Source organism: Photobacterium angustum, from assembly GCF_003026365.1.
In the GTDB taxonomy this organism is placed as follows: Bacteria; Pseudomonadota; Gammaproteobacteria; order Enterobacterales; family Vibrionaceae; genus Photobacterium; species Photobacterium angustum.
The window spans coordinates 115,344-173,014 of sequence record NZ_PYOM01000008.1 but is presented as its reverse complement, the minus strand read 5'-3'; the positions used below and the strand labels follow the sequence as shown (position 1 = coordinate 173,014).

Here is a 57,671-nt window from a genome sequence, read left to right as displayed (position 1 = left end):
ATACAACTCGTATTACCTTGAGAGAAGCACTTTCGTTACTTGAGTCGGAGGGAAAACTCTTTAGAGAGGATCGTCGTGGATGGTTTATATCACCACAACCATTAATTTATGATCCAACGAACACCACAGAGTTTCCTGCAATGGCGATGGTACAAGGTCGCACTCCCCGATCGGAGTTACTCTCAGCGGAATTAGTCAAACCCAATAAGCAAGTAGCACAATTACTACAAACGAGTACTGAAGATGAATTGTATCGAATCAAGCGTTTACGTTTTCTCGATAATCGTCCAGTCGTTGTGGTAACCAACTACATCTTACCGTCATTCTTTCCAAACTTACTGGAAACCGATTTTACGCACTCTCTCAGTATTATTTACCGCGAGCAATTCAATCGTATATATTCAAAAACGCGCTATCGTGTGAGCACTACTTCATTAACAGGCTCTACAGCGACAGCGCTACGTGCTACAGCAGGTAGCCCTGCTATGTTTGTAGAACGTTTAAATTACGATCAATATAATAATCTTATTGACTGTGACTTGGAATATTGGCGCCATGACGCAATATGTATTCAATCACTTGCCACTTTAAAGAACACCTAGTGAACGATAGAAACTGCGTCTAGCTTTTCTTTCAATTCTTGATCGTATTCATCTAACCACGCATAGCGTTCGCGATACATTTTACGCTTTGGTCGTTTAATATCTTCCATTGCGCGACGCTCTGTGTGTAATGGTAACAAATAGAAGTCATCATTGAACTCTTCACCATTATGCTCTTGCCATAATTGGTCATAGTTAAGATTAATCGTTGACGCTTTTTTACCATAACGCTTAGCGGTGTATACATGTGCACTATTTTTAACCGCATAGATATGCTCAATATTCATATCGTTAGCAAATAAACGTAAGGTTTCAACCATAAATGACTTTGGTCGTAAGCCATAAAAAGCTTTCGTAAATAAGCGGCTAAATCCATTATCGTTAGCACCACCTTGCATACAACCGACATAAATATCATTGTCAATAACGGTAAATGCGATAGCGTAATAACGGTGATCGTTGCTATCTGTCAGTATTAACGCTAACTCACCCTCGCGACGATAAGTATGATCAAAACTTAGTTTAACTTGATAGGAATTTTCTTCAATATCAAAGCTATAAAGCTCTAATTCATCAGCATAAATAGTATGTCGAGCTGAATCTGAAAAATGGCTTTCCATCCAGTTATAATGTTTTTTTAAAACCTCAACAATTTGATTTTTAGAAAAACACGTAGCCAAATAGGGTTTTGTAAAGCGCATTAAAAATTCAGGTTGTTGCTCAATGATTTCTTGTCGTTGGGCATTTGAAAAGAAATGAGCGAGTTCTTTATATTGGCGTGAATACACCATTGCCCTGAACGCATATTTAGCGATAGACAATGTTTTACCGTGATTTTTATGCTTATAGGCCTGTTTTGCAGAGTTCAATATGCTCATGTGATATGTTTGTCTTATTTGTGTTAATTTTCCTTGAGTTTATACCAAATAAGAATTAAAAGATAAATATAGTGTTTTATTTTTTGGATATGAATTTTCTTCACTAACACGAAGATGGAAGGTAATATCTGTTATTCAGAACGATAAACAGAGTAATATCATGGAAAAATTAATGCCATACCTTGCTAAATTCGCCTTTACTGTCTCTATGGTTATGTTTGTAGCTGGCGGAGGTATGGCACTATATGCGATGTTTTACGGTTAATTAACGTTATAAACGCATACCACCATCAATTTCGAGAATACGCCCAGTGAAGTAGTCATTCTCAATAATATACTTCACTGTATGAGCAACCTCTTCAGGCTCACCAACACGCTCTAAAGGTGCTGACGCCTTCATTTTTTCAAGCACTTCGGGCTTCAATTGGTCTGTTAAAGGAGTATCAATCAAACCGGGAGCAATTGCAGCAACACGAATACCATATTTTGCTAACTCTTTAGACCAACCCACAGCCATAGTTGCAACTGCAGCTTTTGATGCCGCGTAGTTAGTTTGGCCTAATGTTCCTGCTCTAGCGACACTTGAAATGTTAATAATAACGCCTTGTGATCCAGTTTTGATCATCTTTTCAGCAGCTTCTCGTCCACACAAAAATGAACCAGTAACATTAACATCCATCACCGTTTGAAATTGTTCTAAAGGCATTTTCGTTAATACGTCATTACTTTCACTAACCAGCAAGCCATCATCAAGAATACCAGCATTGTTAATTAAGACATTAATATGACCGAAATCTTCAATAATATGCGCAAATGCTTGAACAACTTCCTCTTCGCTTGTTACGTCAGCCTCATAGATCATTGCTTTACTATTTAGCATATGGCACTGATCTTGCGTTTGACGTAGCCCAGCTGAGTTGATATCAATTAAAGCCAATTCAGCGCCCATTTGAGCTAGAGTTACAGCCATCATCTGGCCTAGACCTTGACTAGCACCGGTAATGACAACAACGCTATTCTCAATATTCATTTATTGCTCCTGAATTAAAACAAAATTTTTGACTTTGCTACTTTAACGTATATTTGACTATCACAATAATTCTATTCATAAAAACTAAGTTATTATAAATAGTTAGCTAATATTCACCTGATTAAGTGGATTTTCATGCTCAGACCAGATAGGTGTAAATATTTGCTCAACGATTTTTGTATCAACATCACTTACTGATGAATAAATCCAGTTAGGCGTATAATCTTTATCAATTAAATGCGCTCGGACACCTTCTTTAAACTCACCCAACAAACCACAATTCACTGAAAGGCCCAATTCCATTTTTATACAGTCTAGTAAAGATACATCTTTATAGTCCTGTATTTGTTTAAAACAGATATGTGCGGTAATAGGGCTACCTGCATTCATTGCCTTTTTTGCAGTCTCAATCCAGAGCCCTAAACCATCAATGGCATTAATCTGTTCGTAAATAGTAGGTAATGATTGGGAAAAACAGGCCGCCTGAATTTGCGCAAAGTATGGCATTAATTGATTTGCTGGTAACACGGAGTGCGCTTCTACAGCACTGTTATTTAATATGGTCGAGACTACTTCGGATACCAATGGCTGACTTTGTGTATCAGCCAATACTGTTGACCATGGGTAATCCTTTAACTGTCTGACGACATTATCGTAAGCATTATTTGAAACAATATGATCAACCATCGCTAAATCACGAGCATCACAAACATTGACACGTGCGCCTGTTAATCCCAAAAACAAACCGATACCAGCAGGAAGCTGATTTAAAAACCATGTCGCACCAACATCAGGGTATAAGCCAATAGTTATTTCTGGCATCGCTAATACTGTATTAGGTAAAGCAACGCGGTGACTTGCGCCTATATATAAACCTAACCCTCCCCCCATGATGAACCCATGTCCCCACGCAATAACGGGTTTGTTGTAGTGATGGATGAGTAAATTACAACTATATTCGACAGAGAAATATTCAGTTAAAAACGGTTTAGCTACGTGGCTATCGATTTGATCTAAATCTATTTGTGGTGGCTTATGTTGATGATTTAAAGCAGGATCATTTTCCATTGCATAATACATACTGCGCACATCCCCACCCGCACAAAAAGCACGATCACCCTTCGATTTAAAAATTACAGCAACAATGCTTTCATCTTCACGCCAAAGCTGTAAATACTGGTAAATCGTTTTATGCATATTTAACGTAAGTGCATTAAGCGATGATGGATTATCCAGCTCTAATACACCAATACTATGTCCATCAGTACAACGGATATAAGAAACATTAACCATTCCTGTCATCACTTACTCCTTCAACTTCATTACACTCTTCAATGTCATACTATTTAACATCAACTTCAATCGCAATTGCTAATGCTTCCCCTCCGCCAACACATACAGCAGCAACACCTTTAAGCGTTTTAATTTTAGTGCTACTCAACATTTGCACTTTTTGTCGTAATGCATGGGTTAATGTCACCACGACTCTTGTTCCTGTAGCGCCTATTGGATGGCCTAATGCACAAGCTCCACCGTTAACATTCACTTTTTCAGCATCAATACCTAACTGCTCTATCGCGGCAATTGTCACCACAGCAAAAGCTTCGTTAATTTCCCACAAATCAACATCATCAATGGACCAATTAAGATCATCTAATAATTGGTTAATGGCATGAATAGGTGCAATGGTAAACTCATCAGGATCACGACTATGACTTGCATACCCTTTAATTGTCGCCAGAGGATCTAAGCCTTGTCGGCGAACTTGCTCTGCTTCCATTAACACTAGAGCTGCAGCGCCGTCACCAATAGCACTTGATGAAGCAGCTGTGATCGTGCCTTGTTCACCGTGTTGAGAAAATAAAGGTGGGAGATTTGGTATTTTCTTTGGGTTAACTTCATTTGGGTGCTGATCTTTTTCAACTGTCATCAAGGCTTTTTTACTCTGGGCGGTAATAGGGACAATTTCAGCGTGAAATGCCTGACTATTATCCGCTTCTCGGGCTTTATTGATTGACCTTATAGCCCACTCATCCATGGTTTCGCGTGAAATATCATACTTACTCGCCGTTTGTTGGCCATAAACGCCCATTAAATGCCCATCAAATGCATCTTGCAATCCATCTAGGTATAAATGATCCAGTACCGCTTTATGGCCTATTCGCATACCATTTCGGCTGTCTGTGAGTAAATAAGGGGCATTGGTCATGCTCTCCATGCCCCCTGCTACAGCCGTTCGAATCGCCCCAGCTTTAATCATATCGCAAGCCAATAAGATAGATTTTAACCCAGAGCCACAAACTTTGTTTATCGTTGTACAAGCAACCGATATAGGAATTTTTGCCATCAAAGCAGCTTGTCTTGCAGGTGCTTGCCCAACACCTGCCGTTAACACACACCCCATAAAGACTTCATCAATCAATTGTGCAATGTGCTCATACTCCATCTCACTATTATGTTCTTGAGTAGTATCTGTTGGCTGAGCACGTTTAACATCTCGTAATGCTGCTTCAATAACAATACTGCCCAGCTGAGATGCTGAAAAATGCCGTAAATCGCCTTGAAAACTCCCAATTGGCGTTCTTTTAGCAGCAACGATCAGAATATCCTTACTCATACCAATCACCTCTTTACGTCAATTTAGAAAACATTGCCTTGCAGGAATATTAGGGGATTTCTTGACGCTTTTGTAAGCATAGCACTAACATTTACGTAAACGTTAAGAAACATTGGCTGGGATTTTAATACTCAAAATCACTGCTCTGCTTAACCGATAGGTGAAAAGTTTTTACCTATCTAACGTTGCAGGAGACTCAATGTGATGACTTTCAAAATCAGCGAGCTTGCAAACGAATTTAAAATAACACCACGCAGTATTCGCTTTTATGAAGATATAGGCTTGCTTTCACCGAAACGAGACGGCGTAAACCGTGTCTATGGACGGCGAGATAAAATTCGGCTCGGTTTAATACTTCGCGGTAAGCGTTTAGGCTTTTCTTTACAAGAGATCGGGGAACTCTTCAGTTTATACGATGACAATAAAAGCCATGATCAGCTACTTTCTATGATCGATATCATCGATCAAAAACAACGACAACTAACTCATCAACGCGCTGATATTGATATCACTCTTATTGAACTTGAACGCGCAAAAAAACGCTGCAAGCACGCCTTAATAAAATCAGACCTATACAAAAACAAGTAGTCACAACTGTTCCCGCAAAGGAGGCTTTACCATGAATAGCCAATACGCACCGCTCAACTTTGATTTAGGTGATACTGCCAATATGCTGCGCGAACAAGTTAACTTATATGCAGCTGAATATATTGCCCCTATCGCTAACGAAATAGATCAAGATAATCAATTTCCCCACTATCTTTGGCAATCATTAGGTCAAATGGGCTTACTTGGCGTCACCATTGGTGAACAATACGGTGGGGCTGCTATGGGCTATTTAGAGCATGTTATCGTGATGGAAGAGATCAGCCGTGCTTCTGCCTCAATCGGATTAAGCTACGGTGCCCATTCCAACTTATGTGCCAATCAAATCTTTAGAAATGGTAATGATGCTCAGAAACAACAATACCTGCCTGCATTAATCACTGGAGAACATATTGGTGCACTGGCAATGAGTGAAGTCAATGCTGGATCTGATGTTATGAGTATGCAGTTAAAAGCAGAAAATCACGGCGATCATTTTGTTCTCAACGGTAATAAAATGTGGATCACTAATGGACCAGAGGCCAATACGCTTGTGGTGTATGCCCGCACCTCAGCCAAAGCAATCACCGCCTTTATTATCGAATCACAATTTGATGGTTTTTCTACTGCGCAAAAGCTCAACAAATTAGGAATGCGTGGCTCAAATACTTGCGAGTTAGTTTTTATTAACTGCAAAGTACCGAAACAAAATGTACTGGGTGACGTCGACCGCGGCGCAAAAGTCTTAATGAGTGGATTAGACTTCGAGCGCGTAGTACTTGCCGCCGGCCCACTCGGTATTGCGCAATCATGTTTGGATGTCGTGATCCCTTACATACATGAACGAAAGCAATTTGGCAAAGCGATTGGTGAATTTGAACTAATCCAAGCTAAAGTTGCAGACATGTATACCCAACTCAATGCTGCTCGCAGTTATGTTTACACCGTAGCAAAAGCCTGTGACCGCGGTGAAGTCACCCGTAAAGATGCAGCTGGAGTGATTTTGCTCAGTGCTGAACTAGCCACGAAAATGGCGTTAGAAACTATTCAAATACTCGGTGGTAATGGCTATATCAATGATTACCCTGCCGGACGTTTATTACGAGATGCCAAACTTTATGAAATTGGTGCAGGAACTTCAGAGATAAGACGCATGCTAATTGGACGTGAATTATTCTCAGAATCAGCTCGCTAAGGAGTAAGCCATGGCTCAACTTACCTCAAAAGTAGATACAACCAGCCAATGGTTCAAAAACAATAAGGATGAGATGCAATTGTTGGTTGACGACTTAAATAACCACCTAGAGATAATCCATCAAGGTGGTGGAGAATCGGCATTATCACATCAAAAAAAACAAGGTAAGCAACCAGTAAGACAAAGAATTCATCAGTTACTTGATAAACACAGTCCATGGTTAGAAATTGCACCTTTTGCCGCACTAAATGTCTATAGCGAAGCCGTTCCTTGTGCTGGCATTATTACTGGCATTGGCTACATCCACCAGCATGCGTGTATGATCATTGCTAATGATCCTTCGGTTAAGGGTGGAACATATTTCCCACTAACGGTAAAGAAACACCTTAGAGCCCAAGAAATCGCTGAAAAGTGTCATCTTCCCTGTATTTATATTGTTGATTCAGGCGGTGCTAACCTACCACACCAAGCCGAAGTTTTTGCCGATAAAGATCATTTTGGTCGTATCTTTTTCAATCAAGCCCAAATGTCAGCGAAAGGGATCCCTCAAATTGCTGTTGTTATGGGGCTTTGCACTGCAGGTGGCGCATACATTCCAGCTATGGCTGATGTGTCTATCATGGTAAAAGATCAAGCAACAATCTATTTAGCTGGTCCCCCTTTAGTAAAAGCAGCAACAGGTGAAGAAGTAACAGCACAAGAATTAGGCGGTGCCGATGTTCATTGTAAAACATCAGGTCTTGCTGATTACTATGCTAATGATGAACCCCATGCATTGAATCTTGCACGTGATGCTATTGCCAGTTGCAATATACCAAGTGCAAACACTCATCATAATTCCACTGCATCCCCACCGAAATACAGCATGGATGACATCTACGGCATAGTGGGTACCAATATCCGTATTCCATTTGATATTAAAGAGCTCATCGCCCGTTTAGTCGACAACTCTGAATTTGACGAATTTAAAGCCATGTATGGCAATACCCTCGTTTGTGGCTTTGGAGCTATTGAAGGCCACCCTGTTGGTATTATTGCTAACAATGGCATTCTATTTTCAGAATCGGCACAAAAAGGCGCTCACTTTATTGAGCTATGCTGTAAGCGGAAAATCCCTCTGTTGTTTTTACAAAACATCACCGGATTTATGGTTGGTAAACGGGTTGAAGCAGAAGGTATTGCAAAACACGGCGCAAAAATGGTGATGGCTGTTGCTTGTGCCAATGTGCCCAAATTTACCGTTATCATCGGAGGCTCATACGGCGCAGGGAATTATGGCATGTGTGGAAGAGCTTATGATCCAACTCTGTTATGGATGTGGCCTAATGCGCGCATATCCGTCATGGGTGGTGAGCAAGCCGCTGAAGTCTTATCACAAATCACTCAAGCTATCCGCCAACGAGAAAATAAACCGTGGACGGAGCAAGACGAACAACAAATAAAACAACCGATTTTAGAACTCTATGACAAACAAGGTCATCCCTACTTCGCCAGTGCAAGGCTATGGGATGACGGCATTATTGATCCTAAATCTACACGTGATGTATTAGCCCAGGCGCTTTCAATTACTCAGCATGTCCCTATAAAAGAAACCCGATTTGGTATTTTCCGCATGTAACTTTTTAGGTCATATTATGAAAACACAACCAAATATCTTAGTGTCGGTTTCACCTAATAATATCGCGACCATTACTTTAAACCGTGTCGATAAATCGAATGCTTTCAATGCTGAAATCATCGGTGATCTGCTCACCGCCCTTAATCAACTTAAAATAAACAAAGAGATACGCGGCCTACTACTTGAAGCCAATGGTAAACATTTTTCATCGGGTGCTGATCTGCATTGGATGAAAAACATTGCTTTAGAAACAGAGGAAAATAATCAAAAAGATGCAGCTCAACTTGCTGAACTTCTAAATCAACTCAATCACTTTCCAGCTCCCACCATTGCCGTCGTTCAAGGTGCTGCTTTTGGGGGCGCATTAGGGTTAATTTGTTGCTGTGATATTGCTATTGCAAGTATCAACGCTAAATTCTGTTTAAGTGAAGTAAGGTTAGGGTTAGTGCCTGCAACAATTGCCCCGTATGTTTGTCGTGCGATAGGTATCCGCCAAGCAAAACGTTTTATGTTAACCGCAGAGTTAATCACGGTAGAACAAGCACACGAACTTGGTTTAATTCATCATATTTGTGATGATATACAACAAGAAAAACAGGTAATAATTCAACAAATCTTAACCAATAGTCCAGCTGCTCTTGCAACAGTCAAAACCTTATGTAGACAATGCGAAATCACAATAATTGATCAGTGTTTAATTCGTTATACCAGTGAATTAATCGCCAAAGTCAGATGTTCACCACAAGCACAAGAAGGCATACAAGCTTTTTTCGATAAAGTCCCACCAAGTTGGAGTAAAGCCAATGACATTAACGAATAAGCTTCAATTATCGCTACCCGATGCTATTACCGTTTTTGAGGTTGGTCCCCGTGATGGATTACAAAACGAACCTCACCTTTCAAAATTAGGTGATAAAGCAACAGCTCTTAAAATAGCGCTGATTAATGAATTGAGTCAGACAGGTTTAACACATATCGAATCAGGTGCATTTGTTTCGCCAAAGATGATCCCAACGATGGCTGATTCAGATAGTGTATTTTCGCACATTCAACGTCATCCCAATATATTTTACTCAGCTCTAACTCCAAATTTACAAGGGCTAGAAGCGGCCATTAACGTTAATGCCAATGAAGTCGCTATCTTTACTTCTTGCTCTGAAACCTTCACTCAAAAAAATATACACGCCAGTATTGATGAAAGCCTTCGACGATTTGAATCTGTTATTGCGATAGCCCATCAACACTTAATACCTGTACGTGCTTATTTATCCTGTGTGATAGATTGTCCGTACGAAGGAAAAACACCACCGCAACAAGTCGCAGAAATTGCAAAGACTCTCATCAACATGGGCTGTTATCAAGTGTCACTGGGAGACACAATAGGAACAGGAACGCCATTACGAGTTGCTACAATGTTAGAATGTGTAAATCAGCATATTCAATCAAAAGCCATCGCCGTCCATTTCCATAATAGTTATGGACAAGCATTAGCGAATATTTATCAAGCAATGCAGATGGGAATTACTACAATAGACAGTAGTATTGCGGGATTAGGTGGTTGCCCATACGCACCAGGAGCAAGTGGTAATGTAGCAACAGAAGATGTTATTTACTTATGCCAAGGTCTCAACATCCAAACTGGCATAGATTTAGAAAAATTCACATTGGTTAGTCAGACATTTTGCCAACAATTGGGGATACGCCCACAGTCTAAAGTTACTTTAGCTATGGCGCATCGCCCATAAACTTTATTCTGCGTCTCTACGAACTCGTTCTTCAGACTCAAGCTCATTCACAGCATCCCACAACTGTTGCTCTCGGATACGTTGACGCTCTAAATTAGCATTAATACCATCCACAATTTGTTTATCTAATGGGCCTAAATAGTTATCAGCACAATCATGAAAGATACTGCGAAACTCTTCCATCGTTGGTAAGCGATTATTATGTTCTTCAAAGTTATCAAAAATATCATGAACTTTAACTGACATATCCCGCTTCATGCTTTCTATCTCTGAACTGTCCATATATTCCCTCGAGTGCACTTGGTTTCACATGATTGGTAACAGAAATATCTAAAACCGTCATTAAGTTCTAGAATAAACCATTAATATTTAAACTTTATGTCACAAAAACTTTGTAACTATCAGCCACAATACTCAAAATCGATTGATAAATACTGTGTATCAATAATATCCTAGCTATGAGGACGTAATCATAAAATCTATTTTCAGTATAGTGTGATTACACATCATTAAGATGATGATTTGGTGATGAATATATAACAACTGAGACAACAAACTTTTGTTAGCGCACTATCATCAAAATTTAAGTACCTCTATTCTTAGTAAAAATAACATCTTATACTGATGTTTATTTGGATTTATAGGGTCGTATTCAGAAAGGAAGTTTGAATAAATTGAAACCGTTATTCTCATTTAAAGATCGCTATAAACAGCTTTGCTTACCCATTTTTTTACTCTCAACCATACCCAGTATTAGCCAAGCTGACCCCGTAAACGACACAACTACTGACCCCGATAATCAATCAAGCATGGCAAATTGGGTTGATGACTCACACCAATCACTTACTGACACCGTTCATGATATTGGTGAATACCTTGACGAAAGCTTAGCTAAAGACGATGACGAAAGTGCACTAACCAACCGAAGCTATTTACGGATTCGTAACCGTTTGTCCTATTCATATCGAGGCAAAGTTGATAATGACTTCAAAGTTTATTTTAAACTTGATCTACCTCATGTTAAACGAGACTGGAAACTGATCATTGATTCAGAGCCAGGCGACTTCGATAGTCTTGAAAACAAGCAACGTGGTATTGCCACTGGTAACAAAACCACATCTGGCGATACCGTTGGTGCATTTCGTCTTCAAGATGCCCACTTTGGCAACTGGAATTCAGATTTTGATATTGGTATTAAATTAAAACTTCCGCTTGATCCTTTCACAAAAATGCGATTTACACGCGTTGATTCTATTAGTGAAAACTGGACAACCCAGCTCGAGCAACAAGTTTTTTATTACCACTCAAAAGGGTTAGGTTATCTAAGTGCACTTAATGGCTATTACGCAATAAACCCTGAACACTCGAAAATATTCAAAACTACGACGAGTGCACAGTACTTAAAAGAAGACGACAAATGGGAACTGTTGCAACAATTTGAATTGTTCCATCGCTACGACGATAAAATCCTATTCGAGTACTCAACAGGGATCAGTGCTGATACAGGAGAAAATAAAGAAGTCACAAACTATTGGATATCTGCAACGTGGAATAAACGCATTTACAAACACTGGTTATATTTAGGTATTCGTCCGCAGCTAGAATTCCCTCGTGAATATAACTATCACGCCAACCCTGGCGTAATGATTGAACTTGAAATGTTCTTCTCCAAAAAAAGAAAAATTGATCGTTTAGGCCGTTACATTCCTAAACCAACCCTGCCAGAACCAAAAAAATAATTATGATATGGCTATAACGATTAGGCACAATACCGTCTTATCGTTACCATCAAACTATGAGCAACGACACAAAATCTTATTACCGCACTTCACTCTCATCACTAACTGGAATAATTTAATAACTAGGTAACAATTTAGCTTAGGGGTGTATTATGTTTCATTTAAAGAAAGTAATCTTCTCTGTATTGTTCCATTTCTATCAATTTTTTAGGCTTAGTTTTCCGCTATGGCTAATGATTTCATCACTTGGGATCAGTCTTGGCTTAATCTTACTTCTTTCTGGTGAAAATCATTTCCAACAAGGTATTAGTGCCATAACCAGTTTCAGCCTCATCAGTATCTATCTGATAATGCTGAAGTACTTTTATTCAAAATTATTAAACTGGAGTGATACTCGCTCTTCGAAAGAGATCATTGTATCGCTTAAGCAATAGTCCATTTAGTTTATCGCTTAAAATACTCACATTATCAGCCACTATGACATTGGTTACACTTTCATTAAGGATACAGCAATAATATACCAAATAGGAATTATAAGAATTTTACTTATAGTTTTATAACAATAGTAAAATTGAACATATAACTGAGTATATTATGAATAGATATTTACCATTCATTGGCTTAACTTTATTGATTTCAGGTTGCGCGACACAAACTGTACCGCAATCTGAGCCACAAGTGATCACAAAATTCGTAAAACAAGATACAGCGCCAGCAGAAAAAAAAGGATATGACGATGGTTGTAAAAATGCCATGGAAGCGCAGTTTTTACCATCCAAAGATATAGTAAATAGCTTTGATACTGTAAATAGAACAGCATACCTAAAAGGCTGGGAAAAAGGATATAAACAGTGTGTTATTGGTTTAGGTCCAGTCAGAATCAACAGTTCTATGCCTGCGGGTCAAACAAAGTAACATTTGCACTCAGGGGCTATATTCAATTAGCCCCTTATATCAGCTTTGTTAAATCAATCACTACATAACATTTGCTTGTTCTTCTATTCGCTGAACTAAGCCTTCAGGTAGTTTTAATGCATTAGCTAATGCGTCGAGATAAGCACGCTCTAAGAAATGATCGACATCAATAGCCAATAATGTAACTAAATAAACTTCAGATGCTTGCTCTAAACCGCTAACTTGCGCTGCAATAACTTGAGGATCTAACGGTGCATTTAGCCAGCGAACAATCACCGTTTCAATATCATGGGTGATCCCATTTTCAATCATCCATTGTGCTATCGCTGTTTTTTCTTGTTCGTCAATATGACCATCAGCTTTTGCTGCAAAAATCATTGCTTGAACTAATAAGTCTTGGTTTGTTCTTAATTGAGTATTTGGGGAAATCGTAGACTGTGAGTCCATTGCCGTATTAGAGGCGTGTGATGATTCTTGCGACCATTTCTTATAAGCCTGATAAGCTACAGTGCCAATCACGGCAGTACCACCAATTAAGGCTGCTTTACCGCCATATTTTTTTGCTAATTTGCGACTTTTTTTATTACCTAATAATGCGCCGACTACCCCACCAGCCGTTGCTCCTTTTAATAAATCAGAAGTGCTTGAGTTCGATGTGGCTTTTCCCTTATCAATATAATTACTAGCTTGATTTATTAACTGATCGAATAAACCTTTCATCGTCATTCTCCATAAAAAGGGCATATATTAATACTATGGAAAAACAGATTAATTAAACAGCTTTAAAGCGTAAATCAATGTAAATTGACCACCTTATTCACACGGATAATTGAATAATGGCAACCAATTGATACCATCAATAAGGTTGTTATGTATCTATTAAGCATAAAAAACGCTCTAGAATGAGAGCGTTAATATAAATTCAAGCCTGTTTAATAAATAGATTAAACGGTATAAAGAACTTTAATAATATGCCAACCAAATTTAGTTTTTACAGGCTCTGGAATTAATCCACGTAAGTTATTATTTTTCTTTTTTAACGCTTCGCTGGTACTGATTGCTTTGCCAGAAAAGACCGCTTTATCAAACTGCGGTACCATAGCACCTTTACGGAACTCACCAAGATCCCCGCCTTTTTTACCCGATGGGCACGTTGAATGTTTCTTAGCAAGTTCTTGAAATTTTGCACCCTTTTTAAGCTGTTCTAGAATATCATCAGCTAATTCTTTGTGTTTCACTAAAATATGAAGTGCGTGTGCGCTAGAAGCCATGGTGGGTTACCTATTTCATTAGTTTTTATTGCGCAATTTTGCGATAAATACCGTAAACTAGCAAGCTATTCACTAAATTTGAATAAAATATAAACACGCCATTAATGCAATATTTATTCAACTATAACGGGATCATAATTTTAGAATAAAACCTCAAAAATTTAACGACTTATACCCATTATAAACGTTATTATAATCGTCTCATTCACTTTCCATTCATGGTTGTTACTTTACAATTATAAATATGAAAATAGGTCATAGATATTTATATATAGTCGGACTTCTCGGGTCGTTGACTTTCGGCGTATTAGCAACGCCGGTAACCCACGATGAAGAGCATCACGATGATGTAATGACAGCTGTAGAAAAAGGATTAATCAAGCCTTATTCAGCCCTTCAGCATAAAGTCTCTCAACAGTTATCAGCACGTATAATTAAAGTAGAGCTCAACGAAGATAATGGTGAGTGGATCTATGAACTAAAGCTTATTGATACTGAAAACAATATAATAAAAGTTGAATATCAAGCTCAATCTTTACAAATGTTAAATATTAAAGGACGACATTTAGAAAATGTCATCAGGGCTCCAAAATGAAAATTCTTGTTGTAGAAGACGAAGTTACTTTAGGCGAACAAATTATCACTGGTTTAGAACAAAGTGGTTGGGTGGCAGAACTTTCTTGTGATGGTATTGATGCCCTCTATCGTGCAACATCAGAACCTTGGGATGCTATTGTTTTAGATTTGGGTCTTCCTAAACTAGATGGTATTACCGTGTTAAAAGGTATTCGTGAAGAAAATGTAAACTGCCCTGTCGTTATTTTAAGTGCACGTAATGAACTTACACAACGTGTCGACGGCTTAAATGCAGGCGCTGATGATTATTTAACCAAACCTTTTCAAATGGTGGAATTAGTCGCTCGTGTTAGAGCCCAACTACGCCGTTCAACAGGTAATGCCTCTCCTGTTATTCAAGCAGGTAATCTAAGTCTTGATACACGTACTTCCAAGGTAACTTGGGAAGGTCAAATCATTGATCTTACAGCACTTGAATTCAAAGTATTATCTTATCTTATGCATAACACTGACAAGGTTATTTCGCGTACAGAATTAGTTGAACATATCTATAAGCAAGATTTTGATCGCGATTCAAATACAATTGAAGTATTCATTGGTCGTATTCGTCGAAAAATTGGCAATGATGTAATAAAAACAGTTCGCGGCCTTGGATATCGGATTAATGCCAATTAATAAAAGGAAAAAAGGCCAGCCAAGTATTCGTAATCGTCTATTAAGTGCTGCTGCAATATGGCTATTAGCGATTACGCTAACGGCTGGTTATCTTGTGCCAAGCTTTATTAAAAGCTACCTCATTGACCAAGAAAAAACCCAGCTTTATTTATACCTTGATCAAATTACAGCGCTCGTTGATATTGATGCGCATGGTCGTGTATTTCTTGATGGTCGATTATCAAACCCGCGATTTAACTCCCCTTATAGCGGTTTGTATTGGTCACTCAAACTCAACAACCAACATTTACGTTCACGCTCGTTATGGGACACCACCATTTCAGGGAATAACGAAGAGGGTTTTGAAGGTCCTAATAAACAATCCTTAATCGTGGTTAAACGTAAATTCTTACTGCCTGATAGTGATTATCCAGTAGAATTATCTGTTGCCATCAATCAGGATCGATTAATCAAGACCTTACAAGAACTAACCCGAGGCTTATGGTTAATTTTGACCATTATGGCAATTGGTATTCTCACACTTACCACGCTACAAGTCAGCTGGTCACTGTGGCCTCTACGTAAATTGCGTCGAAATTTAAAGCTAGTGCGAGAAGGACATACTACAGAGCTAACCGGGCTATATCCTGTTGAGATACAACCAGTTATTGATGACCTAAATGCCTTACTCTTCCACTACCAAGAGCTATTATTGCGCGCACGTAATCATTCAGGGAATTTATCTCACGCACTTAAAACACCCATTGCTATTTTGAATAATGAAGTCGCGTTACTCGATGAACCAACAAAAGCCAAGCTAGTTCCAGCTCTCCAGCAGTTACAGCAGCATATCGATTATCATTTAGGTCGTGCACGCATGGCTGGCGCTGTGAATATTCTAGCTGCCAAAACAGCGGTTTCTAGTCGAGTAGATGCGATCTCCTTAGCAATGGATAAAGTCTACGCAAATCGTGAGCTGATCTTAGTTAACGAGCTTGATAGCAGCGTGATGGTTGCTGTAGAAAGCAGTGATCTTGATGAAATGATCGGTAACTTAATCGAAAACAGCTATAAATGGGCTAACTCTTTGATTCGCGTCTACCAAGAGTCAAGCCAATCAGGTCAAATTACCCTTGTCATTGAAGATGACGGCATTGGTATTGCAGAAGAAAAATGCAAGCAAGTACTTAACCGTGGAGTGCGGCTAGATGAAAGCACCCCTGGAACAGGGCTTGGATTAAACATCGTTAATGAACTAGCGCATAGTTATCGTGGTGATTTAATTTTAAGCAAAAGCCAGCGCGGCGGTTTGAAAGCAAGCCTCATTTTACCTATACCTAGAAACTGAAAAAACCCTGCTAGTTACTGGCAGGGTTAAACACACTCATATCGCAAAATCACAAATTGACCCACCAAACTATTCAAGAATATTGATGATAGTTATAAATCTCGCATTAAAATTTCATAATCTTCTTGCGCTGATTCAATAAGGTGTTCGAGCTCTTTCGCGTCTTGGTTTCTAAGATCTAGTTGCCAATTGACTTTTGATTCATCTCGGCAGACTAATAATGTTTTTGTTCCGGTCTTACTAAACCATAATTGTGAGAATTCAGCCTCTTGTTCTGCATTATCCTCAAGAATATTAACACGTAACTTACCCGTTGGGATTACGCTAATATGAGCATGCCGCTGAACTTTACCGAGTAAGGTAAAATCTCGTTGTTCCACTAACATCACATCATCCTCCTAGTGTGGCCGTACTCAGAGTCTTTCAATAATTGCACAATAAACAACCGACTTTTTAAGTGTAGATGCTTTACAAAATATATTTTATAAGAATGCAATATTAATATAATTGTCATATGAGCCGTTTTAAACATAGTGTCATCATATGCTTAATAACAAGAATCTACGACTATAGAAACCAAAGAGTACACAGTGATATAGTGAATAAAACAGAATAGGAAGCTGATAATAAATGATAGATTTTCGTTCAGATACGGTAACTCGTCCTTCTCCCTTAATGCGTCAAGCTATGTCCCAAGCACTGGTTGGTGACGATGTTTATAGTGATGATCCAACGGTTAATGATTTAGAGCTTTTTGCAGCGGAACGCCATGGATTTGAAGCCGCACTTTTTTGTAGTTCTGGCACTCAAGCTAATTTACTGGCATTGATGGCGCACTGTGAACGTGGAGATGAATATTTATGTGGTCAACAGGCTCATAATTATAAATTCGAAGGCGGTGGTGCAGCAGTTTTAGGCTCAATCCAACCTCAACCAATAGAAAATGCTGCTGACGGCACACTTCCCTTTGAAAAATTGACAGCCGCAATTAAGCCAGACGATCCTCATTTTGCCCGGACAACACTTTTAAGCCTCGAGAACACCATCAACGGTAAAGTGTTACCGCTAACATACCTTCAACAAGCACGTGAATTTGTTGATCAGCATAACCTAAAACTTCACCTTGATGGTGCGCGTGTTTATAACGCAGCCGCCGCACTCAATGTCGATATCACAGAAATTGTTAAATACTTTGATTCTTTCACCATTTGTTTATCGAAAGGTTTAGGTGCGCCAATTGGGTCGCTACTAATTGGTGATAAAGCACTAATAGCCAGAGCTCGTCGTTGGCGTAAGGTTCTCGGTGGCGGCATGCGCCAAGCAGGAATCATTGCAGCTGCTGGTAAAATTGCACTAACTGAAAATACAAATCGTTTAGTCGATGACCATTCCAATGCTAAATACTTAGCTGAACAATTAAATACAGTAAATGGTTTTGAAGTAAACACGAATCACATTCAAACAAATATCTTATTTGCAAAAGTCGATAGCAAGATAGATCAAACCCAATTAGCGACAACATTAAAATCACAAAATATTTTGATCTCAACAGGAAACCCATTGCGATTAGTGACTCATTTAGACATTACAAAAGACGACATTGATATTTTTATCGCTGCATTAAAAAGCGCTGTCTGATCTTTCACCTCTCCCCCACACAATATTACAATGTGATCTTGTGTGGGCTTTTGTGGGCTTTACTTCTTAATCTCTTTCATTGCTGCTATCAAAAATCTTTTTACAAATAACGGTTATCTTTGTGGTATATATTTTTACGATACTCAACTTTTGCATGATTTTTTGATACCTGCCTCACTTTCTTTAAATTGAACCTTTGCAACCCTATTCTCACTCATTTAGCTTATGTGAATATTAATGATAATTAGTTTCATTATCATATAGTTTTATTTTTGCAGGGAGAGCATCATGGAACAAGCGTTTCATTCAGACCCAATACTGAAAGTACGTGATCTCGAAGTCACCTACATTACAGACAATGGCGACTTTAAAGCCGTAAAATCAGTGAGTTTCGATATAGGTAAAAGTGAAATATTTGGCTTAGCGGGTGAATCGGGATGTGGTAAAAGTACTATCGCTTTTGCTATTAATCGCTTACATAAGCCGCCAGCACTTATCACAAAAGGAAGTATTGAGTACGACGGTACAAACCTTATCGCAATAACTGAACAACAAATGGGTGTTGTTCGCTGGAAAGACATTGCTATGGTATTCCAAAGTGCAATGAACTCACTAAATCCCGTACTCCCTATTCAAGAGCAATTTGCTGACGTAATGCGCCATCACCTTGGCTACAGCAATGAACAAGCAAAAGAGCGTGCAGAAAAGCTATTAGATCTGGTTAATATCCCTCGCGAGCGTTTATCTGAATATCCACACCAATTTAGTGGTGGTATGCGTCAAAGACTCGTTATTGCGATTGCGCTATGTCTAAACCCAAAACTTATCGTTATGGACGAACCGACCACTGCGCTTGATGTTGTTGTTCAACGTGAAATTTTGCAGCAGATTTATCAACTTCGTAAAGAATTCGATTTCTCTGTGTTATTTATTACTCACGATCTTGCGCTTATGAGTCAACTTTGTGATCGCATTGCCGTAATGCGATACGGTGAAATTGTTGAAGTCAATCAAGCACGTGAAATACGTAACAATCCTCGACACCCATATACCCAAAAGTTATGGGCATCGTTCCCTAACATTCATGAAGATGCGCCACACGTTTCTATCTCAGCAGAGGAAATATCGTAATGGAACAACCAATTATTGAATTAAATAATGTGGTGAAAGAGTTCACTGCTGGCGGTGGTCTTGGTTCGACTGAAATCTTTCGTGCACTCGATAATATTAGTTTTAAGCTCTATAAGGGGCGTACTTTAGCGCTCGTTGGTGAATCAGGCTGTGGTAAAAGTACATGTGCAAAGCTCATTACTAAAGTTCACGGCGTAACGGAAGGCGAGATTTTATTTAAAGGCGATAACGTCGATACCATTCGTAAACGTAAAGATGTATTAAATTACCGCGGTAAAGTCCAAATGGTATTCCAAGACCCATTTGGATCGTTGAATCCTACTCATACTATTCGCCATCACCTCACTCGCCCACTGTTAATTCATAAACAAGTTAAGGGTAAAGACGCAATAGAGCAGCGTTTAAATGAGCTAATGGAATTGGTTGAGTTACCCATTGAAGATCTTGATAAATACCCCCATCAGCTTAGTGGCGGTCAACGTCAACGTGTAAATCTAGCACGTGCAATTGGTGTTGGTGCTGAAATCATCCTCGCCGATGAACCAACCTCAATGCTTGATGTTTCTATTCGATTAGGTGTGTTGAACCTAATGAAAGAAATGAAAGATAAAATTGGTATTGGCTTTTTGTACATTACTCATGACTTAGCCACTGCACATTATATCGCAGAAGAAACCGCCGTAATGTACCGTGGTCGTATTGTTGAATGGGGAGACACTCGTTCTATTTTACGTAACCCACAGCACCCTTATACTAAATTATTAATCTCTGCAGTGCCCGATCCTGATCTACCCTTTAATAAACTCGTGGATTCAGAGCCAGATTATTCACAGAGCGCCGATAAGATCCGTGCAATAAGTTTGAAGTCTATTTCAGGACATCGCCATGTTGCTGACAATCACTTTGTTGCAAACTGGGATGAAGCGGAAGTCAACGCACTTAAAAAGGTAAAAATCGCATGATGACTCTTCACTGCTGGCTAGAATCAGTTAAAGGGTGGTACCAACCCAACCATAGCCATGATTTTTCAGAGTTGGTTACTCTCATTCAACAAACGCCTAGCAGCATGATGGATGAATTAGACAATGAGACTGGCAGTGAAGCTTTAGCCTACTGGCTAGATGCATGTTTTCGCTTAACTAAATATTATCAACATCAAGGCTATAACGAACAGGCATTTGGTTATATTCAGCTTTCTTATGCCAAGCTTCAAGCTGTCGTATGTGATGCAAGTTATAGTGCAGAGCTAAAGCGTTGGGGCTTAAAAAAGCTAGATCGAATCATTGTTGCTATGGTGGAGTTTTGCCAACATCAGACCGATCCTCAGTGGCAGCAAGAAAGTGTCCAGCTCATTAACTTGCATGTCGCTTTTATGGAATCACAGCAGCATTTGAATTTAAAATATTCGGCAAAAAATTAAATCCCATCCTAAACCTAAAAATGAGTATATATTCACTTTTTACATATAAAAGTGAATAGTACTCGTTTTCCTTTATTTATCAGTCCATTACAATAACAACATTTATAGCCATCAATTATTAAACAAATTATCGTAAAACGATAATTTTTTATTGCTTATTTATAATTTAGCCTCTATTATTGCCTCATCAACTGAAGAGGTACCACATGTCCAATATCCAAAAACAAAGTAAAAGAGCTCGTATCTTATTTCAAATATTCCTTATATTAACTCCTATCTTAGTCTGCTATTTTTGGTTAACCATAGATACGCCATATGACTATTTAACAGCCACTGGAATAGTACAAACATCTTTTGATGATTTACATAACCTCACTCAAGTGCCATTAACACCCACAATCAGAGTCGTAGCTGCTTTATTTAGCTTAATTTATTGCTCAATTATCATGTATGCTTTAACAAAGTTAATTAAGCTCTTTCGTAACTATGAAAATAACAATATCTTTACCTTTGAAAATGCAACTATTTACCAGAAACTTGGCTACAGCATATTTTATTGGGTTGGTGGCTCAGTACTATATGACGCAATAATGACTGTTGTAATTAGTTTCAATAATCCACCTGGACACAGAATGCTTGCTATTGGCTTTGAAGGTATAGACTTTATAACCCTTATTATGGGGCTTATCGTATTGATAATTTCATGGGTGATGAAAGAAGCTTGCATTCTTGCGGATGAACAAAATTTAACCATTTAAGAGCCTGCGATGACAATACGTATTAACTTAGATGTCATGATGGCTAAACGCAAAATGCGATTAAAAGCATTGGCTCAAGCTATGGAGATGACAGAGGCAAACTTATCTATTCTCAAAAACGGTAAAGCGAAGGCAGTACGCTTTTCAACCTTAGATAAGTTATGTGAATTACTTGAATGCCAACCTGGTGATATTCTCGAATTTGAAGAAAATCACAACGATAAGTAAATAAAATAAGTAGACGTTATTTAACGCCTACTTATGATTTTTACTTCAAAACTTAATGACATGACTTAGTGTCTTGCTTTTACCCACACCGATTTAAAATCAAACCAACCTAATTGATTAGACGCCATCCCTTCCAATTCACCGTTACCATCAACGCCTAACCACGTATGGAATAATGGTAATACTTGACCTGAATTGACTAATAAATTCTGGATCTCTTCTAATGGAAATTCAGGTGTAATATTCATTCGCCAATTATCAATATGAGTATCAAGTTGCGTGAATGCTTGAGGTGGCATCGCTCGTTCAATTTGCTCAAAGTTATATAACCACGGCAATATCGCATCGGCTCGATCACTCCCAAGACTCATGCCATTTAACCAGAGATCTATTTTATCTGCTTGTTTGCCTTGCATGATATCTTCAAAGGCAATTTCAATCACTTTAATCGTAATACCATCTTTAGCCAATATTTCAGCTATCAATCCAGCAATATAAGGATAAATAGGGTGTTCTTGTTGATAGGCCAGTGTCACAGAGCGTTTAGTCGTTGGCACAACAATATCGTGTGGGTAATCCGTTGCACAAATCCATCCTGGTAATAAACCATAAGCATTAATCATCTTAAAGTTAGAGACTTTATTCAAATCTAAATGACGCATAATACTCAAACTGTTTAAACGAGATTGAAAATAATCTAACCAAATCTTTTGTTGTGCTAAGCCTTTATTTCTATTTAATAATAAGTAATTACAGCCTTGATCTAAGCTTAACTTATTAGATACCGTTGCACTTTGTGTCTGCGCTAACTCTAGTGATGGCTTTAAATAACAAGCAGAAAAACCCGTTAAAATCCAAATTTCCACCACATCTGTTAATGCACGAAAACCAAAATACATATCAAATGCTTCAAGTTTTAAACGCTGCTTATCATTAATCGTGACTTTATAAGGCCCCGTACCGACCGGAAATGTGGTTGCATCAGAGCGACGATGATTACCTGCAGGCTGAATAACAGCACTGATATTCGCGAGTAAAGCAGGAAGATGAAGATCATCTCGTTTTAAATACACATCTATCGTATTAGCAAAGGGGGAAATAACATCATCAATATGCTTAAACAACGCTTGCTGTTTCACTTCCTTAAACGTTTGAATAATATCATCGCTTTCAAGTAATCGCCCATCATGAAAACGGATTGCAGGACGAATATGAAAACGCCAATGCCTTACCGAGATCATTTCCCAAGCATGAGCAATATCAGCTTCAACTTCCCCTTTTTCCTCATTAAATTGGGTTAAGCCACTGAATATTTGCCTAACAAGGTGTTGTTCAGAGCGGCGAAGCGGTTTGAGAGGATTAAGATTACCGAAACTACGGTAATAAGGTAGTCGCACAATTTGCCTGCCATGAACATGAGAAATACCCAGTTGCTCATGAATCAATTGCACCAGTTTTTCAGCATTATTATCTAACACCGATAATGCTGTTTCTAGTTTGCCATCAGTGACTAACTTACGCGCTTGCATAAATTGTAACTCACTGTCAGTGCTATTAAATATTAAGCGTGATTGCTTTCCACGCCCAACGGCAGGCTGCCAATCTATCCAGCCTTTATCGACCATTTTATTTATGACCATACGCACATTACGACGCGTACAAAATAAAACTTCTGAAATATCATGGAGATTTGTCTCAGTATTCCTACCTGAGAAATGGTTGTACAAACGCTGGAATTGCAATTTTAATCGTTGACCGCTCATAAAGAGGAAACCTTATTCCCTATATTGTTCTCTTTTAACTTCCTCATTTTAGCGTAAAAATACAACAGTCGATATGAAAACAGGTTTTGCTCTACTTACAGTGTGATACCTATAGAAATATCGATAAGTCTACAAAGCCATTTGTAGCTTAATGAACATTAACTTAGGCTCTTTCCCCCAAAAGAGTTTATTTACCCTGAGTGCTCATTAATTTAAGTCCGACCTAAGACTAAACGTGTTAGGTTGGACTTTCCCTGTATTCTTTTATTGTCATTAGATTGATAAATACCGTGTTTATGCTGGTGATAAGTAAACTAAAACAAGAATACGATGAAAAAACTCAAACGCTATCAATATGAACAATATGCGATTTTATGTCATCTTGCTTATCCTGATGATTTTGATCATACCCAATATGGTTTTTTGCCTGAGGGCAGAGAAGAAATAATCGATCGCTGGGGACGCCCTATTATTCGTATTTTATGGGGTGAGAGTAAAGAAGTCGTCTTAGTCTTTAAAGGTTCGCAAAACATATGGGATTGGCTACTCAACCTTGCATGTTTCCCGAAAAAAATCGAATCACAACCTAAGCCATATCATGTTCATTGGGGTTATCATTATCTGATACATCAAAAAAGCATAAGACGTAACTATGCTTTTCATCAATGTCATCCAGATTTAAGTGACAGTCAAAAGCTAGATATCTTTCAAGCATCACATTTAACCTCGTACCGCAATCAATCGAACTACAACGAAATTATTAAACAGATCCAAGCCGTAATAAAACCCTTAATTGAATCCGGTAAGCACATTAGCTTAACTGGCCACTCCTCTGGTGGTGCAATGGCGGTACTCAGTGCTGATTACTTACACCAACATTATCCAAATGCAATAAAGCGTGTGGTCACTTTTGGGCAGCCAGCAACAGGGTTTTGGAGTTTTAAAAAACATTACCCATTGCATCAACAAACCTATCGTATCTGTTGTGATCTAGATATTGTCACCTTTCTACCCGCCATTCCTTTTATGCATTGGCATGTTGGGCAAATGCTCTGGTTACACAACGGTAAAATATATCAAAACATTCCCACCATAATACGATTATCACGATCAATAATAAGTTGGATCATGCGCCCTTTTAGCTACCACTTCATGCAAAAATATATTCGCAATAAAGATTTCTTTGATAAGCACTGATCCAACTTCAACTTACTGAATAAAATTATAAATACGACGAGCTAAGTATTTTGCAGTATTTATGTCTTTAGCGTCAGGTTTACCATCCTCAGATGTAGCTACAACGCCAGCCTGACAACCTAAACGATTCACTCCCAATGCGTTGTAATTTGAAGGCCTATCTATTCCCATCCAAATCATTCCATGCTGTGATGCTAATATTTGAAAATACCGAAGCGTTTCAGTTTGATCGCCATTCGGTGAGCCACCAGAAGTTATTCCTGCCGCTATTTTTCCTGATAATCTCTGATCGCACCATTTATCACTTGTCGCATCAGCAAAAGCTTTGAATTGCGCCGCTACAGATCCCATATAAGTTGGTGAGGCAAAAATAATCGCTTGGCATTGCTGAAGTTTTTCCATTATTTCATAATTAACAAATCGCCCTTCTATAATTTCTGCTCCCGTAATCTTGTGCGTAATCACTTCTACAGGATCTGATGCTAACTCGTTACAACAGCCTTCTACTAAAGCTTCTGTGATGCCTGTATTCGAGAAATAAACAATACCTATCGCTTTCATTAAAACATCCTTATTAAGTGTATAAATCTCAACACAAGATAAAACCTCAAGTTAACCTGAGGTCAACTGTTAATGAGATTTTTTTAATCGATACATATGAATAATCATATATGTCATAATTGCAGTGTATAACTGTTTAGAAATGGAAAAGACAATAAGGAAATACCGCATGACACATCCAACATGGGAATTACCAATAAACAACAACTCAGCAGGATTGGTACTTACCCCTTGTCCAGGAACAAAAGGCAAGCCATTAGTTGAAAGCATTGATCAACTGAAAGCACAAGGTGTCACGATTGTTGTCACAGCATTAAGCATGAAGGAAATGGAAGCAAAGAACGTTGGTCTTTTACCACTGGTTGTTCAGCAAGTCGGGCTTCAATGGTTCAATACTCCAATAAAAGATGATTGCGCGCCAGATGCAAGCTTTCAGCCTCATTGGGATGCTATCTCCCCTGCATTACACCAAGCATTAGATAATGGCGAAAAAGTCGCGCTACATTGTATGGGTGGCTCAGGTCGGACAGGATTACTTGCAGCCCACTTATTATTAGAAAGAAACTGGCAATTAGAAGACATCATAAGCCAAGTTCAAGAATTAAGACCCAATGCTTTCACTAAAAAAGTGCAAACTGAATATATTCGCGATATTGCTCTTATTAATGGGTAAAGACAGCTTAAAATGTCATTGTAACGGAAGCAGAGATCATCTCTGTTTTCGTTTACTAGAAGTTTAACGAATTTCATTCTCAATAAAAGTTATCCCACAATATATAATAGATAGGATTTGCATCTATATATGTGTTTTGTTGATAAAATAGCCATTTATTAATAATTTTTAACATTCTCTTAAATTGCTTATCTAACTATATTTATAATTTTATATTTGTCTTCTAATTAATACTTTTTGTCCCTTTCTTGATAGTTGCCTAATTATATTAAACCCTACAATAGCAGCACTTATTGTACGGTTATTAGAGATGTAACATGGGAAGAATAAAAAGGAAAACTATCCTCTTTGTTATTATTATTTTCATCCTTTCTTTTGGAATAGTAAAAGCGACTGATTTTGCATTGCACAAATCATCTGAAACTGAATTTTGTATTTCATGTCACTCAATGACAATTCCATATGATGATTATATAAAAAGCCCACACTATGCCAACCAACATGGCGTTTCTGCGCAATGTAAAGATTGCCATATTAATGAGAAAAGTAATATCGAATACTTAACTGTCAAATTAGGTGGAATAAAAGATATTTGGTTTGAGACAACGGGTAAAATAGATTCTAAAGAAAAATATGAAGAGCATAGAATGGAAATGGCTCAAACTGTTTGGAAACAAATGGAAGCCAATAATTCCGCTACGTGTCGTAATTGTCACTCTTACGATAAAATGAATTTCGACGAGATGTCTGCAAAAGCTAAACAGCAAATGCAGATTGCCGCTAGTAAAAATCAAAGTTGTATAGACTGTCACAAAGGTATTGCGCATAGCTTACCTAAAGTCAAGTCAGATACATTTGATATCAATGAGTTAAAAAGTGGTTCAACGGCTTATACAACAACAATTTCACCACTTTATAACGACCAAGACTTTGCTTCAATTAAAGCAAAAATTCTACCTTATACCCAGTTTACTGTTTTAGATAAAGCAAATGGTGCCATCAAAATCAAACTCAATGGTTGGCAAGAAGCACATAAGAACTTGCTCTACGCGATGGAAGGTAAACGAATTACTGACGCTGTAATAAGAGGTTTAGATGATATTCAAGAAACCGGTAAAACTTATTACAACCATACCACTAAAAAGTCTTGGAAAGAGCTAAGTATAATTGCTTGGATAAAGAGTACGCCTGTTACTACCAATATTAATCAGCAATGGGAAAAGAATAAATTCGAGTACGAATACAAGTGTGCGCAATGTCACCAGAAGGTACAAGAGCATCATTTTAGTAGCAATGATTGGCCAGCTCAATTTAAAGGTATGGCACGTCAAGCCAAATTAACAAAAAATGAAACTCAAGGGATTTTAAAATACCTTCAATATTATTCATCAGATATAACAAATAACGTGGAAAACTAAAATGGTATTATCAAGGCGTGATTTTCTTAAAAAGACTTGCTCGGTAAGTACGAAAGCAGCACTTGCTATGCAATTAAGTCCACTCGCATTTGCATCACAGGCAGATCCTAATTTACGACGAGTTTTAACTGGCTCTAAGTTTGGCACATTTGAAGCTGAATTGAATGGTAATTCCATCAAAAAGATTTCCGTGGATAATATCCACTCTAAAATGGTATACCACGCTTATAAAACAATTAATAACCCATCGCGAATTAAAACACCTATGGTTCGTAAAGGTTATTTATCTGGTGACAATAGCGATCGCGGTAGTAATGAGTTTGTCCCTATTAGTTGGGAAAAAGCCATTGATATTCTGTACAAAGAAATAGATAACGCACAATCACAGCATGGGCCTTCTTCAATTTTCCCTCTTTCGCATTGGGGGATGTTTGGACAGTTTGGTAATTGCGGTACAGCAATGCAGCGTGCTCTAAATCTTCATGGTAAAACGATGAGTTCAACAGGGTTTTACTCTTTCGCTGCTGCTGAATCTATTTTGCCTGAGATTGTTGGTGATATTGAAGTAACCTCTGAACAGACAACTTTAAACTATGTGGCAGAACATACAGAGCTGCTCATTTTATGGGGTTGTGATCCTATCAAAAACTTAAAGATAGGGTTTAGTGTTCCAGATTTCTCACCTTATAAATACTGGCAACAAATAAAACAAAAGATCGATCAGGGGAAAATCGAGGTGATCTCTATTGATCCCGTTACGACAGATACCCAAAATTACCTAAATGCTAAAAATATCGCCATCAAGCCGCATACAGATACCGCTTTAATGTTGGGACTTTGTTACGAGCTATTAGAGCAAGAAACATATAATAAGCGCTTCATCGAAGATTACACAGATGGACACGAAGAATTTTTTGCCTACCTTTTAGGTGAAAAAGATGGCGTGAAGAAAACAGCTGAATGGGCTTCGGAAATTTGTGGACTGCCAGTTACTACCATTAAGTCACTTGCTAAAAAGTTCACCACTAAACGTACTCTACTTTCTAGTGGCTGGTCTGCACAGCGTGCAGAGCATGGCGAGCATTACTGTTGGTCTTTAGTAGCATTAGCGTCAATGATTGGTGAGATTGGTCTACCCGGTGGCGGCTTCTCGTTTGGATATAATGCAAATGATGCAGGTGCAGCAACCTCAAACGGTTCAAGACTTGGCGTAATGAGTGCAACGGTGAAGGGTTCAACGCCAAAGTATGATAAACCTTATACAAGTACGTCATACTTCCCGACATCACGTATGGTGGATGTCATCAACAACCCTGGAAAAGTGGTACCGTTTAAAGGTAAAGATATTACTTACCCTGACTTAAAGGTCTTTGTTGTTGCTGGTGCTAACCCATTATCGACTCATCAAGACGTAAACCAACTCAAACAAGCATTAAATAAACTCGATTTTATCGCAACAATTGACTGTCAATGGACCGCAACCTGCCGTTTCTCAGATTTAGTGTTACCAACAACAACAGTTTGGGAGCGCGATGAATTAATACCATACGGTAATGCAACTAACCGTGGTGTTATCGGTATGAAGAAGCTAGTAGAGCCGATGTATGAGTCAAAAGACGACTATGAAATATGGCGTTTATTTGCAGCTAAGTTCGACCGTGAAAAACAGTTTACTGAAGGGAAAAGCCAAATTCAGTGGCTAAAAGAGTTTTACGATAAGGCATACACTGATAATCAAAACCGAGGCATCAACATGCCTGTATTTGAGAAGTTCTGGACGCAAGATAGCGCTATTTTTGAATATCCCGGTCAAAATGATTTTGTACGTTATGCCGACTTTAAAGAAGATCCAGACCTTGATGGATTGGCGACTGATTCTGGTTTAATACAGCTATTTTCACAAAAAATAGCCAATGCAAACCTTAAAGATTGCCCGCCCTATCCAAGTTGGATGGAGACGTCAGATTGGAAAGAGCGTTCATCAGGTGAGTTTTTCCACCTAATATCGCTTCATCCAACAAATAGGCTTCACTCACAACTCTGTGGCGTGAAAGAGTTACGAGATCTTATTAACGCCAATCAGCATGAACCATTATGGATTAACCCTGCTGATGCAAAAGAATTTAACCTTGTCACGGGTGATATTGTCGAAACATATAACGCTAAAGGTAGGATTTTATTAGGCGCTATTGTTTCAGATAAAGTGAGCCAAGGTGTATTGGCAACACAAGAAGGTGGTTGGTATAGCCCTGACGGTGATACCTGTTTGTATGGCAATGTAAACATATTAACAACGGATCGTGGTGCATCATCTTGGTCTCAAGGACCATCAGCACAGACCTGCTTAGTCAAAATCAAAAAATATCAAGGTTCAACACCCAATATTGATTGTTTTGATGGCCCCAAAATTGTGAAAGCATAATCTTCTTAATAAGGCTGAGTCATGTCATATGGCTCAGCCTTTTATTTTAACTTCTTATGCTAAGTTTAACGTTCACCTTGCACTTCAAAGCAATCTGATACTAATTTTGCACTACCGTCACTTTGCATAGCCCAATGCTCTTTGTGAACCACACCAAACGCTTTATTCATTGTCCATTTCGCTGTCAAAATATAGCCATCATCACCTTCAGGCTCCCATGACACATCAGTGTAATTCACATCATTAAAACCTTGATCAATAATGCCTTGCCAGAAGTTTTCAATCGCATCTCTACCTTCAAACACACCAAACGGACGTGCATCCATCACACACCCTTTAGCGTATTGCGCTGCACAGCCTTTTGCATCTTGACCATTAAATGCCTTCTGCCATGCCGCTAGTGCTGCTTTACATGCTTCAAGTACCTTGTGATCTACCATGATTGACTCCGTTTATTCTGTGATTTGATTGCTAGATTACCCGTATCACTTATTGCGAAAAACAGAGATAATAGAAAAGACTGTTTAATAAAAGAGAACAATCATGAACAAACTAAGACAAATGTCGATTTTTGCTCACATCGTAGAAGAAGGCTCAGTTTCCGCAGCGGCAAACAAACTTGATTTATCTAAATCCGTCGTAAGCCAGCACTTAAAAACATTAGAGCAAGAACTGGGGATCACCCTGCTTAAGCGAACAACTCGTCGCCATACACTAACCCAAGCTGGCGAAGCGTTTTATCAAAGCTGCCGTGAAATTAATACCATTGCTGATATTGCGTGGGATCAAGCCCAAGAAATGCAAACAGAGCCACAAGGCAGACTTTGTATTACAGCGCCTAATGCTTTAATGGACACCTTAGTGTCGCCTGTTATTGCCGACCTAATGAAGCAATACCCAAAGTTGAAACCAGAACTTATCAGCGATGATCAGCACGTTAACCTAATGAAATATGATATTGATTTAGCGATCCGCGTAGGACAATCACAAGACAGTAACCTTAAGCAAAAACGACTCGGTGAATTTAAAGACGTGCTATGTGGCTCAACGCAATTAAACACAACCGATATTCACCAACTGCCCTATATTGCTAATCAATGGCAAGGCAAACAGATTGAACATACATTCACTGCAACGAACAGCGAATCTCTGGTTTATAAAGCAGAAGCCCACTGCACAACCAATTCCTTTCACAGTTGTGTGGCATTAATCAAAGCAGGTGCAGGGATCGGAATTATTCCTGACTTTTATCTATCTCAACTACTTTCATACAACGACAATACAGTTACATCACTATTGCCAAATATGAGTCTAGCCACTAACCCAATTTATGCGTTAAGCCCTTTTGATAAAGCTCCGCCATTGGCAGTCACACTGTGTATCGCAGCGCTAGAAAAGCAGTTAGCATAATATGTAAGTCTTATTAAATATCACTATAGGAGATTCTCAGAGGGAATAACTTCTGATCCAGAACATAGGCAATGCATAACCTTTTAAATACCATAGAAGCATAATTTGATTACTGTTGAGCTTTTATGGAACACGCGAAACAATCATCGTCTATAGCCAGTCCTACAGAGCCGCTATTAGCGATTAAACTTATCCCTTCTGTTGTTATCATTCTCTTAAGTATTATCGCTTGGCAATTCACACCTCCTTTAGGTTTATCATTACCGGCCTACCACACCGCAATTATCTTTATTGCAACGATTGCTGCGATTGTCGCTAATGTTTTACCAACAGGTGCTGTCGCTATTATTTCAGTATCCGTTTATGCCGTATTGCACGCAGGAGGTGAAACCAGCGCCAAAGCTGCAATTATGGCAGCCACCAGCAATTTTAATAACGTATTGATCTGGCTAATTGTGATCGCCTTTATGATTGCAAGAGCCTTCGCAAAAACAGGGTTAGGTCGCCGAATTGCTTTGGTGTTATTGCGTTATTTTGGTCAATCTTCACTGCGTATTGCTTATTGTTTAGGTGTGGCTGATTTCCTTATTGCGCCTGCAACGCCTAGTAATACCGCACGTTCCGCCATTGTTTCTCCTATTGCCGATTCTCTTGCGAAAACCATTAATAAAGATGACAGCAAGCTTGGCAAGTATTTGATCTCATCGGTCAGTGCAATGAACGATGCATCTGCTGTGGGTTTTCAAACAGGGTTTGCAGGTAACTTAGCATTAGTCGGTATTGCAGCGTCTGTCGCAAATATCAATATGACTTTTACTCATTGGGCAATGTACTTATTAATTCCTGCATTAGCCTTATTAATCACCATCCCTTTTATTCTTTATAAGTTTATTAATCCAGAAACCAAACAAACCCCAGAAGCGCCTGAGTTTGCCCGTGCTGAATTAAAGTAAATGGGGAAAGTGACACAAGCAGAGTGGAAACTGATCGCCGTCTTTATCGCCTTAATCATAATGTGGGTTGGCGGTAAAGCATTAAGCCTTCACTCAACTACTGCAGCATTTATTGGTTTATCTTCACTATTAGTGCTTGGCGTTTTAAATTGAAATGACTTTAAAGCAGAAAAAGGCGCATGGGATACCTTGATCTGGTTCGCGGTATTAATGGGCATGGCAAGCCAATTAAAAACCTTAGGCTTTACTGGTTGGGTGGGACATGGCGTCTCAGACATGATCAGTAGCAGGATGGGCAATGCAGGTCCTACCCTTATTTTGCTTGTTATGATGGGCTTTTACCTATTAACGGCTTACTTTTTTGCATCAGGTACAGCTAAAGTCGTGGCACTCGGGCCTGTAATTATCGGCTCATTAATGGTCTTAGGTGTTAATCCATTAATCGCATTTTAGCAGTTGCCGGTATTACTAACATTAGCTGTAATTTAACGACTTATAGTCACGCTCGTAATCCACTTTTGATGGGCTACCAATACCACAACGATAAAGAATGGATGAAGATCGGACTGGTCATTTCCATTGGTGGTGCCATTATCTTTATAGCCACTGGCTTAATTTGGTGGTCGGTACTAGGTTTGATGTAATTGAACTATTACCGATAACCGACTACTAATAAGTAACAACATAAAAATGGCTGCCATGTGGGTAGCCATTTTTTCTTATAATTTGATCTATGGTCACTAATGAATACGCCATATATCTTAATAACGCCACGGCTTTCAAACTAGCGAAAAGGAATACACTGTGAGATCGATATTATTAGCAACATTACTTTTGTTTTCTCTCCCATCTTGGAGTGCTAGTTACTGTTTAAAAACAACCTTAGGTGACTATGTATGCCCGCCGCCTTTTGGTCATATTTACGCAGATAAACTCGGGAATCCATTGTGTGGTAAAGGACAATGCATCAAAGACCGACTAGGTGACTATCAATGCTCAAAGCAAGATGGTGGCTTTGCGATAAAAAACGACCTTGGTGATATTTTATGTACCGGAGGCTGCGAACCCGCATCAGAAAAGATTTGCCAAATACCTAAGCCTTAACGGTCTTCTCTCCAAAGAGAATTGAAAACAGAACAGATACAAAAATGGCTACCGCTCTTTCAAATCGGTAGCCATTTATTAGCGAGCTTTGTTACTAGAACAATTTACACAGATGCAAGTTTATTCGCGCGTGCTTTACGCTTTAACAAACGGAATTCATGCTTTGCTAAATGACTGTCCATTGATGAACGCAATAGCTTGTAAAGTAAGATAGAGCCATCAATTTCTTCTTTACGGTTAGTTAAGCTTTCAATGTTTAAGCCCAGTGGTAAGTCATACTCCACAACTGCGTCTAAGATCTGATTTAAGCTGTTGCAACACATTTTAATCGACTCATGCAGTGGATTTTCTGCATTTAGAATACGAAGGCTTGTTGCTTCTGGAACGCTCACCCCTAACCACTCAATAAACTCTAACGTTTTTGCACTACCACAAGGTGAGAAGGTTAAGATAATACGCTGTGGTTTTAAGCCTTGCTCTTTACACTCAATCGCGTAACGAGTCAGAATATCAATCGTTGCTTGAGTATCGTAAATCGCTTGAGAAATAAAGAAGTTACAACCTTGCTTATACTTTTCAATCAAACGTTCATGCTCATTACCTTTCTTAGCATGACGCTCAGCAATCATAATGCCGCCAGTAAAGAAGTCATTACGGTTTTCAGCCAGCGTTTGATATGCCTTAGATAATGGCAGTGAAACATCATTTTTCGCCGATGGACTACCCACTAATACCATGTCACGGACACGGTATTCATCCCACGCTTCATTTAGCCACTCATCAAACGCTTCAGTTTCCGACTGCACCACACTCTTATAAGTGATCACAGGACGATCGGTTTTCTTATTCAATAATGATGAGTAATGACGAGGATCATGGGTCGATTTAAAAGGGAACGGACGCGGCTTATTGGTACGTGATGCTTCATCTTGAATATCGTAAACAATCAAACCATCAATCGCGAGATCACGAATACGATCAACTAAACGATCAGCAATACCTTCAACATCTTCAATCGGCGTACTAGTTTTCGGTGGTGTTGTACCAATAAAATAAACACCGCGTGTAATGTCGTTATAACGGACACGCAGTTCAGATTCAGGGGTGGGTTGATATTGATCCGACATAAATGCTCACTTCCATGTTGTCACAGTGCGTTAACCCAATAGATAACACCTGCTTAATTTTTATAAAACGCAGCAATGTCTTTTGCCACGATTTATCTCTTCCTTGTGTGTTGCCTTACCTTTTAGTTCTCTTTTAAGGTGAAAATTTATGTTATTTATCAAATTAGCAACACAATATACGCTTTAGTTTTACCTAAACATAATAGATAAATCAAAGAAAAGTCACTGTTTTTAACTTACTGGGTTAAATTAGCGACATTCTTTGTCTATCCATGAAAGATAATTACCAAAACCATTTGTGATCGGTAATTGAATGATCTCAGGAGTTTCATAATCATGAAGCGCAACAATCGTGGCTTTAACCTCTTCAAACAGTGTTGTTTTGGTTTTAATAAGCACCTGCTGCTCTTGATCGCAATTCACTTCACCTTGCCAATGATAATAAGACTGAATAGGCATCACCTGTACGCACGCCGCTAAACGCTGGCTAATCAGCTCATTGATAATAGTTTTCCCTATCTTAGAATCTGAAAATGTTGTTAAAACAACACAATATTGACCAGTCATGCTTATTTCACCCTTATTAATACTTTCATCTTAATATTTCAAATTATTCAGAATAAGAATTTACAAGCAACATCTCATTCTTTACATCAATGACAGAAGCATTATATAACGCTGACACAACGCTTACATTCGCTCCTTATTATCGCGCCGTTTCTCCCCTACAGAGAAACTATCTTTTATTCGTTAAGGAACTCGAATAGTGAGCAAATTTAAAATTCTATCATTAAGCCTAGCTGTCTCTATTGCCCTTGTTGGCTGTAATGATGATCACCACCACCATGATGACAACAATAAAGTTATTGATGGACAAACACTGACCCACACCCCAGAAGTCGTGAGTAAAGGTGATCAGCAAGTAAACAAACAAACCATCACATTAGCCGCAACCTCTGACTTACACGGTCGCCTTCGCGGTTATGACTACGCCATTGATGCTGAAGACAAACACGCAGGTTTAACCCGTATTGCTACTATCTTAGAGCAACAACGCCTTTTAGATCCTAACCTTATTCTGTTAGATATCGGTGATACGGTACAAGGCAACTCAGCACAGCTATTTAATGATATGGAAACGCATCCAATGATTGACGCGTTACAATATCTTAATTACGACTTATGGGTGCCAGGTAACCACGAATTTAACTTTGATCGTTCATTCCTTGACCGTAACTTAGAAAACTTTGATGGCGCAGTAATTTCTAGCAACATCAAATGGGAATCAAATAACGCAAACTATCTGCGTGGCTTCCAAATTTTTAACGTTAACGGCTGTAAAGTAGCGGTTATTGGCTTAACCCCTTCTTATGTACCTAACTGGGAAGCGTCAGCACCAGAGCATTTCAAGGGCTTGAAGTTTGAAGACGAGCTAAATGCAACACGTGCAGTGGTTGACGATGTTATTGCTCGCCACCAGCCGGATATTATTGTCGGTGCGCTGCACTTAGGTCGAACCGATCAAGGTGTTGGTGTATACAACATTGCCGCAGAGCTAGCTGATAAGTTTGATGTGATCATGGCAGGACACGAACACGCAACTTACATTGAAACCGTGAAAAAAGGCGATCCTAACGGTAACGACATCAGTGTGAAAAGTGGCCTAGTTGAAGACAAAGCAAAATCAGGAAAATACGACGACAGTAATCGCCAAGGTTCAGTAAAAATCATTGAACCGGGTAAATGGGGTTCAGATTTAGCAATGGCGAAAATTGACGTTGAAAAAGATGCGTCAGGTAAATGGAAAATTGTTGATACCACCCTTTCTAATCTAGATACCAAAGAAATCGCAGAAGATCAGAACATGGTTGATGAATACCAAGATATTCATACTCGCTCTGTAGAAGATGCGCGCGAAACTTTGGGTAAAGTTGACGGTGACTTTGTTAACGGTGGCGGTGCTGATGAAGCAACAAACGATGACTACTTTGTTGATGACTTAGGTACGCGACTATACAGCACCATTCACAAAGCAAAAGTACAAGACAGCGCACTGATTGACTTAATTCAGTTCATTGAGCGTGAAAAGTCAGGGGCGACAATTTCTGCTGCAGCGTTATTTAGCGATACGTCTAACCTACGTGATGGCCAAGACTACCAGCGTAAAGACTCTGCAAACCTGTACAAATACGATAACGCACTCATTGGCGTAAACATCACAGGTGCCCACCTGAAAGAGTACATGGAGTGGTCATACAACTACTTCAATACTTACAAAGAAGGTGATTTAACCGTTTCATTTAACCCAGAGGTTCAAGCGTATAACTACGACTTATTCGATGGTGCCATTGAATATACCGTGGATCTTACAAAACCTGCTGGTGAACGTGTTGACATCACCCTTGTTGACGGTAAAGCGTTTGATCCAAATGCGACATACAAACTGGCACTGAACTCATACCGCTTTGGTACCCAAGGGGTAACTAACGGTTGGTTCACAAAAGATGATGTGTTCTACGATTCAAGTGATGCAACGGTTCCAGCAATCCGCGATATGATCACCGCTTACGTAACAGAGCATAACGGTATTAGCATCAACGATGAGCACCTAAACACTACGAATAACTGGCATATTTTGCAGTTATCGCCAGATGGCGAAATCACAAATAACCGTGCTAATAGCGATATCTGGAAGCAGTTTACTAATCAACAACTGTGCATTCACATCAACCCAGATAACGTGAAATACCCAAGCATTAGTCATGCGTTAAACATGAACGATCCAACTAGTTATTTCGAAAACAAAGCCTATAAAGCAGACGGCAGTGCAACGAAAGAAGCACTTAATCTTGGCTGTAGCTGGACTGTTGATCCAAATAACAATGGCTAGTCGTTATAGCTTTTAACACCCAAGCGGTAGACATTCTCTACCGCTTTTTTCTCTGACTATCTCTGTAGGCCACATGTTTCAAAAATACGTTTTCCCGATCATTATATTTGCGCTCTCAACTGCCATTTTTCTTTACTCCCCTTTGTTGAGCCAATCTTTCCATCCAAATAAAACACAATCTCAGCATTTCGTTTCTGCAAAAGTAGAAAACATCATAGATGAAAATGTATTTGAAGATGATTTAGCGCCTGGGATTTATCGCGGTACACAACACCTAAAAATAAAAGTACTTGAAGGTGAACATACCAATGAAACCGTTGAACTTAATAACCCATTAAGCCGTCAACATAACGTGTTATTAGATAAAGGATCAGAATTCATATTGATGATCCGCGAAACCATTCACGGTAGCCATTTTTGGGCGTTTAACCACCAGCGTACCACTCCCATCTATACAATGGCAGTTGTCTTTATTGGGCTGATTTTATTCTTTGGTGGACGCGCAGGCTTAAACGCTGTTATTTCACTGTATTTCACCGCAGCACTGATCATCGGCGTATTAATTCCAGCAATATTTGACGGAATAAACCCAGCCTTAGTCACTATCGAATTAATGGCAATAAAAATTGTCGTTAATTTCATCCTAGTTTCTGGTTATAACAAGAAAAGCCTGTGTGCGATATTAGGCACCTTAGTTGGGGTTATCATGGCGGGTATTTTTGCTCAAACCTTTGGCGAATGGGCACACCTTTCAGGTATTTACTTAGATAAAGGTGAAGATGTCATTTACCTTGCCACAGAAAATCCTATTCAAGTGCGTTGGCTTATGTTTGTCACCATTATGATTGCCGCGCTGGGCGCCGTAATGGACGTTGCCATTTCTATTGCTTCATCGTATCAAGAACTACAACAAGCCAACCCCAAACTCACTCCCAAGCAATTGATGCTTGCCAGCATGAACATAGGCAAAGACATCATGGGTACCATGACAAACACATTAATATTAGCGTTTGCTGGTAGCTCACTCACCACCATTATGATGGTCTGGGGGCTTTCAATGCCTGTTGAACAGTTTATGAATACCCCAGTGATCGCGTTAAGCATAATTCACGGTTTAGCAGGCAGTATCGGTATTGTACTTACCATTCCATTTACTGCCTTTATTGCTAGTAAAATCTTTGATCATCAAAGTAATGAAGAGCCAGCAATCAATGCTAACCGTTAGCAATGCTTTAGATAAGTAAAAAACTCAGTGTCTTTTTCGTAGTGATTTTTTTCATATAAGTTCTGCGCTTTTAAGTTATCGACAGCAGTACTTAGCATAATGAAAGAGGCCTGAGTTTCTTTCGCTAACTGATCAGCGCGATCAAGCAGCAACTGCGCAACCCCATGTTGGCGAGCAGATTCAGTTACAAACAGATCATAAAGCAACCAAGTACGATTCATTTCAAGCGAGCAAAACAGCGGATATAACTGAGTAAAGCCAACATATTGCCCTTGTTCATCAACCACAAAGTAGATAACCGACTCTTTATTTCCTAAGCGTTGTTGTAGGTATTGAAGTGGGTTTTTCTCGCTATAATCTACTTCATAAAACGTCAGATATGCCTCATACAAAGGCGTAACGCGCGCAAGATCATCAAGGGTGGCTTCTTTAACAGTAAACATGACATACACCTTTTTTGCTTAGATTCTTCTCCCCATTAATACCAATCATAGCCGCCAACTGACAAACAAACTGAGATTGAATTTTTAATACCTTTCGCTCATCTCTTGCTGGAAATCAACTCATCAAACAGCAACAAGTCATCTTGCGTAAAACGGGAGTTAAATATTAGTAAAACGCAATCGTAAATTTTAAAGTGGGAGATAGAACGTTTGAGATTGGGGTGAAAACCCGCAGTATAGAGAACGGCTTGAAAGGTGAGGATTCTCTTTCCTAAAATTATCTTTGGGACGAAAAGTTAATGGTTGAGAGCCTTGCCAGCGCAAGGGGCGGAATTTCACATGGTGAACCCGAATCCCTTATATCTCAACAAAGCCATCAACCATCTTTTGGTACTTTACAACTAGATCATGAATTGATCAAATATCTAAATATAACGATTACAGAAAAAATACTTCGCTCATCTCTTGCTGGAAATCAACTCATCAAGCAGCAACAAATCATCTGGCGTAAAACGGGATTTAAATGAAAAGGCATAAGGGGTTTCACCGTGTTTACGTAAATGCTCAAGTCGCGATACAGCGTGTTGTGGCGTGGGGATCTCACCATCTTCAATCCACCATAAAACATAATTAGCTTCAGTTAAGCGATAGAACCATTCACTTTTACGGCGCATAAAGTCTTTATGATGCGTGCTGAACATAAAGTTTTTAAGATCATCCACCGAGTCCCAAATCGACATGTTGACGATGATAGAAGGATCATCAAAAAGCTGAATATTCGTCGCATCACCAGATTCATCTTTCAAGCGCCACACAAAGCCTCCACTGTTTTCAGCGATCGCATTCACCTTATCTAAGTTATCAACAAACTACTTAATTTCAGGCGCATCTAATGGGTATTTTGCCTTTGCGATATTAGTTGTGCCAGCTTCATGTTTTATTCCCCACATTGTTACCATCAGCGTAATCAGCGTAAGATGTCGTCACTAAACCGCTTCTTCCATATCAACACTGGCGTGTAACTGCCCCACCGCTTTCAACCAACGCTTAATGTGTGGGTAACCACGTAAATCATAACCGCCGTCATCAGCAACATGGGTGTAAGCATATAACGCAAAATCCGCTATCGTGACATTGTCACCTACCAAGAAGTTTGATTTCGAAAATTGCTGCTCCATCACATCTAGGGCTTTATACCCTTTTGCATGTAACGCTTCATACTGTTCAACTCTGTCTGCTGGCATACCCAAATAGACTTGAATGTAACGTGCTACCGCAATATAAGGTTCATGCGAATACTGCTCGAAGAACAACCATTGATAGACTTTAGCTTTTAGAAAATTGTCTTGGGGTAAATACTCAGAGCCTTCTGCGAAATAGCTCAAAATTGCATTCGACTCATACAACACCCGACCATCATCAAACACCACAACAGGGATTTTTCCATTAGGGTTCAGAGCTAAAAATTCAGGGGTATGGGTTTCGTTCTCCAAAATATTAATGTGCTGCCACTGATGTTCAATCCCTAGCAGTGACAAAATCAATTTCACTTTCAAACAGTTTCCCGACTGTAAATCGCCATACACAACCATAACCACTCCTTGTGTTATCTAGGCTTGCACCAAAAGCACTTTATCGCTCACACTGATAAAGTTAACTGTAATCAGCAAAGCACCATTCGACTATCGTAAAATACGAATACCAACTATCAATAATATTGAAGTATTTATCGCTTGTTATAAAAGTAATTTAACGCTATGTTTTTATTGCTAAATAAAGGGAGCTCATATGGATATTGATGCATTAAGAAGCTTTTTAGCTTTCGTAGAAACAGGCAGTTTCACCCGCGTAGCAAAGCAAAGTTTTCGAACTCAATCTGCGATTAGCATGCAGATGAAAAAGCTCGAAGATGAGCTCAATACTCAGCTATTTACTAAAGATGGTCGAATGCTGGTATTAACAGAAGATGGGCAACGCTTAGCCACTCATGCCACCCAAATCATCGCAACCCACGATGAAGCCTTGTTAGAGCTTAAAAACAAGTTACCGCAACAAACCATCCATCTTGGTTGTCCTGATGATTATGCTGAATCTATCTTGCCCTATATTGTGGCTTTACTCCGTGAAGAACACCCACACATTAGCTTGCAAATCACCTGTGCACCAAGCGTACATTTAAAAGGTTTACTCGACAGTAATCGGCTTGATCTCGCTATTGTTACGCGTTCGCCAACCTCGCAAGAAGGCTATTTTCTCCAAACCGACAAAGGCATATGGGTTGGCTCGCCACATCACGACATTGTTAACCAACAACCCTTACCGATTGTATTATTCCAACGCGACTGTAAATTCCACGGTGCTGCCATTGAAGGCTTAATAAAACGTAACCGACATTATCAACTTGTTAGTTGTTGTAGCAGCGCAACGGCCAACAAAGGCTTAGTGAGGCAAGGCTTGGCAATTTCTGCGATGGCGAAATGCAGCATGCCGAATGATTTAATTGAGCTTACCGCCCCTCACCTGCCTAGCTTACCCGTGGTTGAAATAGTGTTATCACTACCGAGTAGGCCACACCTTTTACTTTCACCTGAAAGTATCAACCGCATGATTGATCGTTACCAGTGTGAACAATTTGCGACAGAAAAGTGCTAAATATCGCGCATCTATTAAATAAGAAACGATTATCTTTAATTGAATAATAGTATTACTTTCAAGACACTTAAATCAAAAAGCTTTAGCTAATCTCAAAAGTACGATTACTTAGGTACTGACTTTTTTGTTGGGATCTTTCATACATAACAATAGGAATATGCTATGAAAAAATGGAGTCTTTTAGCTTTGGCATCGTTTTTTTTGCTAGGGTGTGGTTCAAATGATGCTGAAGATGCGATTGTAGAAACCGTCGGACTAAATATCGATAGCTTATCGAGCCAACAAAAACAAGATTATGCCCAGATCTCAACCGACATTAATACATTAATTGTTCATATTGGTGGTCAATGTTTGGATGCTGAATCAAACAAAAACCCTAGCCTTACGCTCACTGGCTTTACCTGTAACATCGCCGATTATAAAACGTCAGAAAGCCAAACTCAGTTTTCTAGCATTTCGCTGATCAGCGGCACGCTTGATATTACCCGTTCTAGCGAAACCAACTTCAAAATTCAAACCAAAGATAACGTTAAGTTTCATGCTGCTAGCATTAGCGATGGCACATTAAATTATCGCCTTGTTGAAGATAACGCTATTCACTTTATTATAAATGAAACAGGATCAGATAGCGCATCGTTCAGAGGCTTCTTCCGTGACGATAAAACTGTAGATGTCACCTATTGGACGGCGGAATCACAAGGTAACACCCCATTTGATTATGATGAAGATACCAATAGCCAACATAGCTGGCTGGCAAACGGCACAGCAAAAATTACAGGGAAAGACGATAAAACCTTTAACTGGAGAACCAGTGCCACTGGTGAAGTAGAGTTACCGCTAACAGAATAATGTTAAGCGGCTAAGCCGAGAACTCAAGCGCCAGTTTAAAAACGAAAATAGTTAAACAGGCGCACTAAGCGCACTCCTTAAAACAAAAGCCAGTATATAAATTAAAGCGTTGCCAACGGATGCTCTTTTTAGTTAAAAGTATATGGCAGCGCTTTTTCTTTGGCGCAATCTTCTAAGACGACTAATAACAAACAGATAATCAATCAAACTAATGACTCCGCCATGATAATAATGCAAACTATTATCATTACTGTTATTTGAGATGGATTTTTACGTAATGAATATTGCAATTTGGGGCGCTTCAAGTGGTTTAGGCGCTGCAATGGTAGACTACTTTTATGCTCAAGGTATGAACGTTATCGCCATAGCACGTGACCCTAATAAAAATACCAAGCTTGCCGAGCACAACATAACGTCCATTTGTTGTGACGCAACAGATAAACAACAAGTTGAAGCGGCTGTTTCTGCCCTACCCGACAACACATTTAATATCTCGACAATGGGCAGTTTTCGCTCTGATACACCTGTCGATTACATTGGTCACCGCTACTTAACAAATGCATTAGAACAAAGCACTTCACAACACTTATTGTTAATTACTTCACTGGGTTGTGGGGATAGTTGGACATACCTTTCAGACCGTGCCAAAGCGGGTTTTGGCAGCGCAGTACGTGAAAAAACACTCGCTGAAGCTTGGCTACAAAGCAGCAATTTGAATTACACAATTCTAAGACCTGGCGGACTGAAAGATGGTGAGCCAACCCAGCTAGGCGAGTTATCACAACATAAAGAAGTGCATGGCGCTATTACTCGGGGAGAAGTCGCACGATTAAGCCATGAATTGCTGTTAAGAAATGATGCTAATGGTCAGATTTTCCAGTGTATTGATCCGAGTATCGCCCCTTATTAACCACCACGTTATTAGCAAATAAGAACCAGAGAGAATAGATGAAAAAAGCCCGATTTAAATTTATTAATCGGGCTTTTTAAAACTTGATAGAAAGAGATTAAAGCTATTTTCAAGCTTTCACTTAATCAGATTCATTTAGCTCTTTAGTACGCAGAATAGTCTCTTGAATCATACACTCGCTTGAATCCACTAACCCACCAGAATAACTTTCCCTATGATAAAGCATGCGACATTTAGCATCTATGTACTTAATCCATAATCGTTGGGTATTTCTAAGATCTTCTTTACGAAAATCTTGGATTCTCGCCATATATTGCTTATAAGCCTTATTAAGTAATTCATCCCTTGTCTGTAATTCCACGTTCATACATCTAACAACGGCTTCGGTAGAGGATCCCCAAGTATCAATGCACTGATCAAACTCTTTACTGTAATCGGCAAACGCAGTGTTAAAGAAGGTTGGCAGAATAAAAGCCGCAACCATTGGGTAATAAAACCGTTTTTTCATCATACTTCCTTGTTCATCCCCATCACTAACCACAATCTTAACTAACTGAATAATAGATAGTAAATGGATTTATTCCAAAAACAATACAGGCTACATGTCTGATTTGAATACTATTTAGCCAACAAACCAAAAGACTAAAGCCCTGTAATGCAGAATTTCATTATTAACAGTTAAAATAAGCAAGCATAGTAATAATCAATCACTAAAGCTCAATTACAAGAGATTAATCACAATAACAAATATCGTTAAAACAAAAGGTTACAAAACGGGATATTTTTCACAGTTTATATACCCATTAAAAATAGAATAAAAAATCACTTCCATGACAATAAACAGCAATAAACTCTGGATATATTGATGAAAAGTCACCTACTTGCCCTAGCCCTTAGTGGTGCATTAGCACTCACTGCTGCGCCATATTCTTTTGCTGCTAACGACGCAACGGTTCAATCTTCTACCGATTACTCGCAATTCGTTACTAAGCGCCAAGTTGTCGATCAACTATTAAATGATGCAGTAACAGCGTTTAAATCTCCGGCTCGTGTTTCCCATGCTGGCTTTACCGCCAAAATGCCAAGCAATATGGAAATCGTAACTAACCGATTACTTGAAGCCTACCAATTAGAACCATACCGTACCGACTTACTGATTTCTGCTGCTAATGCACAGATCTACAACAAGAATGCAGACCGAGCCATCTCACTTTTCCAACAAGCTCTTTCGGTTGCACCTGATGATGTCGATTTACATGCCTACCTTGCTGTTTGGCAACGTTTCAAAGGCAACCAAGCTGAATCTGACAAACACATGGCAACATTAGCCAAATTAAACCCGGGCAAAGCGGCTGATATTGAGCGTATTTTCACAACTGTTGATCGTATTGTGGCAACACCACTGAAAGAGAAAGCAGCGAAAGGCAAGTTAGACGACAAAGGCGCAATCATCACCTTAGGTTATGCACTAAACCCTGATGGTTCGATGCATCCCATCTTAGTAGAACGTCTTGAGACAACCCTTGCGATGGCAAAAGCCAACCCTGATGCGTTAATCGTATTAACAGGTGGTGTGCCAATGAACCATAAAACCGAAGGTAAGCTAATGGCAGATTGGCTTATTGAAAAAGGCATTAGTAAAGATCGTATTATTGAAGAGAACTACGCCACCAGCACTGTAGATAATGCCCTATTCAGTAGCTATGCGTTAGCACGTCATCATATTAAACATGCCACAATTATTAGCTCGGCAAGCCATGTTCGCCGTGGTCAAACCCTGTTTGAGATCGCAAGTTGGCAGACAGGCCCACAAAACATCACCTTTGATACGGTAAGTTACCCAGATAAACCACTTAAAGAATTAACAACACCGAACGATGATGAATTGTTAGGTATTTACCGTGATGCACTGCGTACTTATGGCATGTGGAGTTACCGTTCATATCCTTTGGAGTCACGATAAAGTTTAAACCCCGCTTTATTTGAATAGAAAAGATAATAGAAAAGCGATACCGTAGAAAAACAGTGTCGCTTTTATTTGAGTATCATATTTACCTCGTTTTCTATGTTTTACGGCGGTATAAATCAAACTCATGAATGCCTATAATTGAAAATTGAAAATTGAAATATCCAATCTAGAACACTCACATATTATATATATCCTCATATTTTATCCCTCCTATGAATAGGTATCAATCGACTTCTATAATCACAACACTCACCTATATAAAATCTATTTATCATTTTGAGCATAATGAATATTAAATGACATAATGTAACAATCATAACCTATTGTAAGCCACTGTTACACATGTTACATTTCAGTATTAATAATAAACAAAAAGCCCTAACATAAATTAACAATTAAACTCTGACATATATCAACCAACCATTTAAAATATCCAAAAATAACAAGTCACAATTGATTAATATCCTTTCATAAATGAAACAAACAATTTAAAAACAAATACTTGCATTTCATTTTCATTCTTAATCGGAATGAAAACCTCAAAATCCATATAAAAAAATAATATTAATGAATCAATCACACAAAATTATAATTAGCTAGGAGAAATTAAATTAAAAAAAAAATTAATATTGTATCGCTAGGTATAAACAGATAAATATTAATAGGTACAATATGAAGCACAAAATTTCTTTATTAAGCGCAGCTATTCTAAGTGTCTTAGTTATGGGTTGTAATCACGATAATTCAGTCACCCCCGATCCAACACCAAAAACTAAACTTCCTTATTATAAAGAATGGCCATCAATAAAAAGCGCAATTCCTAAAAACCAAAATATTGAAGATGAAGTTGCTAATATTGTTTCGCAGATGACCTTAGAAGAAAAAATAGGTCAAATGATTCAGCCGGATCTACGTGAAATAACGCCACAAGAAGCGGCTGAATATAAAATTGGTTCAATCCTAAATGGCGGTGGTGCTTGGCCGAACAACAATAAACATGCTTCAGCGGAAGATTGGGCGAAAGAAGCTGATAAATACTGGCTAGCAGTAAAAGGAGCATACGAAGACCGACCTTTTAACATTCCATTTATGTGGGCAACAGATGCAGTGCATGGAGACAATAACGTCTTTAGAGCAACCGTCTTTCCTCATAATATAGGACTAGGGGCAGCCCACGATCCTGAACTTATTGAACAAATTGGTGCAGCTACTGCTGAAGAAATTACAGCAACAGGCTTAGACTGGACATTCGCCCCTACCGTTACAACGCCACGTGATTATCGTTGGGGCCGTGTATATGAAGGTTATTCAGAAGATCCTGAGATCGTCTGGAAATATGCAGGCAAAATGGTTAAAGGCTTGCAAGGAGATGTTGAAGGCCTGAAATCAGACAAACACGTTCTGTCCAATGTAAAACACTGGGTTGGTGACGGCGGCACTACAGATGGTGTTGATCGTGGTGAAAATCATTACACCGAAGAATACTTACGTAATATTCATGCAACAGGCTATTTCTCAGGTTTAAAAGCAGGTGCACAAGTAGTAATGAGTTCATTTAACTCATGGCACAACGAGGCCAACTACGATATGGATGAAAATGACAACATCACTTACAACAAAAAAATCCACGGTAGTAAATACCTAATCACCGATGTATTGAAAAACCAATTAGGTTTCGATGGTTTAGTGGTTACCGATTGGAATGGTCAAGGGGAAGTCAGCGGTTGTACAGCCAGTGATTGTCCTGCTGCAGTCAATGCTGGTAATGATATATTCATGGTAACGTCAAGAGCTGATTGGCAAAGCTTCTACAACAATACCATCGAAGAAGTTAACAAAGGCATCATCCCAATGGAAAGAATTGATGATGCTGTTACCCGTATTTTGAGAGTGAAAATGAGAGCTGGCCTATGGAATAAGCCAATGCCATCAGAACGAAGCAATGCAGGCAACGAAGGTATTCTTGGCTCAGAGGCACACCGAAGTATTGCCCGTAAAGCGGTTAGTGAATCTTTAACTTTATTAAAGAATGACGAGAATACCCTGCCGCTGGCAAATGATGCCCAATACCTGATCACAGGCTCTGCAATGGATAATATCCAAAAACAAACGGGTGGTTGGAGTATCACATGGCAAGGTGGTGAAAACACTATGGATGACTTCCCTGGTGCACAAACCATGCTAATGGCACTGAAACAACAAGTAGGTGAAGAAAACGTAACGACCGATATCAACATGGCAGATACAGAAAAAACCACAGCTATTGTCGTTATTGGTGAAGACCCTTATGCAGAAATGATGGGAGATATTAAATCTTCACAAACGTTAGATTTTTCAACCATCAAGCCAAGTTACAAAGAAGATTTAGAAACCATTTTAGATCTTAAATCTCGCGGTTTTAAAGTTGTCACTGTATTCTATTCAGGTCGCCCACTATACGTAAACGAGATCATTAATAACTCAGATGCATTTATTGCAGCATGGTTACCGGGTACAGAAGCAGGAGGTATTACGGACGTGTTATTCGCTAAAGGTGGAGCTGATTTCAACGGCAGATTGTCTTACTCATGGCCTAACACTAAGTGTTCAACCACCATTAACCGTCACGCACCAAATATCGTTGACTATGCGACGCCAGAAATGGAACAAGATATTGACGGTGAGCATGCACCGCTATTCCCATACGGCTACGGCTTAAGCTATAACGGTGGTAGCGATATTAAACCACTAACAGACGATCTTGATAACTTAGATCTAGATCCAAGAAATTGGGGTTGTGGTCAAGATAAACCTGATGACGGAAAAGCGACTGATCCTCTCGAGCTATTTGGTAAGAGTTCAACCCAAGAATATATTGCCAAAATTGATGGACAAGCCAATGGTTGGAATGCCATAAATGTATCTATTAATGGAGAAACTTCAATTGGCTCCATTACCACCAAGCCGATCACACGAGAGTTCCAGCAAGACACATTAAATGTCAACTTTTCAGGTGAAACGGATGAATTCATTGATAATAGTGCTGCAGAGCTATTCTTAGAAGCGCCTGACGGTAGCAAAACCGACCGCAATGCTTATTTAAATGCAGAATCTACCTTACAATTTGATGTTGCGATGATAGAAAAAGCACCAGAAGATTTTAAATTGTCGATGCATTGTGAGTGGCCATGTCACGGTGAAGTAAATATCAGTAAAGTGATGCCTCAACCTGTTACAAACCCAGGTAAAAATGACTATACCACCATTAAGATACCATTGAAGTGTTTTGAAGATTCGGGTGAAAATTTTGCTAATTTAAACCGTCCGTTTTTGATTTACTCAACACAAAAAGCAAACTTTAATATTGGTAATATTCGCTATGTACCAAAAGTGGTTGATGCCGCAGAAGATGCTATTCCATGTGATCAGTTAAAAGATGTATTAGCTCAGCAATAATTTATATAAGCCCTGCTCTCGCAGGGCTTTATTTTCTCAAATCAATACTCACAACAGTTAATTAAATTACCAGCAATAGCAATAAAAACACAATCATAAAGAAAATATTAAACACTAAAAGTCTTTATTCCTTTTTACTGACTGCGTCATGGCAAAATTCAGCCTATTTCTAAGTTCTATTTTCTTTTTTTCTTTACGCTTTTTACCTCTAAAACTAAACCATCTTCCAAAACTAGCCATATAGGAAGCCCACCGACAAATTATGGATAAGGTAAATAAGAGCCAAACGAATTTTTACCTATCATGTCACCAAAGGAAGTAAAAACACTTAATGAGAATAAGGCGACAAGATAAAAAACAAGCATTACGTTTGTCATATTAAATATCCTTATCGAAATTAATAATTAAAATCGTCTTTTTGTCTCATTAATATACCTATAGCTATCAAGCAGAAAAGGAAGCATTAACTTGTTATAAAAATGTTATCTTTAGCCATAAAAAATAATGCTGTGCAAACTTATGTGTCGAATTCGCAATAAAAAGACAAGCAGTCTTAAAATATTTTCTAAGGACTCTCATCAATTATAATATCGGCTAAGGGGGAATAACCTCTTAAAGACATTTCAATAAGCGCCTCATTTTAAATAAAATTACATATATACAAATCATTTTAAAACTTTGGTTTACTGCAGTATGGAACACCTATCAATAGTTAAAAAATTTGATAATCCGCTTCTTTGCACTAGTCGTATAAAGTTAAAAATAAATTTCAATAACACCCTACTTTGAACTTGTTTGAAATGGAAAGCTCAGATTTAAAAGGCTGCACCTAGCGACAAAGAATGCAGCCTTTTGACTTTTAACCTACTTAAAATAGATGCTGAACTTAAATGTTAAAATGGACAGTACTGTGCCTCTTCTTTATACTTTGTTGTTAGAGATTCTTGATACCACTTTTTCATATTGGCTTTATTTGAATCAATAAAATTATTCATCGCTAGAATTATTTCTTCGCCTGACTCCGTTTTATTCGCCATATAAACTTTATATGTCTCTGGGTTATTAATTAAAGCGATACCTAACCCCTTATTACTTAATACTGAATCTGGCAATTTAGAGCGATATTGAATTTCAATTGAATCAGTAAACATCACATATGGTGATAATTGATACTTTTTAAAGCAATCAAAAACAGCAAGGTTACTTTCTAGAACATTTATCGTTGCTTTTGAAATGATTTCATTTGCAAACTTTTCATTAGTCCCCCCCTTGTTTTCTAATATCGTATTTTCTTTTTTATCAATATTTTTAAAGCTGTTGAATAATTCATCATTATCTTTAGTAAAAACAGCTGCTTTTTGATTTTTTGCCACTGATTTTGATAAATAGAAATCTTTACTGCGATCTTTAGTATATGTAATCCCACCCATTGCTATATCACACTTGCCTGATTTTAAATCATCACTCAAATCTTTCCATGTAGTTCTTGTAAATGCCAAGTTCAGATTTAAATGCTTAGCAAAATTGGCCGCGACGATTGGTGCAAACCCCTCAAACGTATTTTTCTCGGAATTAAAAGATGTTAATGGCGGGTAATCTCCAGTTGTACAAACAGTAAGCGTGTTATCCGTAATGGTGTTAAATTGAATATTATTGGATTCAGTTGAAGCATTAGACACCATTGGTGTCGCAATTAGAGATAATAAGAATAATTTTTTGATACTCGCACTTACATCGTTCACTCAATTGTCCTTAACAAAAATGCAGTTATAGAATTATAACTGTCAGTCTCCCACTATACATCACCTTTGATATGGTATGTTCCCTAGGCAAACCACTTAAAGAATTAGCAACACCGAATGATGGTGAATTGTTAGGTATTTACCGTGACGCACTGCGTACTTATGGCATGTGGAGTTACCGTTCATATCCGCTAGAGTCACGTTAAGGTTTAAAACCCACTTCATTTGAATAGAAAAGATAATAAAAAGCGATGCCGTAGAAATACAGCATCGCTTTTATTGGAGCCTTATACCTTACCTCGTTTTCTGTGTTTTACGGCGGTATAAATCAGACTCATCAATGCCAATAATTGAAATAGCCAAAACAGAGGAATAAAACCAAACGATTCAATTAACACGCCATTGTCATCGACATAAGAGCCTTTATAGGCGTATATAGCTAGACATCCCCACCCGATAAGGCTCAAAAGGAAAGTGACTCTGTACCTACCTATTAACGTCATCTGAGCCTTCCTTTAAATACTCACTCAAGCGAAACCCACTTTGGATTGTACATACCTTATCTAATCTACTTTAAAAAGTACGCTAACTCAGTACCGACATAATCGCTTTGTGATCACACAGTTCATGGAGATGGCTAACTCGTTTTTGGACAAAAGTGAGCTAGGGTAGAAGCTCTAACTAGTTTCGTGAATATTAAAAAAAGTATCTTGAGTCTTAAACGTTTGTTATGTCCGTACTCTCGACATGATGACAATGTCTATTAGGTCATCTTCAACAAGCACTGCCTTGCGTTTTGTACCCTCAACTTTAAAACCAAAGGATTTATAAAGTGCCAACGCAGCAACGTTGTTTGCATGTACCTCTAACTCTAAACGCGTCAAGTTTAGCTGCTCATCACAATACAACAGCAAGTATTCCATTAAGAAACGACCCACTCCCTTTCCTCGAGAAGTTTTGGCGACCGCAATACCAAAAGATGCAGAGTGCTTTAACCTCGGTTTAGGCGTTGAGTTAATAGCCATATGACCCAAGAGTTCTCCATCGCTTTCAACCGCGACAAAATTAAGCTGGCTGTCATTGAACATTGAGTCGAACTCTTCCCTTTTGATCTCAGGCAAGTAACGATTGTTGTTCACAACCTCTTTGTCGGCGTAAATATCATACAAAGCAGGCAAGTCAGCTGAACTCATTTTTCTTATTTTCATAGAACCTCAAAAACCCGAAAAGGACATAACGCTTTCTATACGGCTTTCAGCCGTTTTTCATACTCCTATCATGCAATCTTTGTGAACGCAGTTCAATTGATAATCAATAGGTTAGTGAGGTGTGTTGAACATTAGACTGCAAGATAACGCATAATTTTTAAAAAGCTTACGTCGACAATCTCTCGGATAACTACAGGTAAGGCATACTTACAATTGCAGGTTGTGGTTAGACTTTAGCGCTGAGAAGGAATGGGGCAGATATGAGCTAGCCAAGAGAGCTAGCTCGTTGTTGGACAAAAGCGAGTTACGCACTTTGCTCTATTTTGGCTGTTAAGTATTAGTAAAAGTAGGGATAACGCCTTTAGCAGAGGCTGGCGAAGCTGGCACGTAATTGCGAATGCAATTTAAGTGACAAGTTTGCCAGTCCTTTGTCTAAACTTGTTATGTGTTGATTTACTACAACCACTTTATTACCCAGTTTGATTCTTTGAAATAGCCATGGAGCCCTTCTATATTTTCTACCCAGCTATCAAAAGCTTCAGAATTTGGGTCACTGAGATTTTTACCCGTGAGTATAAGAAAGCCTCCTGTGATCTCAGAATCATCGAGTACTTTCACTTGCGAACCTTCATCATCGCCAGACTCGATTAATCCGATTTTTCCTATCTCGATCACTCTATACTCCGTGACACATAACGCCCTGTTAAGGTGTGAGCAACGCTATACCGATGCCGCTGCATACTACTTAATCACCAAAACCAATGCATGGTAAAAGTGCCACGCGTTGCGAATCACTCTTAAACAGCTTGTTATGTGTTGTTTTGTTGATTAGTTAGGCTTTTATATCGCTTATCACTCACAAGCCACGCAAGGCTATTGAGTGGAATACAAACAGCCAAAATCAATGCTACAGTTAATGGAACGCTAGAGAAGAACTCTCCCCACTGACTTTGGTTAGTAAAGAGTGCAACACCTATTAACTTACCAGTAAATAGCCCACCACCAATCATTAAGGTTTGAATAACAATGTAGTGGATAAACCCTTTTCTTCGATTTTCTTCCCAGCGCTTCAACCATTTCTTTTGTGATTCGGTCATGCTCGCCCTCAATTTAAGACAGTTACGTCAAGTTTATAGACAAATAATCTAAGAACTACAATTTCGGGGCATTGTGCGACTCGTATACAAATCTAGAGGAAACACATAACAGTATATTAATAAGCATTCTTACTTTTGCGCAAAAATATACTTATGAAATACTTTTACCATACTCGATATAATCGTTGCATATTATGAACTTGCTAGCAATTTCTTACATTCACCGATTCAAAAGAGGGTGTAAAAAGTAAGAAATGTATTTAATCAGTCTTATTAAATACAAACTGAAATATTAAATTAACTAATTATCAATTAGTTATAGCTTCACCTCTGTTTTTAACAAGAAATGTTTCTTATTAAAAACAGAACTAAAGCGATAAAATCACCACGTTTCATTATAACTGTTGATATACACAGTAAATAAAACTAATCCAAAATCACGTTAATGCGATATTAATGAGTATTTGCTCTGAATGATAATGGGGCAAAAGTGTGTTAGGCACTCTGACATATTTGGTATGAGATATTTGGGCTAATAGATATAAAGAGAAAGAAGGTGATACTTCCCCCCCCCCACCTCCAAAGTATTCACAATTATAAGGTGCCTATGGCTTATACAGCACTTTGAATAGATGTCGTCAGCGCGATACATATCATTACCTGTTAAACCTATTTTTCTCCTTTAAAGACCAGTAATTCACCTTTACCTACTGGCACTAACGAAGAACTCAGATGTTGCTGAGAGCTTATCCATGTTCTGAAATCAGCCAGTTCATCTGCATGAGAGGTGGCATTATCACAAACCAATAAACCACCTGTTTTTAGAAGGGTAAATATGTCCTCAGCTATCGATACATAGGTTTTCCTATCAGCATCAAGGAAAATAAAATCCATACTTTCAGGCACATCAGGTAGGACTTCTACAACGTCTCCAACAAGTTGAGTAACCTTCGAACTGGTATGAGTTTTATTGAAATTTAACGATGCCTCTTCGATTTTCTTAAAGTTTGCTTCAATTGTGTAAACTTTACCATCATCAGGAAGTGCCGAAGCTAACCAAATCGTCGAGTATCCGTTAGATGTGCCAACTTCCAAGATTCTACGTGCACTCGTTGCTTTAATCAGCACAGATAGAAACTCACCAGTGTCTCTTGTGATATTCAGGTACTTCTTTGATTTATCAGATTGAGCAAGATCGTTTTGAATCCCGAGCAATTCTAGATCTTCCATAACTCTATGAAATTCCATTCATCCCCCCTCGAACCGTATTAAGCGCTCTTACTTCACGTCAAAAAACGCCTCTAAAGCGCCACATTTATACCAATAAGGTATAAATTTACATTTGTTCTAAACTACTTTGGACAGGAACGTTTCAAAGTCCAAATAACAAAGAAGCTTTAAACCCACAGCTTGCCTGCCACACTTTTCGTTATACGTGCGACAGGAAACTATTTATTGCAGTGAATACTGTACTAATGTCTCTCTGTAGAGTGAGAGTAGCGTTTCATTATCTACCTGAACGCCAACCTGTTGTGCTGGAAAAATGCTCCATTCATCATTCATATAGTTACGTTGATCCACTTTCTGAATAGTCATCCCTTCCGCTGGTCCATCTGTAACAACCCTTATCGGACCATGACGCGTTTTAAAAAGAGCAGGTTGGATAACATATGCAATGGCTGATGGATCATGAACATGACACCCATTCATTCCTACTTTTTCAGAATAAAACCTTAAGTAATAACGGCTGATGTCCCAGATGAATTGCCCTACCTCTCCTGCGTCATCTCTTAACTCATCAAGGTATTGGCTGGTAAAAAAGCTCTCTTCCGTAACATCCAGTCCAATGATGACGACTGGCCATGTTGCCGTAAAGACCTTATCGGCAGCATGAGGATCGTCATGAATATTTGCTTCTGCAAAGGGTGTTACATTTCCTCTGTGGTCATTTTCACCAAACGCTCCCCCCATAACGACGACTTCTTTTACCAAGTCAACAATGTCAGGTGCAATTTCAAGAGCAAGAGCAAGGTTGGTGAGAGGGCCAACAGCCACAAGAGTGATCTCTCCAGGGTTTTCTCGAACACTGTCAATAATGAACTGATAAGCAGGTTTTTCTATTGCTTCAATATCTAGTGAATTGGGCGCTGTCACGTCCCCAAAACCAGCTTCACCATGCACAACAACCGTTGCTCCAACAGGCTCTCTGATTAAGGGCTTGTCCGTACCTTTTGCAACGAGTGCCTTCATTCTAAATTTTTGCTTCAAATAGAGCGCATTTTGAGTGCCGTTGTCTATAGTCGCGTTACCATAAACGGTGGTGATACCTATCAGGTCAATATCTGGGTGCGCTTCTGCAAATAGGATTGCCATAGCATCATCGATGCCCGGATCTGTATCTAGGATGATTTTCTTTGCCATATCAGCTTCCGATTAAATAACTGAAAATAGTAAACAATACCTATAAAACATATTAATAAAAGTGACTTTAATCTCATGGTGAGGTTATAACCTATCGTTTTTCTTAAATAAACTTACTTGCGTAACAACCCAATAACAGGTAGAAATACGCTCAGCGATTTTCATCTTACATAGGTTGTTTACAGCATGATCGATACACCTGAAAAAGAACGCACTGCGTCTAATTCACCAACGTCTTCACCATTAACAACATCGTCCAAAGCCGAGCAATATGCCGAGTTGGTGCATAGCCGTCGTTCGGTACGTAAATATGATGCAGATAGCGCTTTTGATCATGAAGCGGTAACCCGTGCACTTAACCTCGCAACCTTGTCCCCTAACAGTTCAAACATGCAATTGTGGCAATTTCATCGTGTCGTCAGTGACGATAAACGTGAACAACTGGCAAAACTGTGTATGGGGCAAAATGCGGCAAAAACGGCACGCGAGTTAATTGTCATCACCACGACATCTTATAAGTGGAAACAACGCGCGAAAATGAATGCTGCACAAATTCGTGATGCCTTTAATGGTCGTGAAGATGCTACATCTAAACGCGCCGTTAAATACTATGAAAAGTTAATCCCGTTTTTATACCATAACGATCGTTTTGGTATTATGGGCGCTATTCGTAAGGTAATTGTGGCGTATTTAGGCCGTAAAAAGCCGATGGTACGTGAAGTGAGCAAAGCGGATTTACGTGTGTGTTTACATAAAAGCACATCCCTTGCGGCAATGACCTTTATGACGGCAATGCGCGCGGAAGGTTACGATACCTGCCCAATGGAGGGTTTTGATTCTAAGCGCGTTAAACTACTGCTTGGTTTAAACCCTAAAGATGAAATTACTATGATTATTGGTTGTGGCCCTCGTGCTGAAGATGGCATTTATGGCGACCGCCATCGTGTAGACAACAGCGAAGTGATTATTAAGCACTGATCTCTTGCCTAATAATATGGCGGAACGAATGAGTCTTCCGCCATTTCTCCCCACCTTTTGCTCTTCCTCATCACAATAATTAATTTCTATACACCACAAAGAATCACGCCTACCGGTAAGGGCATACATTTAGGCGATGTCTTATCTGGGGTTAAGCTACAAGCCGACAGAAATAAGCAAGGTATAAGTAGTAATAGTTTCATGGTTAATGCGCGCTTTTTGTAATTGAATGGCGTTTTATCTAAAACTACTTCATTTAAAAAGCACTTGAATATAGCGCATAAACATCTTGTTACAGTTACGCGCTAATTCAATCTACATGTCAGCCTAGGTACAGAAAACTAACAAGGTATGTGTTGATATTGAAGGTTACTAGCTGCTGCTTCACTACTACTCATATCATCAGTAAGAATGAAATTCATCCAGTTCAGATTGCATCTTAGGGTATGAAATATAATAACCTTGTAACTTAACATTGTGATTTTTAATCAGTTCATAAATATATTGACTCTCAATCCCCTCAAGTACAACATCAGTGTTCTCATTAGCAAGTTGCTTAACAAAATGTGATAAATGGCAGCTATCGTAGTCTGTATGTATATATGACTTATCCATTTTCACTACATCCCAATTTATCAGCCCTAACCAGAATAAATGTTTGCTGCAATTGTGGTAGAAGTCGTCAAACCAGAGCTTCATCCCTTTATCCTGTAAACGTGAAATGTTTTCAGATATCGTTAACAACTTAGATACTTGATTAACTTCAATATCAAACTCCGTTATTTCAAGAGCAATTGGCATTTGAGCGTTAGATAATAATTTACCAACGAAGCATTTATCTAATAAACATGAAATAGGCATATTATAAGAAATTAAAGGTACATTATCATAATATACAGATTTAAAATGCCCTATTTGCTGCAAACAAATATCTTTAATTATTGAGGTTGAGTGAGAGCAGAAGAAAACCTCATTATCAATAGCGATATTTGATTGTATTTTTACCGTAGATAAACATTCAAAAGCATATACTTTAGATTTGCATTTTTCAGTTATGGGCTGAAGTTTAAAATCTAAACATGCTAATATATTTTCATTATCATCTATTACCAAACATCCTTTTTTATTTTTTTCTACTCTCATAGTAAACCTTAATGAAAATTTTATTACTTTATAAATTAAGCTTATATACCAGCATGATTATTAAACTCAGTTAAATTTACATATCTTTCCTCTAAAACACCTAACATTAAGCAAACAACTACAACACAATCGT

General features: G+C 38.7%; 58 protein-coding genes and 3 pseudogenes (1 of these 61 only partly in view). 36 read left to right on the top strand and 25 right to left on the bottom strand.

Going from position 1 to position 57,671, the window contains the following annotated elements; genetic code table 11:
• On the top strand, positions 1-602 hold the 3' portion of the coding sequence (gene phnR, locus CTN01_RS10330) for a phosphonate utilization transcriptional regulator PhnR (RefSeq protein WP_045147423.1). Its footprint begins 100 nt before the window's first position; the window shows 602 of its 702 coding nt (coding positions 101-702); its start codon lies beyond the left edge, outside the window; it ends in the stop codon at positions 600-602.
• Here the strand turns inward: phnR and CTN01_RS10325 are convergent.
• Positions 599-1,480: a VirK/YbjX family protein gene (locus tag CTN01_RS10325; RefSeq protein WP_045147426.1), complete on the bottom strand. Its 882-nt coding sequence runs from the start codon at positions 1,478-1,480 to the stop codon at positions 599-601. The genes phnR and CTN01_RS10325 overlap by 4 nt on opposite strands.
• Positions 1,481-1,652: 172 nt before the next feature.
• On the opposite strand from CTN01_RS10325, the gene CTN01_RS10320 reads away from it, so the two are divergent.
• On the top strand, positions 1,653-1,745 hold the full coding sequence (locus CTN01_RS10320; protein ID WP_105062703.1) for a 3-ketoacyl-ACP reductase: 93 nt from the start codon (positions 1,653-1,655) through the stop codon (positions 1,743-1,745).
• A gap of 6 nt (positions 1,746-1,751) precedes the next feature.
• Here the strand turns inward: CTN01_RS10320 and CTN01_RS10315 are convergent, their stop codons facing one another.
• From CTN01_RS10315 to CTN01_RS10305, 3 genes are all read right to left on the bottom strand, one after another.
• Entirely contained in the window at positions 1,752-2,510 is a 759-nt protein-coding gene (locus CTN01_RS10315) for an SDR family oxidoreductase (protein WP_005364780.1), read from the bottom strand.
• 102 nt (positions 2,511-2,612) lie between these two features.
• Complete coding sequence (locus CTN01_RS10310; RefSeq protein ID WP_045147428.1) at positions 2,613-3,812, bottom strand: enoyl-CoA hydratase/isomerase family protein; 1,200 nt, start codon at positions 3,810-3,812, stop codon at positions 2,613-2,615.
• Positions 3,813-3,852: 40 nt separating this feature from the next.
• Entirely contained in the window at positions 3,853-5,127 is a 1,275-nt protein-coding gene (locus tag CTN01_RS10305) for a thiolase family protein (RefSeq protein ID WP_045147431.1), read from the bottom strand.
• A gap of 201 nt (positions 5,128-5,328) precedes the next feature.
• Here CTN01_RS10305 and CTN01_RS10300 point away from each other — a divergent pair, with 201 nt between their 5' ends.
• From CTN01_RS10300 to CTN01_RS10280, 5 genes are read left to right on the top strand one after another with little or no spacing between them, the layout of a single operon-like run.
• A complete protein-coding gene (locus CTN01_RS10300; protein ID WP_045147433.1) occupies positions 5,329-5,715 on the top strand; it encodes a MerR family transcriptional regulator in 387 nt (128 codons plus the stop codon).
• A gap of 31 nt (positions 5,716-5,746) precedes the next feature.
• Entirely contained in the window at positions 5,747-6,907 is a 1,161-nt protein-coding gene (locus CTN01_RS10295; protein WP_045147434.1) for an isovaleryl-CoA dehydrogenase, read from the top strand.
• Between the two features lie 10 nt (positions 6,908-6,917).
• Positions 6,918-8,525: a carboxyl transferase domain-containing protein gene (locus CTN01_RS10290; protein WP_045147435.1), complete on the top strand. Its 1,608-nt coding sequence runs from the start codon at positions 6,918-6,920 to the stop codon at positions 8,523-8,525.
• 16 nt (positions 8,526-8,541) lie between these two features.
• Positions 8,542-9,345 (top strand): enoyl-CoA hydratase-related protein, encoded by an 804-nt coding sequence (locus CTN01_RS10285; protein WP_045147437.1) that lies wholly within the window; start codon positions 8,542-8,544, stop codon positions 9,343-9,345.
• Positions 9,329-10,270 (top strand): hydroxymethylglutaryl-CoA lyase, encoded by a 942-nt coding sequence (locus CTN01_RS10280; protein ID WP_045147439.1) that lies wholly within the window; start codon positions 9,329-9,331, stop codon positions 10,268-10,270. The genes CTN01_RS10285 and CTN01_RS10280 overlap by 17 nt, the downstream gene beginning before the upstream one ends.
• A gap of 3 nt (positions 10,271-10,273) precedes the next feature.
• On the opposite strand, the gene CTN01_RS10275 is transcribed toward CTN01_RS10280, so the two are convergent.
• Positions 10,274-10,552 (bottom strand): hypothetical protein, encoded by a 279-nt coding sequence (locus CTN01_RS10275; RefSeq protein WP_005364766.1) that lies wholly within the window; start codon positions 10,550-10,552, stop codon positions 10,274-10,276.
• A gap of 383 nt (positions 10,553-10,935) precedes the next feature.
• Between CTN01_RS10275 and CTN01_RS10270 the strand changes: the two genes are divergently transcribed.
• The 3 genes from CTN01_RS10270 (at position 10,936) to CTN01_RS10260 (ending at position 12,924) form a co-directional block, all read left to right on the top strand.
• Positions 10,936-12,009, top strand: coding sequence for a hypothetical protein (locus tag CTN01_RS10270; RefSeq protein ID WP_244155951.1), 1,074 nt, complete (start codon positions 10,936-10,938; stop codon positions 12,007-12,009).
• Between the two features lie 152 nt (positions 12,010-12,161).
• Positions 12,162-12,443 carry a hypothetical protein gene (locus tag CTN01_RS10265; RefSeq protein WP_045147441.1) on the top strand — a complete coding sequence of 94 codons (282 nt, stop codon included), beginning with the start codon at positions 12,162-12,164 and terminating at the stop codon, positions 12,441-12,443.
• Positions 12,444-12,603: 160 nt separating this feature from the next.
• Positions 12,604-12,924, top strand: coding sequence for a hypothetical protein (locus CTN01_RS10260; protein ID WP_045147443.1), 321 nt, complete (start codon positions 12,604-12,606; stop codon positions 12,922-12,924).
• Between the two features lie 60 nt (positions 12,925-12,984).
• Here CTN01_RS10260 and CTN01_RS10255 read toward each other — a convergent pair whose 3' ends face one another.
• Positions 12,985-13,644, bottom strand: a complete 660-nt coding sequence (locus CTN01_RS10255; protein ID WP_107188284.1) for a tellurite resistance TerB family protein — start codon at positions 13,642-13,644, stop codon at positions 12,985-12,987.
• A 224-nt stretch (positions 13,645-13,868) separates the two neighbouring features.
• Entirely contained in the window at positions 13,869-14,195 is a 327-nt protein-coding gene (locus CTN01_RS10250) for a peptidylprolyl isomerase (RefSeq protein WP_006643957.1), read from the bottom strand.
• 352 nt (positions 14,196-14,547) lie between these two features.
• On the opposite strand from CTN01_RS10250, the gene CTN01_RS10245 reads away from it, so the two are divergent.
• The 3 genes from CTN01_RS10245 to CTN01_RS10235 are packed head-to-tail and all read left to right on the top strand — an operon-like array spanning position 14,548 to position 16,773.
• Positions 14,548-14,790: a PepSY domain-containing protein gene (locus CTN01_RS10245; protein ID WP_230626936.1), complete on the top strand. Its 243-nt coding sequence runs from the start codon at positions 14,548-14,550 to the stop codon at positions 14,788-14,790.
• Positions 14,787-15,446, top strand: a complete 660-nt coding sequence (locus CTN01_RS10240) for a response regulator transcription factor (RefSeq protein ID WP_045147445.1) — start codon at positions 14,787-14,789, stop codon at positions 15,444-15,446. The genes CTN01_RS10245 and CTN01_RS10240 overlap by 4 nt, the downstream gene beginning before the upstream one ends.
• Positions 15,436-16,773 carry a sensor histidine kinase gene (locus CTN01_RS10235; RefSeq protein WP_045147448.1) on the top strand — a complete coding sequence of 446 codons (1,338 nt, stop codon included), beginning with the start codon at positions 15,436-15,438 and terminating at the stop codon, positions 16,771-16,773. The genes CTN01_RS10240 and CTN01_RS10235 overlap by 11 nt, the downstream gene beginning before the upstream one ends.
• A gap of 92 nt (positions 16,774-16,865) precedes the next feature.
• Here the strand turns inward: CTN01_RS10235 and CTN01_RS10230 are convergent, their stop codons facing one another.
• Positions 16,866-17,159 carry a hypothetical protein gene (locus tag CTN01_RS10230; RefSeq protein WP_045147451.1) on the bottom strand — a complete coding sequence of 98 codons (294 nt, stop codon included), beginning with the start codon at positions 17,157-17,159 and terminating at the stop codon, positions 16,866-16,868.
• A gap of 244 nt (positions 17,160-17,403) precedes the next feature.
• Between CTN01_RS10230 and ltaE the strand changes: the two genes are divergently transcribed.
• The 6 genes from ltaE (at position 17,404) to CTN01_RS10200 (ending at position 21,948) form a co-directional block, all read left to right on the top strand.
• Positions 17,404-18,411, top strand: coding sequence for a low-specificity L-threonine aldolase (gene ltaE, locus CTN01_RS10225; RefSeq protein WP_045147453.1), 1,008 nt, complete (start codon positions 17,404-17,406; stop codon positions 18,409-18,411).
• A gap of 288 nt (positions 18,412-18,699) precedes the next feature.
• Positions 18,700-19,542 (top strand): ABC transporter ATP-binding protein, encoded by an 843-nt coding sequence (locus CTN01_RS10220; RefSeq protein WP_045147455.1) that lies wholly within the window; start codon positions 18,700-18,702, stop codon positions 19,540-19,542.
• Entirely contained in the window at positions 19,542-20,504 is a 963-nt protein-coding gene (locus tag CTN01_RS10215) for an ABC transporter ATP-binding protein (RefSeq protein WP_045147457.1), read from the top strand. The genes CTN01_RS10220 and CTN01_RS10215 overlap by 1 nt, the downstream gene beginning before the upstream one ends.
• The gene (locus tag CTN01_RS10210; protein ID WP_045147459.1) at positions 20,501-20,962 is read left to right on the top strand and encodes a hypothetical protein; all 462 of its coding nucleotides are present in this window, start codon (positions 20,501-20,503) and stop codon (positions 20,960-20,962) included. Before CTN01_RS10215 ends, CTN01_RS10210 begins: the two co-directional genes overlap by 4 nt.
• Positions 20,963-21,168: 206 nt before the next feature.
• Entirely contained in the window at positions 21,169-21,720 is a 552-nt protein-coding gene (locus tag CTN01_RS10205; RefSeq protein ID WP_045147461.1) for a DUF2975 domain-containing protein, read from the top strand.
• A gap of 9 nt (positions 21,721-21,729) precedes the next feature.
• On the top strand, positions 21,730-21,948 hold the full coding sequence (locus tag CTN01_RS10200; protein ID WP_045147463.1) for a helix-turn-helix domain-containing protein: 219 nt from the start codon (positions 21,730-21,732) through the stop codon (positions 21,946-21,948).
• A gap of 65 nt (positions 21,949-22,013) precedes the next feature.
• Here CTN01_RS10200 and CTN01_RS10195 read toward each other — a convergent pair whose 3' ends face one another.
• Positions 22,014-23,711: an SgrR family transcriptional regulator gene (locus CTN01_RS10195; RefSeq protein ID WP_045147466.1), complete on the bottom strand. Its 1,698-nt coding sequence runs from the start codon at positions 23,709-23,711 to the stop codon at positions 22,014-22,016.
• 330 nt (positions 23,712-24,041) lie between these two features.
• Between CTN01_RS10195 and CTN01_RS10190 the strand changes: the two genes are divergently transcribed.
• Positions 24,042-24,908 (top strand): lipase family protein, encoded by an 867-nt coding sequence (locus CTN01_RS10190; RefSeq protein WP_045082281.1) that lies wholly within the window; start codon positions 24,042-24,044, stop codon positions 24,906-24,908.
• Positions 24,909-24,920: 12 nt separating this feature from the next.
• On the opposite strand, the gene CTN01_RS10185 is transcribed toward CTN01_RS10190, so the two are convergent.
• A complete protein-coding gene (locus CTN01_RS10185) occupies positions 24,921-25,469 on the bottom strand; it encodes a flavodoxin family protein (RefSeq protein WP_045147467.1) in 549 nt (182 codons plus the stop codon).
• 169 nt (positions 25,470-25,638) lie between these two features.
• Between CTN01_RS10185 and CTN01_RS10180 the strand changes: the two genes are divergently transcribed.
• The 3 genes from CTN01_RS10180 (at position 25,639) to CTN01_RS10170 (ending at position 29,982) form a co-directional block, all read left to right on the top strand.
• Positions 25,639-26,142, top strand: coding sequence for a cyclin-dependent kinase inhibitor 3 family protein (locus tag CTN01_RS10180; protein ID WP_045147469.1), 504 nt, complete (start codon positions 25,639-25,641; stop codon positions 26,140-26,142).
• A gap of 317 nt (positions 26,143-26,459) precedes the next feature.
• A complete protein-coding gene (locus CTN01_RS10175) occupies positions 26,460-27,560 on the top strand; it encodes a NapC/NirT family cytochrome c (RefSeq protein WP_045147471.1) in 1,101 nt (366 codons plus the stop codon).
• A gap of 1 nt (position 27,561) precedes the next feature.
• A complete protein-coding gene (locus tag CTN01_RS10170; RefSeq protein ID WP_045147472.1) occupies positions 27,562-29,982 on the top strand; it encodes a molybdopterin-dependent oxidoreductase in 2,421 nt (806 codons plus the stop codon).
• Positions 29,983-30,047: 65 nt separating this feature from the next.
• Here the strand turns inward: CTN01_RS10170 and CTN01_RS10165 are convergent, their stop codons facing one another.
• Positions 30,048-30,422, bottom strand: a complete 375-nt coding sequence (locus CTN01_RS10165; protein ID WP_045130091.1) for a YybH family protein — start codon at positions 30,420-30,422, stop codon at positions 30,048-30,050.
• A gap of 103 nt (positions 30,423-30,525) precedes the next feature.
• Here CTN01_RS10165 and CTN01_RS10160 point away from each other — a divergent pair, with 103 nt between their 5' ends.
• The 4 genes and pseudogenes from CTN01_RS10160 (at position 30,526) to CTN01_RS10150 (ending at position 33,449) form a co-directional block, all read left to right on the top strand.
• Positions 30,526-31,392, top strand: a complete 867-nt coding sequence (locus CTN01_RS10160; protein ID WP_045147473.1) for a LysR family transcriptional regulator — start codon at positions 30,526-30,528, stop codon at positions 31,390-31,392.
• Positions 31,393-31,517: 125 nt separating this feature from the next.
• Positions 31,518-32,798 (top strand): annotated as a pseudogene (locus CTN01_RS10155) (DASS family sodium-coupled anion symporter).
• Positions 32,783-32,989: an anion permease gene (locus tag CTN01_RS23100; protein ID WP_308810979.1), complete on the top strand. Its 207-nt coding sequence runs from the start codon at positions 32,783-32,785 to the stop codon at positions 32,987-32,989. Before CTN01_RS10155 ends, CTN01_RS23100 begins: the two are co-directional and overlap by 16 nt.
• A gap of 160 nt (positions 32,990-33,149) precedes the next feature.
• Entirely contained in the window at positions 33,150-33,449 is a 300-nt protein-coding gene (locus tag CTN01_RS10150; protein ID WP_045147475.1) for a hypothetical protein, read from the top strand.
• A gap of 104 nt (positions 33,450-33,553) precedes the next feature.
• Here CTN01_RS10150 and CTN01_RS10145 read toward each other — a convergent pair whose 3' ends face one another.
• On the bottom strand, positions 33,554-34,576 hold the full coding sequence (locus tag CTN01_RS10145) for a methylenetetrahydrofolate reductase (RefSeq protein WP_045147477.1): 1,023 nt from the start codon (positions 34,574-34,576) through the stop codon (positions 33,554-33,556).
• Positions 34,577-34,825: 249 nt separating this feature from the next.
• Complete coding sequence (gene cutA, locus CTN01_RS10140; protein WP_045147478.1) at positions 34,826-35,143, bottom strand: divalent-cation tolerance protein CutA; 318 nt, start codon at positions 35,141-35,143, stop codon at positions 34,826-34,828.
• Between the two features lie 199 nt (positions 35,144-35,342).
• Here cutA and CTN01_RS10135 point away from each other — a divergent pair, with 199 nt between their 5' ends.
• Together CTN01_RS10135 and CTN01_RS10130 are read left to right on the top strand one after the other, a co-directional pair.
• Positions 35,343-37,466 (top strand): bifunctional metallophosphatase/5'-nucleotidase, encoded by a 2,124-nt coding sequence (locus CTN01_RS10135; RefSeq protein WP_045147480.1) that lies wholly within the window; start codon positions 35,343-35,345, stop codon positions 37,464-37,466.
• A gap of 73 nt (positions 37,467-37,539) precedes the next feature.
• A complete protein-coding gene (locus CTN01_RS10130) occupies positions 37,540-38,691 on the top strand; it encodes a YibE/F family protein (RefSeq protein WP_045147481.1) in 1,152 nt (383 codons plus the stop codon).
• Here CTN01_RS10130 and CTN01_RS10125 read toward each other — a convergent pair.
• From CTN01_RS10125 to CTN01_RS10115, 3 genes and pseudogenes are all read right to left on the bottom strand, one after another.
• Positions 38,688-39,134 carry a GNAT family N-acetyltransferase gene (locus CTN01_RS10125; RefSeq protein WP_045147482.1) on the bottom strand — a complete coding sequence of 149 codons (447 nt, stop codon included), beginning with the start codon at positions 39,132-39,134 and terminating at the stop codon, positions 38,688-38,690. The two genes, CTN01_RS10130 and CTN01_RS10125, sit on opposite strands and share 4 nt — an antisense overlap.
• A gap of 458 nt (positions 39,135-39,592) precedes the next feature.
• Positions 39,593-40,068: pseudogene (locus CTN01_RS10120) on the bottom strand (DUF3291 domain-containing protein).
• 52 nt (positions 40,069-40,120) lie between these two features.
• Positions 40,121-40,726 carry a glutathione S-transferase family protein gene (locus CTN01_RS10115; protein ID WP_045147484.1) on the bottom strand — a complete coding sequence of 202 codons (606 nt, stop codon included), beginning with the start codon at positions 40,724-40,726 and terminating at the stop codon, positions 40,121-40,123.
• Between the two features lie 196 nt (positions 40,727-40,922).
• On the opposite strand from CTN01_RS10115, the gene CTN01_RS10110 reads away from it, so the two are divergent.
• The 3 genes from CTN01_RS10110 (at position 40,923) to CTN01_RS10100 (ending at position 43,545) form a co-directional block, all read left to right on the top strand.
• Entirely contained in the window at positions 40,923-41,786 is an 864-nt protein-coding gene (locus tag CTN01_RS10110; RefSeq protein ID WP_107342156.1) for a LysR family transcriptional regulator, read from the top strand.
• A 162-nt stretch (positions 41,787-41,948) separates the two neighbouring features.
• The gene (locus CTN01_RS10105) at positions 41,949-42,635 is read left to right on the top strand and encodes a hypothetical protein (RefSeq protein ID WP_107342155.1); all 687 of its coding nucleotides are present in this window, start codon (positions 41,949-41,951) and stop codon (positions 42,633-42,635) included.
• Positions 42,636-42,912: 277 nt separating this feature from the next.
• A complete protein-coding gene (locus tag CTN01_RS10100) occupies positions 42,913-43,545 on the top strand; it encodes an SDR family NAD(P)-dependent oxidoreductase (RefSeq protein ID WP_045147486.1) in 633 nt (210 codons plus the stop codon).
• 121 nt (positions 43,546-43,666) lie between these two features.
• Here CTN01_RS10100 and CTN01_RS10095 read toward each other — a convergent pair whose 3' ends face one another.
• A complete protein-coding gene (locus CTN01_RS10095) occupies positions 43,667-44,086 on the bottom strand; it encodes a lysozyme inhibitor LprI family protein (protein ID WP_244155955.1) in 420 nt (139 codons plus the stop codon).
• A 324-nt stretch (positions 44,087-44,410) separates the two neighbouring features.
• Between CTN01_RS10095 and CTN01_RS10090 the strand changes: the two genes are divergently transcribed.
• Positions 44,411-45,508, top strand: coding sequence for a YdcF family protein (locus tag CTN01_RS10090; protein ID WP_045147491.1), 1,098 nt, complete (start codon positions 44,411-44,413; stop codon positions 45,506-45,508).
• Positions 45,509-46,237: 729 nt separating this feature from the next.
• Positions 46,238-48,949, top strand: coding sequence for a glycoside hydrolase family 3 protein (locus CTN01_RS10085; protein WP_045147608.1), 2,712 nt, complete (start codon positions 46,238-46,240; stop codon positions 48,947-48,949).
• Positions 48,950-49,842: 893 nt separating this feature from the next.
• Here the strand turns inward: CTN01_RS10085 and CTN01_RS10080 are convergent.
• On the bottom strand, positions 49,843-50,691 hold the full coding sequence (locus tag CTN01_RS10080; protein ID WP_052666534.1) for a transporter substrate-binding domain-containing protein: 849 nt from the start codon (positions 50,689-50,691) through the stop codon (positions 49,843-49,845).
• Between the two features lie 50 nt (positions 50,692-50,741).
• Here CTN01_RS10080 and CTN01_RS10075 point away from each other — a divergent pair.
• A pseudogene (locus tag CTN01_RS10075) lies at positions 50,742-50,897 on the top strand (transporter); the annotation flags it as partial.
• Between the two features lie 81 nt (positions 50,898-50,978).
• On the opposite strand, the gene CTN01_RS10070 reads toward CTN01_RS10075, so the two are convergent.
• From CTN01_RS10070 to CTN01_RS10040, 6 genes are all read right to left on the bottom strand, one after another.
• Positions 50,979-51,194, bottom strand: coding sequence for a DUF3955 domain-containing protein (locus CTN01_RS10070; RefSeq protein ID WP_045147493.1), 216 nt, complete (start codon positions 51,192-51,194; stop codon positions 50,979-50,981).
• A 225-nt stretch (positions 51,195-51,419) separates the two neighbouring features.
• Positions 51,420-51,884 (bottom strand): GNAT family N-acetyltransferase, encoded by a 465-nt coding sequence (locus CTN01_RS10065; RefSeq protein WP_045147611.1) that lies wholly within the window; start codon positions 51,882-51,884, stop codon positions 51,420-51,422.
• Between the two features lie 471 nt (positions 51,885-52,355).
• Positions 52,356-52,574 carry a hypothetical protein gene (locus CTN01_RS10060; protein WP_045147495.1) on the bottom strand — a complete coding sequence of 73 codons (219 nt, stop codon included), beginning with the start codon at positions 52,572-52,574 and terminating at the stop codon, positions 52,356-52,358.
• Positions 52,575-52,708: 134 nt separating this feature from the next.
• On the bottom strand, positions 52,709-52,996 hold the full coding sequence (locus CTN01_RS10050; protein ID WP_045128462.1) for a hypothetical protein: 288 nt from the start codon (positions 52,994-52,996) through the stop codon (positions 52,709-52,711).
• Between the two features lie 669 nt (positions 52,997-53,665).
• Positions 53,666-54,244: an O-methyltransferase gene (locus CTN01_RS10045; RefSeq protein ID WP_045127617.1), complete on the bottom strand. Its 579-nt coding sequence runs from the start codon at positions 54,242-54,244 to the stop codon at positions 53,666-53,668.
• 204 nt (positions 54,245-54,448) lie between these two features.
• Positions 54,449-55,417 carry a nucleoside hydrolase gene (locus tag CTN01_RS10040; RefSeq protein WP_045147496.1) on the bottom strand — a complete coding sequence of 323 codons (969 nt, stop codon included), beginning with the start codon at positions 55,415-55,417 and terminating at the stop codon, positions 54,449-54,451.
• 186 nt (positions 55,418-55,603) lie between these two features.
• Between CTN01_RS10040 and CTN01_RS10035 the strand changes: the two genes are divergently transcribed.
• Positions 55,604-56,395, top strand: coding sequence for a nitroreductase family protein (locus CTN01_RS10035; protein ID WP_045147499.1), 792 nt, complete (start codon positions 55,604-55,606; stop codon positions 56,393-56,395).
• A gap of 402 nt (positions 56,396-56,797) precedes the next feature.
• Here the strand turns inward: CTN01_RS10035 and CTN01_RS10030 are convergent, their stop codons facing one another.
• Positions 56,798-57,538, bottom strand: coding sequence for an EAL domain-containing protein (locus CTN01_RS10030; protein WP_045147500.1), 741 nt, complete (start codon positions 57,536-57,538; stop codon positions 56,798-56,800).
• Between the last annotated feature and the right edge of the window lie 133 nt (positions 57,539-57,671).

What these genes read in the sequence shown, in the direction of transcription:
- CTN01_RS10325 (WP_045147426.1), bottom strand. Translation starts at nt 1,480, where the DNA reads ATGAGCATATTGAACTCTGCAAAACAGGCCTATAAGCATAAAAATCAC.
- CTN01_RS10320 (WP_105062703.1), top strand. Translation starts at nt 1,653, where the DNA reads ATGCCATACCTTGCTAAATTCGCCTTTACTGTCTCTATGGTTATGTTT.
- CTN01_RS10315 (WP_005364780.1), bottom strand. Translation starts at nt 2,510, where the DNA reads ATGAATATTGAGAATAGCGTTGTTGTCATTACCGGTGCTAGTCAAGGT.
- CTN01_RS10310 (WP_045147428.1), bottom strand. Translation starts at nt 3,812, where the DNA reads ATGACAGGAATGGTTAATGTTTCTTATATCCGTTGTACTGATGGACAT.
- CTN01_RS10305 (WP_045147431.1), bottom strand. Translation starts at nt 5,127, where the DNA reads ATGAGTAAGGATATTCTGATCGTTGCTGCTAAAAGAACGCCAATTGGG.
- CTN01_RS10295 (WP_045147434.1), top strand. Translation starts at nt 5,747, where the DNA reads ATGAATAGCCAATACGCACCGCTCAACTTTGATTTAGGTGATACTGCC.
- CTN01_RS10290 (WP_045147435.1), top strand. Translation starts at nt 6,918, where the DNA reads ATGGCTCAACTTACCTCAAAAGTAGATACAACCAGCCAATGGTTCAAA.
- CTN01_RS10285 (WP_045147437.1), top strand. Translation starts at nt 8,542, where the DNA reads ATGAAAACACAACCAAATATCTTAGTGTCGGTTTCACCTAATAATATC.
- CTN01_RS10280 (WP_045147439.1), top strand. Translation starts at nt 9,329, where the DNA reads ATGACATTAACGAATAAGCTTCAATTATCGCTACCCGATGCTATTACC.
- CTN01_RS10275 (WP_005364766.1), bottom strand. Translation starts at nt 10,552, where the DNA reads ATGGACAGTTCAGAGATAGAAAGCATGAAGCGGGATATGTCAGTTAAA.
- CTN01_RS10265 (WP_045147441.1), top strand. Translation starts at nt 12,162, where the DNA reads ATGTTTCATTTAAAGAAAGTAATCTTCTCTGTATTGTTCCATTTCTAT.
- CTN01_RS10260 (WP_045147443.1), top strand. Translation starts at nt 12,604, where the DNA reads ATGAATAGATATTTACCATTCATTGGCTTAACTTTATTGATTTCAGGT.
- CTN01_RS10255 (WP_107188284.1), bottom strand. Translation starts at nt 13,644, where the DNA reads ATGAAAGGTTTATTCGATCAGTTAATAAATCAAGCTAGTAATTATATT.
- CTN01_RS10250 (WP_006643957.1), bottom strand. Translation starts at nt 14,195, where the DNA reads ATGGCTTCTAGCGCACACGCACTTCATATTTTAGTGAAACACAAAGAA.
- CTN01_RS10245 (WP_230626936.1), top strand. Translation starts at nt 14,548, where the DNA reads ATGACAGCTGTAGAAAAAGGATTAATCAAGCCTTATTCAGCCCTTCAG.
- CTN01_RS10240 (WP_045147445.1), top strand. Translation starts at nt 14,787, where the DNA reads ATGAAAATTCTTGTTGTAGAAGACGAAGTTACTTTAGGCGAACAAATT.
- CTN01_RS10235 (WP_045147448.1), top strand. Translation starts at nt 15,436, where the DNA reads ATGCCAATTAATAAAAGGAAAAAAGGCCAGCCAAGTATTCGTAATCGT.
- CTN01_RS10230 (WP_045147451.1), bottom strand. Translation starts at nt 17,159, where the DNA reads ATGTTAGTGGAACAACGAGATTTTACCTTACTCGGTAAAGTTCAGCGG.
- ltaE (WP_045147453.1), top strand. Translation starts at nt 17,404, where the DNA reads ATGATAGATTTTCGTTCAGATACGGTAACTCGTCCTTCTCCCTTAATG.
- CTN01_RS10220 (WP_045147455.1), top strand. Translation starts at nt 18,700, where the DNA reads ATGGAACAAGCGTTTCATTCAGACCCAATACTGAAAGTACGTGATCTC.
- CTN01_RS10215 (WP_045147457.1), top strand. Translation starts at nt 19,542, where the DNA reads ATGGAACAACCAATTATTGAATTAAATAATGTGGTGAAAGAGTTCACT.
- CTN01_RS10210 (WP_045147459.1), top strand. Translation starts at nt 20,501, where the DNA reads ATGATGACTCTTCACTGCTGGCTAGAATCAGTTAAAGGGTGGTACCAA.
- CTN01_RS10205 (WP_045147461.1), top strand. Translation starts at nt 21,169, where the DNA reads ATGTCCAATATCCAAAAACAAAGTAAAAGAGCTCGTATCTTATTTCAA.
- CTN01_RS10200 (WP_045147463.1), top strand. Translation starts at nt 21,730, where the DNA reads ATGACAATACGTATTAACTTAGATGTCATGATGGCTAAACGCAAAATG.
- CTN01_RS10195 (WP_045147466.1), bottom strand. Translation starts at nt 23,711, where the DNA reads ATGAGCGGTCAACGATTAAAATTGCAATTCCAGCGTTTGTACAACCAT.
- CTN01_RS10190 (WP_045082281.1), top strand. Translation starts at nt 24,042, where the DNA reads ATGAAAAAACTCAAACGCTATCAATATGAACAATATGCGATTTTATGT.
- CTN01_RS10185 (WP_045147467.1), bottom strand. Translation starts at nt 25,469, where the DNA reads ATGAAAGCGATAGGTATTGTTTATTTCTCGAATACAGGCATCACAGAA.
- CTN01_RS10180 (WP_045147469.1), top strand. Translation starts at nt 25,639, where the DNA reads ATGACACATCCAACATGGGAATTACCAATAAACAACAACTCAGCAGGA.
- CTN01_RS10175 (WP_045147471.1), top strand. Translation starts at nt 26,460, where the DNA reads ATGGGAAGAATAAAAAGGAAAACTATCCTCTTTGTTATTATTATTTTC.
- CTN01_RS10170 (WP_045147472.1), top strand. Translation starts at nt 27,562, where the DNA reads ATGGTATTATCAAGGCGTGATTTTCTTAAAAAGACTTGCTCGGTAAGT.
- CTN01_RS10165 (WP_045130091.1), bottom strand. Translation starts at nt 30,422, where the DNA reads ATGGTAGATCACAAGGTACTTGAAGCATGTAAAGCAGCACTAGCGGCA.
- CTN01_RS10160 (WP_045147473.1), top strand. Translation starts at nt 30,526, where the DNA reads ATGAACAAACTAAGACAAATGTCGATTTTTGCTCACATCGTAGAAGAA.
- CTN01_RS10145 (WP_045147477.1), bottom strand. Translation starts at nt 34,576, where the DNA reads ATGTCGGATCAATATCAACCCACCCCTGAATCTGAACTGCGTGTCCGT.
- cutA (WP_045147478.1), bottom strand. Translation starts at nt 35,143, where the DNA reads ATGACTGGTCAATATTGTGTTGTTTTAACAACATTTTCAGATTCTAAG.
- CTN01_RS10130 (WP_045147481.1), top strand. Translation starts at nt 37,540, where the DNA reads ATGTTTCAAAAATACGTTTTCCCGATCATTATATTTGCGCTCTCAACT.
- CTN01_RS10125 (WP_045147482.1), bottom strand. Translation starts at nt 39,134, where the DNA reads ATGTTTACTGTTAAAGAAGCCACCCTTGATGATCTTGCGCGCGTTACG.
- CTN01_RS10115 (WP_045147484.1), bottom strand. Translation starts at nt 40,726, where the DNA reads ATGGTTGTGTATGGCGATTTACAGTCGGGAAACTGTTTGAAAGTGAAA.
- CTN01_RS10110 (WP_107342156.1), top strand. Translation starts at nt 40,923, where the DNA reads ATGGATATTGATGCATTAAGAAGCTTTTTAGCTTTCGTAGAAACAGGC.
- CTN01_RS10105 (WP_107342155.1), top strand. Translation starts at nt 41,949, where the DNA reads ATGAAAAAATGGAGTCTTTTAGCTTTGGCATCGTTTTTTTTGCTAGGG.
- CTN01_RS10100 (WP_045147486.1), top strand. Translation starts at nt 42,913, where the DNA reads ATGAATATTGCAATTTGGGGCGCTTCAAGTGGTTTAGGCGCTGCAATG.
- CTN01_RS10090 (WP_045147491.1), top strand. Translation starts at nt 44,411, where the DNA reads ATGAAAAGTCACCTACTTGCCCTAGCCCTTAGTGGTGCATTAGCACTC.
- CTN01_RS10085 (WP_045147608.1), top strand. Translation starts at nt 46,238, where the DNA reads ATGGGTTGTAATCACGATAATTCAGTCACCCCCGATCCAACACCAAAA.
- CTN01_RS10070 (WP_045147493.1), bottom strand. Translation starts at nt 51,194, where the DNA reads ATGACGTTAATAGGTAGGTACAGAGTCACTTTCCTTTTGAGCCTTATC.
- CTN01_RS10065 (WP_045147611.1), bottom strand. Translation starts at nt 51,884, where the DNA reads ATGAGTTCAGCTGACTTGCCTGCTTTGTATGATATTTACGCCGACAAA.
- CTN01_RS10050 (WP_045128462.1), bottom strand. Translation starts at nt 52,996, where the DNA reads ATGACCGAATCACAAAAGAAATGGTTGAAGCGCTGGGAAGAAAATCGA.
- CTN01_RS10045 (WP_045127617.1), bottom strand. Translation starts at nt 54,244, where the DNA reads ATGGAATTTCATAGAGTTATGGAAGATCTAGAATTGCTCGGGATTCAA.
- CTN01_RS10040 (WP_045147496.1), bottom strand. Translation starts at nt 55,417, where the DNA reads ATGGCAAAGAAAATCATCCTAGATACAGATCCGGGCATCGATGATGCT.
- CTN01_RS10035 (WP_045147499.1), top strand. Translation starts at nt 55,604, where the DNA reads ATGATCGATACACCTGAAAAAGAACGCACTGCGTCTAATTCACCAACG.
- CTN01_RS10030 (WP_045147500.1), bottom strand. Translation starts at nt 57,538, where the DNA reads ATGAGAGTAGAAAAAAATAAAAAAGGATGTTTGGTAATAGATGATAAT.